52 protein-coding genes, 4 tRNA genes and 4 pseudogenes (1 of these 60 running past the window's edge) are annotated in these 56,511 nt (G+C 60.9%); 23 read left to right on the plus strand and 37 right to left on the minus strand.

The window, feature by feature from the left end:
- Positions 1-56: 56 nt before the first annotated feature.
- Positions 57-311 carry a GlsB/YeaQ/YmgE family stress response membrane protein gene (locus O4H62_RS02255; protein WP_269386274.1) on the minus strand — a complete coding sequence of 85 codons (255 nt, stop codon included), beginning with the start codon at positions 309-311 and terminating at the stop codon, positions 57-59.
- A 380-nt stretch (positions 312-691) separates the two neighbouring features.
- Between O4H62_RS02255 and O4H62_RS02260 the strand changes: the two genes are divergently transcribed.
- The gene (locus O4H62_RS02260) at positions 692-1,006 is read left to right on the plus strand and encodes a transcriptional regulator (protein WP_269385507.1); all 315 of its coding nucleotides are present in this window, start codon (positions 692-694) and stop codon (positions 1,004-1,006) included.
- 92 nt (positions 1,007-1,098) lie between these two features.
- Here O4H62_RS02260 and rpoC read toward each other — a convergent pair whose 3' ends face one another.
- The 12 genes from rpoC to O4H62_RS02320 all read right to left on the minus strand — a co-directional run bounded on the left by rpoC (position 1,099) and on the right by O4H62_RS02320 (position 17,101).
- Positions 1,099-5,307 (minus strand): DNA-directed RNA polymerase subunit beta', encoded by a 4,209-nt coding sequence (gene rpoC, locus O4H62_RS02265; RefSeq protein WP_269385508.1) that lies wholly within the window; start codon positions 5,305-5,307, stop codon positions 1,099-1,101.
- A 178-nt stretch (positions 5,308-5,485) separates the two neighbouring features.
- Positions 5,486-9,658 carry a DNA-directed RNA polymerase subunit beta gene (gene rpoB / locus O4H62_RS02270; protein ID WP_269385509.1) on the minus strand — a complete coding sequence of 1,391 codons (4,173 nt, stop codon included), beginning with the start codon at positions 9,656-9,658 and terminating at the stop codon, positions 5,486-5,488.
- 256 nt (positions 9,659-9,914) lie between these two features.
- Positions 9,915-10,292 carry a 50S ribosomal protein L7/L12 gene (gene rplL, locus O4H62_RS02275; RefSeq protein WP_269385510.1) on the minus strand — a complete coding sequence of 126 codons (378 nt, stop codon included), beginning with the start codon at positions 10,290-10,292 and terminating at the stop codon, positions 9,915-9,917.
- 62 nt (positions 10,293-10,354) lie between these two features.
- A complete protein-coding gene (rplJ, locus tag O4H62_RS02280; RefSeq protein ID WP_269385511.1) occupies positions 10,355-10,873 on the minus strand; it encodes a 50S ribosomal protein L10 in 519 nt (172 codons plus the stop codon).
- A gap of 345 nt (positions 10,874-11,218) precedes the next feature.
- A complete protein-coding gene (rplA, locus tag O4H62_RS02285; protein ID WP_269385512.1) occupies positions 11,219-11,917 on the minus strand; it encodes a 50S ribosomal protein L1 in 699 nt (232 codons plus the stop codon).
- Positions 11,918-11,921: 4 nt separating this feature from the next.
- Complete coding sequence (gene rplK / locus O4H62_RS02290; RefSeq protein WP_269385513.1) at positions 11,922-12,350, minus strand: 50S ribosomal protein L11; 429 nt, start codon at positions 12,348-12,350, stop codon at positions 11,922-11,924.
- 196 nt (positions 12,351-12,546) lie between these two features.
- Positions 12,547-13,077, minus strand: a complete 531-nt coding sequence (nusG, locus tag O4H62_RS02295) for a transcription termination/antitermination protein NusG (protein WP_269385514.1) — start codon at positions 13,075-13,077, stop codon at positions 12,547-12,549.
- A 13-nt stretch (positions 13,078-13,090) separates the two neighbouring features.
- Complete coding sequence (gene secE, locus O4H62_RS02300) at positions 13,091-13,291, minus strand: preprotein translocase subunit SecE (protein ID WP_269385515.1); 201 nt, start codon at positions 13,289-13,291, stop codon at positions 13,091-13,093.
- Between the two features lie 221 nt (positions 13,292-13,512).
- A tRNA-Trp gene (locus O4H62_RS02305) sits at positions 13,513-13,588 on the minus strand.
- A gap of 190 nt (positions 13,589-13,778) precedes the next feature.
- The gene (locus O4H62_RS02310) at positions 13,779-14,429 is read right to left on the minus strand and encodes a CatB-related O-acetyltransferase (protein WP_269385516.1); all 651 of its coding nucleotides are present in this window, start codon (positions 14,427-14,429) and stop codon (positions 13,779-13,781) included.
- 604 nt (positions 14,430-15,033) lie between these two features.
- A complete protein-coding gene (gene tuf / locus O4H62_RS02315) occupies positions 15,034-16,209 on the minus strand; it encodes an elongation factor Tu (protein WP_269385504.1) in 1,176 nt (391 codons plus the stop codon).
- 253 nt (positions 16,210-16,462) lie between these two features.
- The gene (locus tag O4H62_RS02320; protein WP_269385517.1) at positions 16,463-17,101 is read right to left on the minus strand and encodes a GntR family transcriptional regulator; all 639 of its coding nucleotides are present in this window, start codon (positions 17,099-17,101) and stop codon (positions 16,463-16,465) included.
- A gap of 107 nt (positions 17,102-17,208) precedes the next feature.
- Here O4H62_RS02320 and O4H62_RS02325 point away from each other — a divergent pair, with 107 nt between their 5' ends.
- The 4 genes from O4H62_RS02325 to O4H62_RS02340 all read left to right on the plus strand — a co-directional run bounded on the left by O4H62_RS02325 (position 17,209) and on the right by O4H62_RS02340 (position 21,205).
- Entirely contained in the window at positions 17,209-18,372 is a 1,164-nt protein-coding gene (locus tag O4H62_RS02325) for an amino acid ABC transporter permease (RefSeq protein ID WP_269385518.1), read from the plus strand.
- Positions 18,369-19,454 (plus strand): amino acid ABC transporter permease, encoded by a 1,086-nt coding sequence (locus O4H62_RS02330; RefSeq protein WP_269385519.1) that lies wholly within the window; start codon positions 18,369-18,371, stop codon positions 19,452-19,454. The genes O4H62_RS02325 and O4H62_RS02330 overlap by 4 nt, the downstream gene beginning before the upstream one ends.
- 78 nt (positions 19,455-19,532) lie before the next feature.
- Positions 19,533-20,576 carry a transporter substrate-binding domain-containing protein gene (locus O4H62_RS02335; RefSeq protein ID WP_269385520.1) on the plus strand — a complete coding sequence of 348 codons (1,044 nt, stop codon included), beginning with the start codon at positions 19,533-19,535 and terminating at the stop codon, positions 20,574-20,576.
- 56 nt (positions 20,577-20,632) lie between these two features.
- On the plus strand, positions 20,633-21,205 hold the full coding sequence (locus tag O4H62_RS02340; protein ID WP_269385521.1) for a protein-tyrosine phosphatase family protein: 573 nt from the start codon (positions 20,633-20,635) through the stop codon (positions 21,203-21,205).
- Between the two features lie 168 nt (positions 21,206-21,373).
- Here the strand turns inward: O4H62_RS02340 and O4H62_RS02345 are convergent.
- Together O4H62_RS02345 and O4H62_RS02350 are read right to left on the minus strand one after the other, a co-directional pair.
- Positions 21,374-21,447, minus strand: a tRNA-Gly gene (locus O4H62_RS02345).
- Between the two features lie 19 nt (positions 21,448-21,466).
- Positions 21,467-21,551, minus strand: a tRNA-Tyr gene (locus O4H62_RS02350).
- 262 nt (positions 21,552-21,813) lie between these two features.
- Here O4H62_RS02350 and O4H62_RS02355 point away from each other — a divergent pair.
- The 3 genes from O4H62_RS02355 (at position 21,814) to O4H62_RS02365 (ending at position 23,566) form a co-directional block, all read left to right on the plus strand.
- On the plus strand, positions 21,814-22,707 hold the full coding sequence (locus O4H62_RS02355; protein WP_269385522.1) for a TrmH family RNA methyltransferase: 894 nt from the start codon (positions 21,814-21,816) through the stop codon (positions 22,705-22,707).
- Between the two features lie 8 nt (positions 22,708-22,715).
- Positions 22,716-23,405 (plus strand): FkbM family methyltransferase, encoded by a 690-nt coding sequence (locus tag O4H62_RS02360; protein WP_269385523.1) that lies wholly within the window; start codon positions 22,716-22,718, stop codon positions 23,403-23,405.
- A gap of 85 nt (positions 23,406-23,490) precedes the next feature.
- Positions 23,491-23,566, plus strand: a tRNA-Thr gene (locus O4H62_RS02365).
- Positions 23,567-23,763: 197 nt separating this feature from the next.
- Here O4H62_RS02365 and istB read toward each other — a convergent pair.
- Together istB and istA are read right to left on the minus strand one after the other, a co-directional pair.
- Positions 23,764-24,575 (minus strand): annotated as a pseudogene (istB, locus tag O4H62_RS02370) (IS21-like element helper ATPase IstB).
- Positions 24,565-25,740, minus strand: a pseudogene (gene istA, locus O4H62_RS02375) (IS21 family transposase). Before istA ends, istB begins: the two co-directional pseudogenes overlap by 11 nt.
- Before the next feature lie 168 nt (positions 25,741-25,908).
- Between istA and O4H62_RS02380 the strand changes: the two are divergent.
- The 8 genes and pseudogenes from O4H62_RS02380 to O4H62_RS02415 form a co-directional block, all read left to right on the plus strand.
- Positions 25,909-26,121, plus strand: a pseudogene (locus O4H62_RS02380) (DUF3768 domain-containing protein); the annotation flags it as partial.
- A gap of 106 nt (positions 26,122-26,227) precedes the next feature.
- Positions 26,228-27,013, plus strand: a complete 786-nt coding sequence (locus O4H62_RS02385; RefSeq protein ID WP_269385524.1) for an IclR family transcriptional regulator — start codon at positions 26,228-26,230, stop codon at positions 27,011-27,013.
- Between the two features lie 29 nt (positions 27,014-27,042).
- Positions 27,043-28,083 (plus strand): TRAP transporter substrate-binding protein DctP, encoded by a 1,041-nt coding sequence (gene dctP, locus O4H62_RS02390; RefSeq protein WP_269385525.1) that lies wholly within the window; start codon positions 27,043-27,045, stop codon positions 28,081-28,083.
- Positions 28,084-28,200: 117 nt separating this feature from the next.
- On the plus strand, positions 28,201-28,761 hold the full coding sequence (locus tag O4H62_RS02395) for a TRAP transporter small permease (protein WP_269385526.1): 561 nt from the start codon (positions 28,201-28,203) through the stop codon (positions 28,759-28,761).
- Positions 28,762-28,764: 3 nt separating this feature from the next.
- Complete coding sequence (locus O4H62_RS02400) at positions 28,765-30,054, plus strand: TRAP transporter large permease (RefSeq protein ID WP_269385527.1); 1,290 nt, start codon at positions 28,765-28,767, stop codon at positions 30,052-30,054.
- On the plus strand, positions 30,051-31,037 hold the full coding sequence (locus O4H62_RS02405) for an NADPH:quinone oxidoreductase family protein (protein WP_269385528.1): 987 nt from the start codon (positions 30,051-30,053) through the stop codon (positions 31,035-31,037). Before O4H62_RS02400 ends, O4H62_RS02405 begins: the two co-directional genes overlap by 4 nt.
- Positions 31,034-31,849: an enoyl-CoA hydratase/isomerase family protein gene (locus O4H62_RS02410; protein WP_269385529.1), complete on the plus strand. Its 816-nt coding sequence runs from the start codon at positions 31,034-31,036 to the stop codon at positions 31,847-31,849. Before O4H62_RS02405 ends, O4H62_RS02410 begins: the two co-directional genes overlap by 4 nt.
- A 2-nt stretch (positions 31,850-31,851) precedes the next feature.
- On the plus strand, positions 31,852-33,468 hold the full coding sequence (locus O4H62_RS02415) for a class I adenylate-forming enzyme family protein (RefSeq protein ID WP_269385530.1): 1,617 nt from the start codon (positions 31,852-31,854) through the stop codon (positions 33,466-33,468).
- A gap of 298 nt (positions 33,469-33,766) precedes the next feature.
- Here O4H62_RS02415 and O4H62_RS02420 read toward each other — a convergent pair whose 3' ends face one another.
- Positions 33,767-34,147, minus strand: coding sequence for a recombinase family protein (locus O4H62_RS02420; protein WP_269385531.1), 381 nt, complete (start codon positions 34,145-34,147; stop codon positions 33,767-33,769).
- 31 nt (positions 34,148-34,178) lie between these two features.
- Positions 34,179-34,373: pseudogene (locus O4H62_RS02425) on the minus strand (transposase); the annotation flags it as partial.
- A 234-nt stretch (positions 34,374-34,607) separates the two neighbouring features.
- Here O4H62_RS02425 and dctP (O4H62_RS02430) point away from each other — a divergent pair.
- The 7 genes from dctP (O4H62_RS02430) (at position 34,608) to O4H62_RS02460 (ending at position 41,821) form a co-directional block, all read left to right on the plus strand.
- Positions 34,608-35,621 carry a TRAP transporter substrate-binding protein DctP gene (dctP, locus tag O4H62_RS02430; RefSeq protein WP_269385532.1) on the plus strand — a complete coding sequence of 338 codons (1,014 nt, stop codon included), beginning with the start codon at positions 34,608-34,610 and terminating at the stop codon, positions 35,619-35,621.
- Between the two features lie 68 nt (positions 35,622-35,689).
- Positions 35,690-36,196, plus strand: a complete 507-nt coding sequence (locus O4H62_RS02435; RefSeq protein ID WP_269385533.1) for a TRAP transporter small permease — start codon at positions 35,690-35,692, stop codon at positions 36,194-36,196.
- Positions 36,197-37,468: a TRAP transporter large permease gene (locus O4H62_RS02440; protein WP_269385534.1), complete on the plus strand. Its 1,272-nt coding sequence runs from the start codon at positions 36,197-36,199 to the stop codon at positions 37,466-37,468. It abuts the gene before it with no gap.
- Between the two features lie 252 nt (positions 37,469-37,720).
- A complete protein-coding gene (panB, locus tag O4H62_RS02445; protein ID WP_269385535.1) occupies positions 37,721-38,545 on the plus strand; it encodes a 3-methyl-2-oxobutanoate hydroxymethyltransferase in 825 nt (274 codons plus the stop codon).
- Positions 38,546-38,548: 3 nt separating this feature from the next.
- Positions 38,549-39,478, plus strand: a complete 930-nt coding sequence (locus O4H62_RS02450) for a hydroxymethylglutaryl-CoA lyase (RefSeq protein ID WP_269385536.1) — start codon at positions 38,549-38,551, stop codon at positions 39,476-39,478.
- Positions 39,479-39,524: 46 nt separating this feature from the next.
- Positions 39,525-40,721 carry a CaiB/BaiF CoA transferase family protein gene (locus O4H62_RS02455; protein ID WP_269385537.1) on the plus strand — a complete coding sequence of 399 codons (1,197 nt, stop codon included), beginning with the start codon at positions 39,525-39,527 and terminating at the stop codon, positions 40,719-40,721.
- Positions 40,722-40,822: 101 nt separating this feature from the next.
- Positions 40,823-41,821 (plus strand): LysR family transcriptional regulator, encoded by a 999-nt coding sequence (locus tag O4H62_RS02460; protein WP_269385538.1) that lies wholly within the window; start codon positions 40,823-40,825, stop codon positions 41,819-41,821.
- 32 nt (positions 41,822-41,853) lie between these two features.
- Here the strand turns inward: O4H62_RS02460 and O4H62_RS02465 are convergent, their stop codons facing one another.
- The 18 genes from O4H62_RS02465 to O4H62_RS02545 all read right to left on the minus strand — a co-directional run.
- The gene (locus tag O4H62_RS02465) at positions 41,854-42,066 is read right to left on the minus strand and encodes an integrase core domain-containing protein (RefSeq protein WP_269385539.1); all 213 of its coding nucleotides are present in this window, start codon (positions 42,064-42,066) and stop codon (positions 41,854-41,856) included.
- Positions 42,056-42,250, minus strand: a complete 195-nt coding sequence (locus tag O4H62_RS02470) for a hypothetical protein (RefSeq protein ID WP_269385540.1) — start codon at positions 42,248-42,250, stop codon at positions 42,056-42,058. Before O4H62_RS02470 ends, O4H62_RS02465 begins: the two co-directional genes overlap by 11 nt.
- Before the next feature lie 411 nt (positions 42,251-42,661).
- Entirely contained in the window at positions 42,662-42,787 is a 126-nt protein-coding gene (locus O4H62_RS02475) for a hypothetical protein (RefSeq protein ID WP_269385541.1), read from the minus strand.
- Positions 42,788-42,933: 146 nt separating this feature from the next.
- Positions 42,934-43,431 (minus strand): site-specific integrase, encoded by a 498-nt coding sequence (locus O4H62_RS02480; protein WP_269385542.1) that lies wholly within the window; start codon positions 43,429-43,431, stop codon positions 42,934-42,936.
- A 79-nt stretch (positions 43,432-43,510) separates the two neighbouring features.
- Complete coding sequence (locus tag O4H62_RS02485; RefSeq protein WP_269385543.1) at positions 43,511-43,741, minus strand: hypothetical protein; 231 nt, start codon at positions 43,739-43,741, stop codon at positions 43,511-43,513.
- A gap of 72 nt (positions 43,742-43,813) precedes the next feature.
- Complete coding sequence (locus O4H62_RS26490) at positions 43,814-44,038, minus strand: Arm DNA-binding domain-containing protein (protein ID WP_430538383.1); 225 nt, start codon at positions 44,036-44,038, stop codon at positions 43,814-43,816.
- Positions 44,039-44,519: 481 nt separating this feature from the next.
- Positions 44,520-46,100 carry an isochorismatase family protein gene (locus O4H62_RS02490; RefSeq protein ID WP_269385544.1) on the minus strand — a complete coding sequence of 527 codons (1,581 nt, stop codon included), beginning with the start codon at positions 46,098-46,100 and terminating at the stop codon, positions 44,520-44,522.
- Between the two features lie 12 nt (positions 46,101-46,112).
- Positions 46,113-46,961, minus strand: a complete 849-nt coding sequence (locus O4H62_RS02495; RefSeq protein WP_269385545.1) for an N-acyl homoserine lactonase family protein — start codon at positions 46,959-46,961, stop codon at positions 46,113-46,115.
- A 15-nt stretch (positions 46,962-46,976) separates the two neighbouring features.
- Positions 46,977-47,858, minus strand: coding sequence for an amidohydrolase family protein (locus O4H62_RS02500; protein ID WP_269385546.1), 882 nt, complete (start codon positions 47,856-47,858; stop codon positions 46,977-46,979).
- Complete coding sequence (locus O4H62_RS02505) at positions 47,855-49,003, minus strand: vWA domain-containing protein (protein WP_269385547.1); 1,149 nt, start codon at positions 49,001-49,003, stop codon at positions 47,855-47,857. The genes O4H62_RS02500 and O4H62_RS02505 overlap by 4 nt, the downstream gene beginning before the upstream one ends.
- Positions 49,000-49,881 (minus strand): AAA family ATPase, encoded by an 882-nt coding sequence (locus O4H62_RS02510; protein ID WP_269385548.1) that lies wholly within the window; start codon positions 49,879-49,881, stop codon positions 49,000-49,002. Before O4H62_RS02510 ends, O4H62_RS02505 begins: the two co-directional genes overlap by 4 nt.
- Positions 49,881-50,903 carry a xanthine dehydrogenase family protein molybdopterin-binding subunit gene (locus tag O4H62_RS02515; protein WP_269385549.1) on the minus strand — a complete coding sequence of 341 codons (1,023 nt, stop codon included), beginning with the start codon at positions 50,901-50,903 and terminating at the stop codon, positions 49,881-49,883. The genes O4H62_RS02510 and O4H62_RS02515 overlap by 1 nt, the downstream gene beginning before the upstream one ends.
- On the minus strand, positions 50,903-52,588 hold the full coding sequence (locus O4H62_RS02520; RefSeq protein WP_269385550.1) for a xanthine dehydrogenase family protein molybdopterin-binding subunit: 1,686 nt from the start codon (positions 52,586-52,588) through the stop codon (positions 50,903-50,905). The genes O4H62_RS02515 and O4H62_RS02520 overlap by 1 nt, the downstream gene beginning before the upstream one ends.
- Positions 52,585-53,058, minus strand: coding sequence for a (2Fe-2S)-binding protein (locus tag O4H62_RS02525; RefSeq protein WP_269385551.1), 474 nt, complete (start codon positions 53,056-53,058; stop codon positions 52,585-52,587). Before O4H62_RS02525 ends, O4H62_RS02520 begins: the two co-directional genes overlap by 4 nt.
- Complete coding sequence (locus O4H62_RS02530; protein WP_269385552.1) at positions 53,058-53,861, minus strand: FAD binding domain-containing protein; 804 nt, start codon at positions 53,859-53,861, stop codon at positions 53,058-53,060. The genes O4H62_RS02525 and O4H62_RS02530 overlap by 1 nt, the downstream gene beginning before the upstream one ends.
- Positions 53,858-54,304, minus strand: a complete 447-nt coding sequence (locus O4H62_RS02535) for an SRPBCC family protein (RefSeq protein WP_269385553.1) — start codon at positions 54,302-54,304, stop codon at positions 53,858-53,860. Before O4H62_RS02535 ends, O4H62_RS02530 begins: the two co-directional genes overlap by 4 nt.
- 4 nt (positions 54,305-54,308) lie before the next feature.
- Complete coding sequence (locus O4H62_RS02540; protein ID WP_269385554.1) at positions 54,309-54,746, minus strand: SRPBCC family protein; 438 nt, start codon at positions 54,744-54,746, stop codon at positions 54,309-54,311.
- On the minus strand, positions 54,747-56,511 hold the 3' portion of the coding sequence (locus tag O4H62_RS02545; RefSeq protein WP_269385555.1) for a flotillin family protein. Its footprint extends 1,130 nt past the window's final position; only the last 1,765 of its 2,895 coding nucleotides appear in the window; the start codon falls outside the window, past its right edge; it ends in the stop codon at positions 54,747-54,749.

A 56,511-nucleotide genomic window follows, 5' to 3' on the forward strand; every position in this document is an offset into this window, starting at 1 on the left:
AGCGTCTCGCCGCTTCAATCCGAGTCGGGCCCCGTGCCGCGGATGATTCCGGAGAATCAGCGCTTTCGGACAAGCCCGATCACAAACAGCAGAATCACGGCGCCAACCGTGGCGTGAATGATGGAGCCGAGAATTCCGCCGCCGATCGAAATGCCGACCATCGGCAGGACCAGGCCCGCGACGAACGCCCCGACGATGCCAACCACGATGTTGCCAATCAGACCGAAGCCGTATCCCTTCATGATCACCCCGGCCAACCAGCCGGCAACCGCGCCAATAATCAGAAATATAATCAGACCCTGGATACCCATGGTGCTTGCCTCAATGTTGGACGTCACAAACTGCATTCGGAGCCGGCCTCAATGCGCAGCCATATCCCCCGAGCAGCAACATCAGTATGATACCATCTGGCCGCAACGCTTGATAGGGTCTGTAACCGATGCTCCACCACAGGCTTCAGGCCCCGCCCGAAGGGGCAAGCCAGGGCGGGACGCACGCTGCCCGCAGTTTCAACCGATCCGTGACAAATGCCCTGTTCCGGACCGGTACGAGCGGCCAAGCCTGACGGCGATAAGGACGGAGGGCCGGAAACTTTGCGGCTTCCGGCGTGCAAAAACCGGGTCCGGCGTTGCCATTGCACGGTTCACATGGGAGTAAATCGCTCGCACACAGCCCATGAAAGGACGGTCCGATGAATTCAGACAATGACAATGCCCAGGATGGTGGCGACGCACCGGCCATTTTCATCATCATCGGTCAGGTGAGCCAGGAAACCGGCGGCGACATGGCTCCCGTTCACGTCATGCTGGCCGCACCCGACGAGGACACCGCTGTGCGGCTTTGTCTCGATGCACTGTCGGCCAGGGGGTATGCCGAAGCCGATCTCGACCAGATCGGACTGATGGGCGGAATGCCGGACGAGGAGCCGCATGCCTCCGCATATCAGGGCGCGCTCGAAGGCGAAGTCGCGATCATCAATTTCGACCGGACGGCAAACCGCCGCTGATCCCGGCCGGCCATCTGCCGGTACCGCCTCCCCGCACAAACAAAAAAGGCCGCCCCGAAAGGCGGCCTTTTCAATGTCTGACGCTGAGCCGTTTACTCGGCGGGCGTCGGCTCTTCCTTGGCCATGTCGGTCAGCATCGGAGCTGCCGTTTCGGCACCAGAGGTCTTGCGACGCTCGTCGAGGATCAGATCGTCGCGCGATGTGGCGATGCGACGGATCTGGGTCATGGTGCCGCCGGTGCCGGCAGGCACCAGGCGACCGACGATGACGTTTTCCTTGAGACCCTGCAGCGTGTCCACCTTGCCCGCAACAGCGGCCTCGGTGAGCACCTTGGTGGTTTCCTGGAAGGACGCCGCCGAGATGAAGGACGGTGTCTGCAGCGACGCCTTGGTGATACCCAGAAGAACCGGTGTACCGACAGCGGGCTTCTTGCCGACCTCGACCAGACGGTCGTTGGCGTTGTCCAGTTCGATCTGGTCGACATTGTCGCCGACAATGTAGACGGAATCGCCGGAGTCGGTGATCTCGACCTTCTGCAGCATCTGACGGACAATCACCTCGATGTGCTTGTCGTTGATGAGAACGCCCTGCAGACGGTAGACTTCCTGGATCTCGTTGACGAGGTAGGAAGCCAGAGCCTCCACGCCCTTGATCGCCAGGATGTCATGCGGCGCCGGATTGCCGTCGAGGATGTAGTCACCCTTTTCGATGTAGTCGCCATCCTGAAGGTGGAACGGCTTGCCCTTCGGGATAAGGTACTCGACAGGCTCGATACCGTCTTCCGCCGGCTCAATCTGGATGCGGCGCTTGTTCTTGTAGTCGCGGCCGAAGCGGATCGTGCCATCGATCTCGGCGATGATGGCATGGTCCTTCGGACGGCGAGCCTCGAACAGTTCCGCAACGCGCGGCAGACCACCGGTGATGTCCTTGGTCTTGGCGCTTTCGAGCGGCACACGGGCGAGAACATCGCCCTGGCTGACCTTGGCGCCGGGTTCGACCGACAGGATCGCATCGACGGAGAGCTGGAAGCGGGCTTCACCGCCACGGCCCAGCTTGGCGATCTCGCCATCCTTGCCCTTGATGACGATCGCAGGCTTGAGATCGATGCCGCGCGGCGTCGAGCGCCAGTCAATAACCTGACGCTTGGTGATGCCGGTTGCTTCATCGGTGGCTTCAAGAACCGAGATGCCGTCCACGACATCTTCGAATTCGACAGTACCCTCGACTTCGGTCATCATCGGGCGTGTGTACGGATCCCACTCGGCCAGACGCTGGCCGCGTTTGACCGCATCGCCGTCATCGACATAGATCTTGGAACCGTAGGCGACGCGCTGCGAGGAACGCTCGGTGCCGGCTTCATCCAGGATCTGGATCGCCATCGAACGGCCCATGGCAATCAGGTTGCCATCGGAGTTGCGCAGCATGTTGCGGTTCTTGATGCGGACCGTGCCCTCGTAGGAAGCTTCCAGGAACGACTGGTCGACCACGGTGGCAGTGCCGCCAAGGTGGAAGGTGCGCATGGTCAGCTGGGTGCCCGGCTCACCGATCGACTGCGCGGCGATAACGCCGACAGCTTCACCGATGTTGACCGGCGTACCGCGCGCAAGGTCGCGGCCGTAGCAGGTTCCGCAAATCCCGGTCTGGATATCGCAAGTCAGCGGCGAGCGGATACGGATCGACTGAATGCCCGCAGCCTCGACGTCGACCACCTGGGCTTCATCAATCATGGAGCCGGCCTTGACGATAAGCTCGCCGGTGACCGGGTGATTGATGTCGTCAAGCGTCGTGCGGCCCAGAATACGCTGGCCGATCGATGCCACAACCTGTCCGGCGTCAACGATGGCAGTCATCGTCAGGCCCTCCTTGGTGCCGCAATCGACATGGGTGACGATGCAATCCTGTGCAACATCCACCAGACGACGTGTCAGGTAGCCCGAGTTCGCGGTCTTGAGCGCGGTGTCGGCCAGACCCTTACGTGCGCCGTGAGTCGAGTTGAAGTACTCGTTCACGGTCAGGCCTTCCTTGAAGTTCGAGATGATCGGCGTCTCGATGATTTCACCCGACGGCTTCGCCATCAGGCCGCGCATGCCGCCCAGCTGACGCATCTGGCTCGGAGAACCACGCGCGCCGGAATGGCTCATCATGTAGATCGAGTTCATCTGCTTCTGGCGGCCGTTTTCGTGGAACTCCACGGACTTGATGCGGGCCATCATTTCGTCGGCGACCTTTTCGGTTGCCTTGCCCCAGGCGTCGACAACCTTGTTGTACTTTTCGCCCTGGGTGATGAGACCCTCATTGTACTGCTGCTCGTATTCCTTCACCAAAGTGTCGGTATCGCCGACGATCTTCGCCTTGGAATCCGGGATCACCATGTCGTCCTTGCCGAACGAGATGCCGGCGCGGCAGGCATGGCCGAAGCCAAGCTGCATGATGCGGTCGCAGAAAATGACCGTGTCCTTCTGGCCGCAGTGGCGGTAGACGGTGTCGATCATCCGGGAAATGTTCTTCTTGGTCATTTCCTGGTTGCAGACGTCGAACGGCACATTGACGTTGCGCGGCAGCAATTCGCCGATGATCATGCGACCGGGTGTGGTCTCATAGATCTTCGAGGTCGGATTGCCATCGGCATCGACGCTCTTGAAGCGGCCCTTGATCTTGGTGTGCAGGGTGACGACCTTGCTCTCAAGTGCGTGGTGCAGTTCACCCATGTCGGAGAACACCATGCCCTGCCCCGGCTCGTTCTCGGCCTGGATCGAAAGATAGTACAGACCCAGCACCATGTCCTGCGACGGCACGATGATCGGTGCGCCGTTGGCAGGGTGCAGGATGTTGTTGGTCGACATCATCAGCACGCGGGCTTCGAGCTGGGCTTCCAGCGAAAGCGGCACGTGGACAGCCATCTGGTCGCCGTCGAAGTCGGCGTTGAAGGCCGTGCAGACGAGCGGGTGCAGCTGGATCGCCTTGCCTTCGACCAGGGTTGGTTCGAAAGCCTGGATGCCCAGACGATGCAGCGTCGGCGCGCGGTTGAGGAGCACCGGATGCTCGCGGATGACCTCGTCGAGGATATCCCAGACTTCCGGCTTTTCCTTCTCGACCAGCTTCTTGGCCTGCTTGACGGTGGACGAATAGCCCTTGGCGTCAAGGCGGGCATAGATGAACGGCTTGAACAGCTCGAGCGCCATCTTCTTGGGCAGGCCGCACTGGTGCAGCTTGAGTTCCGGACCGGTCACGATGACCGAACGGCCGGAATAGTCGACGCGCTTGCCGAGCAGGTTCTGGCGGAACCGGCCCTGTTTGCCCTTGAGCATGTCCGAGAGCGACTTCAGCGGACGCTTGTTGGCGCCGGTGATCGTCCGGCCGCGGCGGCCGTTGTCGAACAGGGCGTCAACGGCTTCCTGCAGCATCCGCTTCTCGTTGCGGATGATGATGCCGGGCGCACGCAGTTCGATCAGCCGCTTGAGGCGGTTGTTGCGGTTGATGACGCGGCGATAGAGATCGTTGAGGTCGGAGGTGGCGAAACGGCCGCCATCGAGCGGAACAAGCGGACGCAGGTCCGGCGGGATCACGGGGACGACCTTCATGATCATCCATTCCGGGCGGTTGCCGGAATCGAGGAAGCTCTCGACGATCTTGAGGCGCTTCATCAGCTTCTTCGACTTCAGTTCAGAAGTCGTGGTGGCAAGCTCGGTGCGCAGTTCGCCGGCAATGCGCTCGAGATCCATCGAGGCCAGCATCTCGTAGATGGCTTCGGCGCCGATCATGGCGGTGAAGCTGTCCTCGCCGAACTCGTCGACGGCGACCATGTAGTCTTCCTCAGAGAGAAGCGAGTTCTCCTTGAGCGACGTCAGGCCCGGCTCGGTGACGATGTAGTTCTCGAAATACAGGACGCGCTCGATATCCTTGAGCGTCATGTCCATCAGTGTGCCGATGCGCGAAGGCAGCGACTTCAGGAACCAGATATGCGCAACCGGCGCTGCGAGCTCGATGTGACCCATGCGCTCTCGGCGAACGCGCGACAGCGTGACTTCAACGCCGCACTTCTCGCAGATGACGCCCTTGTACTTCATGCGCTTGTACTTGCCGCACAGGCATTCGTAATCCTTGATCGGACCAAAGATGCGGGCGCAGAACAGACCGTCGCGCTCCGGCTTGAAGGTACGATAGTTGATCGTCTCCGGCTTCTTGATTTCGCCGAAGGACCAGGAAAGAATCTTCTCGGGGCTGGCGATCGAAATCCGGATGGAATCGAACGTCTGCGCCGGAACGTTGTTGTTGAAAAGATTCATGACCTCATGGTTCATGCCTGTCTCCTTTTAGGGCTGTTCGCCCTTGACTTGCGACGGCGCCGGTCAACACCGGCAACAGGCCATCGCCTGAAATTCATGTTCACCGCGTCAGACGCGGGTGTCATCTCCTGTCCGCCTTGAAGCGGAAAGGATGATGGCGCGAGGAACCTCGGTCCCCCGCGCCTTCCAGGCTTTATTCAGCCGCGTCCGGCAGTTCATCCGGTTCCGCAAGGCCGTCGATCTTGTTCGATTCCAGCTCGACGTTGAGACCAAGCGACCGCATTTCCTTGACGAGAACGTTGAAGCTCTCCGGAATGCCGGCCTCGAAGGTGTCGTCGCCACGCACGATGGCTTCGTAGACCTTGGTACGGCCGGCCACGTCGTCGGACTTCACGGTCAGCATTTCCTGCAGGGTGTAGGCGGCACCGTAGGCTTCCAGAGCCCAGACCTCCATTTCCCCGAAGCGCTGACCGCCGAACTGCGCCTTGCCGCCCAGCGGCTGCTGGGTCACGAGCGAGTAAGGTCCGATCGAACGGGCGTGGATCTTGTCGTCGACCAAGTGGTTGAGCTTGAGCATGTAGATGTAGCCCACGGTCACCGGACGGTCGAAGGTTTCGCCGGTACGCCCGTCATAGAGCGTCGACTGACCCGAGACATTGAGCCCTGCCTGCTCGAGCATGATGTTGATGTCGGCCTCGACCGCGCCGTCAAACACAGGCGTGGCGATCGACACGCCGCGGCGGGTCTGCTCGGCCAGACGGACGATCGACGGATCATCATACTGCTTGATCGGCTCGCCCTTCGGACCGGTGCCGATGACGCTGTCGATGGTGTCGCGCAGCGGCTGGATATCACCACCCTCATTGTAGGCATCAAGCATCGCACCGATCTGCTTGCCCATACCGGCGCAAGCCCAACCCAGGTGGGTTTCGAGGATCTGACCGACGTTCATGCGCGAAGGCACGCCCAGCGGGTTGAGCACGATGTCGACATGGGTTCCATCTTCGAGGAACGGCATGTCTTCGCAAGGCAGGATGCGGGACACCACACCCTTGTTGCCGTGACGACCGGCCATCTTGTCGCCCGGCTGGATCTTGCGCTTCACCGCGACGAAGACCTTGACCATCTTCATGACACCCGGCGGCAGTTCGTCGCCGCGCTGCACCTTCTCGACCTTGTCCATGAAGCGGGCTTCGAGCAGCTTCTTGGAATCGTCGTACTGGGCCCGGAGCGCTTCGATTTCGCCCTGCAGCTTTTCGTCCTCGACTGCGAATGTCCACCACTGCGAACGCGGATACTCGGAAATGGTCTCGGCGTTGACTTCCGAGCCCTTCTTGAAGCCCTTCGGTCCGGCGATGGCGGTCTTGCCCGCCAGCATGTCCGACAGACGACCATAGACGTTGCGGTCAAGAATGGCCTGCTCGTCGTCACGGTCCTTGGCCAGGCGCTCGATTTCCTCGCGCTCGATGGCCATGGCGCGCTCGTCCTTTTCAACGCCGTGGCGGTTGAAAACGCGGACTTCGACGATGGTGCCGTAGGTTCCGGGCGGCATCCGCATCGAGGTATCGCGGACATCGGAGGCCTTTTCACCGAAGATGGCGCGCAGAAGCTTCTCTTCCGGCGTCATCGGGCTTTCGCCCTTCGGGGTGATCTTGCCAACCAGAATGTCGCCCGGAGCCACTTCGGCGCCGATATAGACAATGCCGGCCTCGTCGAGATTGCGAAGCGCCTCTTCCGAGACGTTCGGAATATCGCGGGTGATCTCTTCCGGTCCGAGCTTGGTGTCACGCGCCATCACCTCGAACTCGTCGATGTGGATGGAGGTGAACACGTCGTCGGAGACGATGCGCTCGGAGAGAAGGATCGAATCCTCGTAGTTGTAGCCGTTCCAGGGCATGAACGCGACGAGCACGTTGCGGCCCAGAGCCAGGTCGCCCAGATCGGTCGACGGACCGTCGGCAATGATGTCGCCCTTGTTCAAGACGTCACCCACGGTAACCAGCGGACGCTGGTTGATGCAGGTGTTCTGGTTGGAGCGCTGGAACTTCTGCAGCCGGTAGATGTCGACGCCCGAACGCGAGGCTTCCATATCCTCGGTGGCGCGGATGACGATACGGGTAGCATCGACCTGGTCGACAACGCCGCCGCGGCGGGCCGCAATGGCAGCACCAGAGTCACGGGCCACGATCGGCTCCATGCCGGTGCCGACAAACGGAGCTTCGGCGCGGACCAGCGGAACTGCCTGACGCTGCATGTTCGATCCCATCAACGCGCGGTTGGCGTCGTCGTTCTCAAGGAACGGGATCAAGGCTGCAGCAACCGACACCAGCTGGCGCGGCGACACGTCCATCAGATCGATATTGTCGCGCGGGGTCATCATCACGTCGCCGGAATGGCGGCAGACGACGAACTCGTCGACCAGCTGACCGTCTTCACTGAGCTCGGCATTTGCCTGGGCAACGAAGTACTTCGCTTCTTCCATCGCAGACAGGTAGATCACTTCCTTGGTGACCTTACCATCGGCGAGCTTGCGATACGGGCTTTCGATGAAGCCATACTTGTTGACGCGGGCAAACGTCGCCAGCGAGTTGATCAGACCGATGTTCGGGCCTTCCGGCGTTTCGATCGGGCAGATACGACCGTAGTGGGTCGGGTGAACGTCGCGGACTTCGAAGCCGGCGCGCTCACGCGTCAGGCCGCCCGGTCCAAGCGCCGAAAGACGGCGCTTGTGGGTAATCTCGGACAGCGGGTTGACCTGGTCCATGAACTGCGACAGCTGCGAGGAACCGAAGAACTCGCGCACCGCGGCGGCTGCCGGCTTGGCGTTGATCAGGTCCTGCGGCATGACTGTGTCGATTTCGATCGACGACATGCGCTCCTTGATGGCGCGCTCCATGCGCAGCAGACCAAGACGGTACTGGTTTTCCATCAACTCGCCGACCGAACGCACACGGCGGTTGCCGAGATTGTCGATGTCGTCGATTTCGCCCTTGCCGTCACGCAGGGAGACGAGCGTACGGACGACGGCGATGATGTCATCCTTGCGCAGAACGCGGACGGTGTCCTCGGCGTCGAGGTCGAGACGCATGTTCATCTTGACGCGACCGACAGCCGAGAGGTCGTAGCGTTCGCTGTCGAAGAACAGCGAATTGAACATGGCTTCGGCCGAATCCATGGTCGGCGGCTCGCCCGGACGCATGACGCGGTAGATGTCGAACAGCGCTTCCTGACGGGAGGTGTTCTTGTCGGCTGCCAGCGTGTTGCGGATATAGGCGCCGACATTGATATGGTCGATGTCGAGGATCTTGATGTCGTCGTAGCCGGCCTCGATCAGATCGATCAGGTTGCCCTTGCGCTCGCCGGACTTGGCGTCGACCGAGAATTCAAGCTCGTCGCCGGCCTCGAGATAGACTTCGCCGGTCTCGGGGTTGACGATGTCCTCAGCCAGGTAGGAACCGACCAGGTCCTCATCGGTGGCCTTGATCGACTTGACGCCCTTTTCGGTCAGCTGCTTGAGCAGACGCGGGGTCAGCTTCTTGCCGGCCTCAACCACGACTTCGCCGGTATCGGCGTCGATCATGTCGGCCATGGCCTTCTGGCCCTTGAGGGTCTCGGGCTGGAACGGAATCCGCCAGCCTTCACCGTCACGCGCATAGATCGAGTGGGTGTAGAAGGTCGACAGGATCTCTTCGGCGTCCATGCCAAGCGCCATCAGCAGCGACGAGGCCGGAATTTTGCGGCGACGGTCGATGCGGGCGTGAACGATATCCTTGGCGTCGAACTCGATGTCGAGCCAGGAACCGCGGTAGGGAATGACGCGGGCGGCAAACAGCAGCTTGCCCGAGGAATGGCTCTTGCCCTTGTCGTGATCGAAGAACACGCCGGGCGAACGGTGCATCTGGGAAACGATGACGCGCTCGGTGCCGTTGACGATGAAGGTGCCGTTGTCGGTCATGAGCGGCATGTCGCCCATGTAGACGTTCTGTTCCTTGATGTCCTTGATCGACTTGGCGCCGGTATCCTCATCGATATCGAACACGATCAGGCGCAGCGTCACCTTGAGCGGCGCTGCGTAGGTCAGATCGCGCTGGCGGCATTCCTCAACATCGAACTTCGGCGGTTCGAACTCGTAGGACACGAATTCCAGCATTGCGCTGCCGGAAAAATCGGAAATCGGGAAAACCGATTTGAAAACTGCTTGCAATCCTTCGTCAGAACGGCCGCCGAGCGGCTCGTCCACCATCAGGAACTGGTCATAAGATGCCTTCTGAACCTCGATGAGGTTCGGCATATCCGCCACTTCCGGGATTTTTCCGAAAATCTTGCGTACGCGCCTGCGACCGTTGAAGGAAAGGGTCTGAGCCATCGTCGCTCCTTGTCAATTTGCATCCGGGCCTGCAACAGACGAACGCCGCTGGCCAAGCGACTCCGTCATATAAATGAATTCGTTCAATCTCGTTTCATTTCCCAGAACGGCGCGGCCGGAGTGCCTTGCAGTCTGGTTCGAAACCATCCTTTTGAAGAACCCATTACCCAAAAGCCGTTTTCAGGCTTTTGGGTAATCCGTTCGTCATGAATGCATCCGGGGGAGAGTGACCTCGCCCCCGGATGCAATTGTCGTCTTACTTGACGGTGACCTTGGCGCCAGCGTCTTCAAGCTTCTTCTTGATGTCTTCAGCTTCGCCCTTGGAAATGCCTTCCTTGACAGCCTTGGGAGCAGCTTCGACCAGGTCCTTGGCTTCCTTGAGGCCGAGACCGGTGATGGCGCGGACTTCCTTGATGACGTTGATCTTGTTGGCGCCGGCTTCGGCGAGGATCACGTCGAATTCAGTCTGTTCTTCAGCGGCTTCAGCAGGAGCAGCAGCAGCGCCGGCAGCAGCAACGGCCACCGGTGCAGCGGCGGAAACGCCCCACTTTTCTTCAAGCATCTTGGACAGCTCAGCAGCTTCCAGGACGGTCAGGTTGGAAAGGTCTTCCACGATTTTGGCGAGATCAGCCATTTTCTTACTTCCTTGTATTCGGTTCGAACCGGTTTTGAACTATTTCACAGCGAAGTTCCGCCTTATGCGGCTTCGTCCTTCCGGGCGTACGCGCCGATGACGCGCGCCACCGCACCAGCAGGTGCGTTGACGATCTGGGCGATGCGCGTTGCTGGCGTCTGAATCATGCCAACAATCTTTGCGCGGAGCTCGTCGATCGACGGCATCGTGGCAAGAGCCTTGATCCCATCGGCGTCGAGTACTGTCGCCCCCATCGCGCCACCAATGATGACCAGCTTGTCACTGACCTTGGTGAACTCGACGGCGATCTTCGGAGCGGTCACCGGATCATCGCAATAAGCGATGAGCGTCTGACCGGTGAAGAGATCTGCGACCCCTTCTGACTCCGTGCCCTGAAGAGCGATCTTGGCAAGGCGGTTCTTCGCGACCTTGACGGTGCCTCCGGCTGTGCGCATGCGCGACCGAAGGTCGTTCATTTGCGCAACCGTCAGACCGGCGTAGTGGGCCACGACAACCGAACCGGCGTTGGTGAAAACACCGTTCAGTTCCGCGACGAATTCGCGTTTTTCCGCTCTATCCACTGCGTTTCTCCAGTTGGCAGATGATGCATGCACCACCTGCCGGGTTTGCCTTTGCCGCCAGGGATTCTCATCGAACCCACAAGCGACGCTTGAGGATCCTGTCCCCTTACGCCGGAACCGATTGACGGTAGCGGCACAAGGCAAGCGAGGTTCGAACCGTAGGGGCGTTCGCCCCGAAAACGGATCTTACCCGTCTCATGCAGGTCATGAATTAAGGTGAACCGGCAAGGGCACACCACCCGCAATCTCGGACAGGGAGCCCGGAGTTGCCTCCGGACCTTTCCGGCCCTAAGGCCGAAAACTGAGGAAAACCGGACACATATCCGGTTTTCCTAATATTCCAGATCAGGCGACGCTGAGCGACGACGGATCGATCTTGAGGCCAGGGCCCATGGTCGAGGAAATCGCCACGCGCTTGACGTAGTTGCCCTTAGCGCCCGACGGCTTTGCCTTGATGACGGCATCGGCAAAAGCGCGGATGTTTTCCTCGATCTGCTGCGAGCCGAACGAAGCCTTGCCGATACCGGCATGGACGATACCAGCCTTCTCGACGCGGAATTCGACGGCACCGCCCTTGGATGCATTGACCGCACCGGTGACGTCCATGGTCACGGTGCCGACCTTCGGGTTCGGCATCATGCCGCGCGGGCCGAGAACCTTGCCGAGACGACCGACCAGCGGCATCATGTCCGGGGTAGCGATACACCGATCGAATTCGATGGTGCCGGACTGGACGATGTCGACCAGTTCTTCAGCGCCGACAATGTCTGCGCCGGCTGCGCGGGCTTCATCAGCCTTGTCGCCTCGGGCGAAGACGGCGACGCGGACGGTACGGCCGGTGCCGTTGGGCAGGTTGACCACACCGCGGACCATCTGGTCGGCGTGGCGCGGGTCGACGCCGAGGTTCATCGAGACTTCGATGGTCTCGTCGAACTTGGCGATAGCGCGCTCCTTGATCAAGGATACGGCATCACCCAGCGGGTAGAGCTTGTTGCGGTCAACGCCTTCGTTGACCTTCTGCATACGCTTTGCAATCTTGGCCATGGTCTTATCCCGTCACTTCCAGGCCCATGGAGCGGGCGGAGCCCTCGACCATAGCCATCGCGCCTTCGATGTCGGCGGCGTTCAGATCCTTCATCTTTGCTTCGGCGATCGTGCGGACCTGGTCACGCGTGATCGAGCCTGCAACTTCCTTGCCCGGCGTCTTGGAGCCGGACTTGAGCTTTGCTTCCTTCTTGAGGAAGTAGCTCACAGGGGGCTTCTTCATCACGAAATTGAAGGACTTGTCCTGGTAGTAGGTGATGACGACCGGAATCGGCATACCCTTTTCCATTTCCTGGGTGGCGGCATTGAATCCCTTGCAGAATTCCATGATGTTGATGCCGCGCTGACCAAGTGCCGGACCAATCGGGGGCGACGGAGTCGCCGAACCGGCCGGAACCTGCAGCTTGAGTTGACCTGCAACTTTCTTAGCCATTGTTTCTCTGCCTCTTGTTATGATGATGCGCGAGGCACCACCGTTTGCCGGAAAACCGGCGGCTGCGGTTGCGTGGTTCGATCCAAGGGCCGGCTACAGCCCCCTCGCCTCCCACGCGCTTGCGTCACCGAACATTGCGATAACACAAAAACCCGGTCGCGCTCTCTTGACGAAAACGCGGACGGGCAATCTGTCGTCAGACCTTCTCGACCTGACCGTATTCGAGCTCGACCGGAGTGGCCCGGCCAAAGATCGACACCTCGACCTTGAGGCGCGAACGCTCCTCGTCGACTTCCTGAACCGTTCCGTTGAACGACGCGAAAGGACCGTCGGAAACCCGCACCTGCTCGCCGATCTCGAAGGCGATCGACGGCTTCGGCCGCTCGACGCCCTCCTGAACCTGCATCAGGATGCGCTCAGCCTCGGAGTCCGGAATCGGAACCGGCTTGGAATCGCTGCCCAGAAAGCCGGTCACCTTCGGCGTGTTCTTGATCAGGTGGAAAGCCTCATCGGTCAGATCGGCGCGAACCATGACGTAACCAGGGAAGAACTTGCGCTCTGCGTCCACCTTGCGGCCACGACGCACTTCGACAACCTTCTCGACCGGAACCAGGATCTTCTCGAAAAGATGGCTCAAGCCCTTCTGGCGAGCCTGCTCCTCGATCGATTCCGCAACCTTCTTCTCGAAGTTCGAATAGGCGTGGACTATATACCAGCGTGCAGTCATGTTTTCCCCTGCCTCAAGCGCCAACATTCAGGATGAGCCCGATCGCCCATCCCAAAGCCTGGTCGGCCGTAAAGAAGAAAATGGACGCAAGCAACACCATGACGAGAACCATGATCGTGGAGATCGAGGTTTCACGGCGTGAAGGCCATTTCACTTTCGCAGTTTCGGACCGAACCTGCTGGAGGAATGTAAACGGATTTGTTTTGGATGCCATTGTCTGTCCACGCTTATACGGCGCGTAAAGCCGGTCTCCCAGCTCCACGCACCGCGTGTCTGTTAACGTCTACATAAAGCCCGATTCCCTAAATCACAAGAGGGCATCGGGCTTTTTTAATTCATGACCGGCAAACTGGCCCGAAGATTGCTAACCAGATCCTCAGATCGGGTCATCAACCGCGAACCAATCCAACAATCGCCAAAACCGGCGATCCGGGCTGGCAGGGGCAGCAGGACTCGAACCTGCGACCTACGGTTTTGGAGACCGTCGCTCTACCAACTGAGCTATACCCCTAGGCCGGTGGCGGACCTGATAGCGTCAAAAGCACGGGGAATGCAAGAAAGAAGTGACGGCAATCAGGGCCGTATCGTGTTTTTCTCCACAATGACGGTTCGAGCGCTCCCAACAGGCAGGTTCCTGCCACCCCGCCGGGCCGTAACATGCCGCTTTTTCCGGGCTCTCGCCGCCCCCCCCTCTCGCCGCCTCAGGCGCCGCGCTCGAGCGCCTCGACGTCCGCGCCGGTGATGGCTTCGGCATGACGGGCTATACGCTCCAGCTCCCAGTCCCACCAGGCAACCGCAAGCAGCCGCTCAACCACATCGTCGTCAAACCGCCGGCGGATAACGCGCCCGGGATTGCCCGCGACGATCGCATAGTCAGGCACATCGCCCGTCACCACCGCGCGCGCGGCGATGATGGCGCCATTGCCGATGCGAACGCCCGGCATCACCACCGATTCGAATCCCAGCCAGACATCATTGCCGATGACCGTGTCGCGGCTGTTGCCGATGGACGCGGCATAGCCGCCGATCAGGTCGGGGTTGAAAACAGCAAAGGGATAGGTGGAAAACCCGTCCATGGCATGGTTGGCCGAGCTGGTGATGATGCGGACACCATGAGCGATCTGGCAGAACTTGCCGATAGCGAGGCGTTCGGGTGCTCCTGGATAGAGGTAGGGTGCCAGCGCGGCAGCGTAATCGGCAGGCGTATCAAACCCCGAATAGTAGCTGTAATCGCCAATAGAGATGTTGGGATGGTCAATCACCTGGTTGAGGTGAACTGTTCCGGTGTGCGGGCTGCCGTTGGCCAGGATGATGGGGTGACGCGCACCCGCGTCGAGAAAGGGACGGGACATGGTTCTGCTCTTTCGATCTGAAGTTGGACATTTCGGATTGTCAGAACGGGGTCTTGTTCACCATCGCCTCCATGCGATTGCCAATAGCGGCAGCATGAGTGCCACCTTCGCCTTCCCTAAAGGCTGTCGTTCGGCTTTTCAATCCTGCGTCCCGGCCGATGACCCCAAGGCGCATTCCCGGTTCAGTCCGGTTCCGGGTGCATTCTCGAATGTGCATCTGAGCGTCGGAGGATTTCCGCAAGTTGCCTTGAGCGCCTTGAACCCCACGCACTTGCCGGTCGCATTCGACCGGTAGCCTGGCCCGCCCTTGCAGCCACAGCCCTTGCAGGGCGGACGATCCGGGCAGCGAGCCGAGGCGGCCTGTCCCTGGACCAGCAGGCCTGCGAGGGCAAGAACGACAACACCGGCCCTGCCCCAACGCATTTGAACGCCTCCCCCAAAGCAACCTCGGCCCCGCGAACGAGTATGGCGCGCAAAAGGGCCGATGCCAAATCATCGGCCGGGCTTTCCTCCTGCGCAAACAAAAACGCGGACCCGAAGGCCCGCGTTCCGTATTCTCAAGACAGTCGCGGAAGGCTTACGCATCCCGACTTGCGACCATCAATTACTCGATGATCGAAGCGACGATGCCGGCGCCGACGGTACGACCGCCTTCGCGGATGGCGAAGCGCAGCTTTTCTTCCATCGCGATCGGCACGATGAGGGCCACTTCAGCCGAGATGTTGTCGCCCGGCATCACCATTTCGGTGCCTTCCGGCAGCGTCACGATGCCCGTCACGTCGGTCGTGCGGAAATAGAACTGCGGACGGTAGTTGGTGAAGAACGGCGTGTGACGGCCACCCTCTTCCTTGGTCAGGATGTAGGCTTCCGCGGTGAACTTGGTGTGCGGCTTGACCGAACCGGGCTTGCACAGAATCTGGCCACGCTCGACGTCCTCACGGCCAATGCCGCGAAGCAGTGCGCCGATGTTGTCGCCGGCCTGGCCCTGATCGAGCAGCTTGCGGAACATTTCAACGCCGGTGCAGACCGTCTTCTGGGTGTCGCGGATACCGACGATTTCGATTTCCTCGCCAACCTTGACAACGCCACGCTCGACGCGGCCGGTCACAACGGTGCCGCGGCCCGAGATCGAGAACACGTCTTCGATCGGCATCAGGAACGGCTGGTCGATCGGACGCTCGGGCGTCGGGATGTAGCTGTCGACAGCTGCCATCAGCGCGCGGATCGCGTCTTCACCCTGGGCCTTGTCGCCATCGTTGAGAGCAACGAGGGCCGAACCCTTGATGATCGGAATATCGTCGCCCGGGAAGTCGTAGGACGACAGCAGTTCGCGCACTTCCATCTCGACGAGCTCGAGCAGTTCCTCGTCGTCGACCTGGTCGACCTTGTTGAGGAAGACGACCAGCGAGGGAACGCCAACCTGGCGGGCCAGCAGGATGTGCTCGCGGGTCTGCGGCATCGGGCCGTCGGCAGCCGAGACGACCAGGATCGCGCCGTCCATCTGGGCAGCGCCGGTGATCATGTTCTTCACATAGTCGGCGTGGCCGGGGCAGTCGACGTGGGCATAGTGACGGGCTTCGGTCTCATACTCGACGTGGGCCGTCGAGATGGTGATGCCGCGTGCCTTTTCTTCCGGCGCCGCATCGATCTGGTCGTAGGCCTTGAATTCACCGAAAAACTTGGTGATCGCAGCCGTCAGCGATGTCTTGCCGTGGTCAACGTGACCAATCGTGCCGATGTTAACGTGCGGCTTATTGCGCTCGAACTTACCCTTTGCCATCGTCCTGTATCCTGTAATTCTGTTGGCAGACTGTGGAACCTGAAGCGTCTGCGCCGGGTCCCGCGAGAAGTTAACGCGACATAAGGGTTTCGCTTCGGTTTCGCAAGTGGAAATCTCTGTCCCCCCGAAGCCTCGAAACCCGCCGCACCACGGCGTTTGCGCCTGCCCGCGGACGACAATGGCGCCGCGTCAGGTTTCGGCGACGGGCGCGAACCGGTCAATGGGGAAAACCCGACGCTCCGCCCGCCCGGTCTCACTGCACCCGGATGGCACCCGCTGTGTCGAGACTGTCGGCTGCGGCGAGGAACAGTGCCGCGCGTCCCTTGTCTGTTTCGAGTTGCACCGCGCGACACAGGCGGACAAGGACGTCAACCGGCTCGCCGGCATTCGAGCGCAGATCGGCTAGTAACCAGCGCACGACGCGCCATCCGCTGACGAGGTGGGCGTCGGCGATAACCTGTTCGGGGATCAGGCGCGACAGATTGAAATTGAGCTCGGCGAACAGATCGAACATGGCGCTTGCGTCCATGGCCGGTGCCTGCCGGGTCTGCTCGGCGAGCCCGCCGAGCCGCCTGGCAATTTCGACAGGGACGGGCGCGTCGGGCAAGCCGCCTACCAGCCGCAGTAGGCCCGCATGAACGGTGATGTGAAGGCCCCGAGCCGCTGGATCGAGCTGGTAGGCGATCGAACCGACACCTGTCCGCACCTCCACCAGCCCCTCATAAGACAAGCGCTGCAATGCCTGCCGGACCGGCGTCCGCGAAACGCCGAACTCGGCGGCTAGAGTGCCCTCCAGCAAAGTGGTCTCATCGTTGAGCGGCTGCAGGCAGATGCGCTTGCGAATGGCATCCGCGATCTCCTCGACCCGCGGCCTGGCGGCTTGAAACTGCATGCTTATCGGGACCCTCCAGATTTGTACGTCACAGGGGTGACACACCAATTTCCTACATGCTACCTGTATACAAGTGTGCAGATCATATTAGCGGACGGCGAGGACCGATGCAACAATCTCCACCCGCATTGCCCGCAAGGCGGCCGGACTGGCTCGGAGCCGGGATCGTCGGGCTGGCTCTGGCCGGACTGGCGCTGCTCGGCGTCAATATCATTCTCAACATGCAGGCCACCGGCGTCACTCCGGGCTACGGCTTCCTGGCGCAAACCGCCGGCTTCGACCTCAGCGAGAGCCTGATTCCCTACTCGTCAGGGGACAGCTATGCACGGGTGATCGTCGCGGGGCTGCTCAACACGGTGGTCCTGGCGCTGGCCTCGCTGCTGCTGGCGACGATCATCGGCGTGCTGATGGGGCTGGTCAGCGTGACCCCCAGCCCGGCGGGCCGCTGGGTCGCCATTCTCTATGTGGAGTTGTTCCGCAACCTGCCCAAGATTCTGGTTCTGCTGGTGCTCTACGTCATCACGGTGCGCGGGCTGCCGCCGGTGCGCCAGGCATTGTCATGGGGACCGCTGCATCTGTCCAACCGTTCGCTCTATCTGCCGGCGATCGAGGCAGACCCGCGGCAACTCTGGCTGCTCGCCCCGTTCCTTCTCTCCATCCTTGCGGCCTGGTGGTGGGTGCGCAGAGCGCGCCGGATCCAGCGCGCGACAGGGCGGGAAACGCCCGTGGTGCTCGTGGCTGCGACCCTGATCCTGGCCGGCCAGCTCGGGTTTGCGGCGCTGGCGGAAGTGCCGCTGGTTGTCTCCGTGCCCACCTTCGTGCGCTTTGATTTTGATGGTGGCGCGCGGGTGTCGGTTCAGTTCCTGGTCGTGCTTGTCACGCTGGGCCTCTATCACGGCGCGCAGATTGCCGAAGTGGTGCGCGGCGGAATTCTGGCGGTCCCCACAGGACAGGTCGAGGCCGCACGGGCCCTGGGGCTTGCGCCATGGACGGTGACCCGGTTCGTGGTGTTGCCGCAGGTTTTGCGGATCGTCATCCCGCCGATGATCAATCAATATGTGAACCTGATCAAGAACACCTCGATCGCCATCGCAGTGGGCTACTCGGACCTGATGTCGGTCAGCGGAACCATCATCAACCAGACATTCCGCCCGCTGGAGATGATGCTCATCACCATGGCCCTGTATCTCGGACTGTGCCTCGGTGCGTCGTCGCTGATGAACCGGCTGAACATCGGACTTCGCAACCGCAGCGCAAGGAACGTGTCATGATCCCCGCCGCCCCGCCTCCCCCGCAGCGTCGTGACCTCTTGCGACAATGGGCCGGTACGCCGCTGACCGCGCTGGTCTCGGCCGTGAGCGCGGCGTTGGCGATCTGGGCGATCTGGATCGTGCTGGACTGGGCCGTGCTTTCCGCATCTCCGCCGCAGCGGCCGATGCACGCCTGCGCCGAAACGGCCGGGGCATGCTGGCGGTTCTATGTGGAAAAAAGCCGGTTCATGTTGTTTGGCACCTACCCCTATCAGGACCACTGGCGACCGGGGCTGGCCTCGATGCTGTTGCTGGCGCTCTCGGGAGTCGTCGGCCTGCGCATCACCGGACGGCTCGACCGGATTACGCCGCGAGTGCTGGTCGCGCTCTGGATCGCGACCATTCCTGCCGCCTTCCTGCTGATGGGCGGTGGCTGGGCCGGCCTCGACCGCGTGGACATGTCACGCTGGAACGGCTTGCCCGTGCTGCTGATCCTGTCGGTCATCGCCATCGCACTGGCCTTTCCGCTCGGGGTGACGCTGGCCGTGCTGCGCCACCAGGACCGCTGGCCGGTGCTGCGCAGGGCGGCGGTCGTCTATATCGAGACGATGCGCGGCGTGCCGATGGTCACGGTGCTGTTCGTGGGCGTCTTCGTGCTGCCGCTGACATTGCCGCCGGGTACGAGGATCAGCCCGGTGATGGCGACCCTGGTGGCTCTGATCCTGTTTCATGCCTCCTATTTCGCCGAAGACGTGCGCGGCGGGCTGCAATCGCTGCCCGAGGCACAGACCGAAGCCGCCAAGGCGCTCGGGCTGACCTGGAGCCAGACTATGGGGCTGGTACTGCTGCCGCAGGCCCTGTCGCGCAGCCTGCCGGCCTTGGTCAACTCCGTAATCGGCGCCTACAAGGACACCTCGCTGGTGGTGGTGCTTGGCATCCATGATCTGACGTCGACGGCGCGGATGGCGTTCAGCGAACCGGGATGGGGGCAATACGCGCTTGAGGCCTACGCCTTTGTCGGGATCTGGTTTCTTCTCTCCTGTGCATTCCTGTCCTGGATCGGACGCGAACTTCACAAGGGACAGAGCGCAAGAAGCCATTGAAAGTGTCATCAAGCTGATGCAGTATACCTGTATACATGTATGGCAATCATAAACCAGCAACCGCTGCAGGAGACCCGCATGACCACTTTCAAATCCCTCGTCACCGCAACTGCTTCCTCGCTTGTGCTTGGAGCAGCACCGGCCTTGGCCGGCCCAGTCATGGACGATATCAAGGCCAAGGACAGCCTGATCTGTCTGGTCAGCCCGACCGCCCCGGGCTTCTCCGTGCCCGACAGCCAGGGTGTGTTCCAGGGCTTCAACGCCGATTTCTGCCGGATGGCGGCCGCAGCCATCCTCGGCGACGCCTCCAAGGCCGACATTCGCGGGGTCGGATTCTCCGATTCGATGAAGACTATCGTCGCCGGCGAGGCGCATATGGGCTCGCGTTCGATTACCCGCACGGGCACCCGCGATGCCGATGAAGGCCTGGCCTTCGTCGCCACCACCTTCTTCGATGGGCAGGGCTTCATGGTGCCCCGCTCGCTCGGCGTTGCGAGCGCCGCAGAACTCGACGGCGCCAGCGTCTGCGCAGAGGACGGTTCGACCACGCTGCTCAACATTGCCGACTGGTTCGGCGCCAAAGGCATGAGCTACCGGGTTGAAAACATCGCCGACAAGACCGCACGCCTGGAAGCCTTCTTCTCGGGCAAATGCGACGTCTACGCTTCCGACGTGACTGCGCTGAGCGCCGACCGGCAATTGTCGGACACACCGGGCGACTTTGTGATCCTGCCCGAGGTGATCTCGAACGAACCGCTGACGCTGGTCGCGCGTCCCGACCAGGCTTTCGAGGCGGCACTGTTCTGGAGCTTCCAGGTGATGCTCAACGCCGACAGCCTCGGGATTAGCTCAGCCAATATCGATGAGATCATGTCCCAGCTCGACCAGAAGACGCCGGCCGTCCAGCGCATGTTCGGCGCCGACTCCGCCACCACCGACATGGCCGCGAAACTCGGCCTGCCCGCAGACTGGGCCTATCAGGTCGTCAAGCAGGTCGGCTCCTACGGCGAAGTGTTCGACCGTCACCTGGGTGCTGACACGCCCTTCGGCCTTGTTCGCGCGACCACCCCGAACGCCCACGCGGCCGATGGCGGGCTGATGTACCCGTTCCCGATTCGCTGACCCAGAAGCGGCGCGCTCCCTACCCGGGGGGCGCGCATCTCCTCACAGGACACAGAATGCAGAAAGACATATCAGACTGCCCGGGGATCAGTTCGGTGCGCGCCATCTGTCCCCGCCGTGGCGGCGGTCGCGTCGTCACCATGGGGTTTCCGGGGCTCGACATGGACGCGCGCGGAGACGCCTGGCTCAACCCCGAGCGGATGGATGCGACCTTGAACGAGGCCACCAACGCTGGAGCCCGGCTGCTTCTCGTCCACGCAAGCAGCACGGAACTGCCCGCGGGTGCGCTGGCCCTGCTCAGGCGCAACGCCCGCGCGCGCGGCCTGCGCGTCATCGGCTTGCCGATCGAGGACTACAGCGTACCGGGAGAACCCTTCCTTCGTGCCTGGCGCCGGTTGCGGCCGTTGTTTGATGCGATCTTTGACGACGGCGGCGCGGTCGGGATGAGTTGTCATCATGGCGCCGGACGCAGTGGTGTCACCGCAGCCATGCATCTCATCGATGCGGGAGACCCGCCCGCGGAAGCGGTCACCATGTTGCGCAACCAGTTTCCCGAGACGGTGGAGAACGACACGCAGTTCCAATGGCTGGAACGCTATGCGGAGGCGGTCGGCGGCCGATTCGGCTGATTGCCTTTCCGCGGGATCACCCCGACCGTCGCCACGAATTGCAAAGCCGGTGGCGCTCCACCGCCGGCCGCAGTCTTCACACGCAGCGCCCGCAAAGCCGCTGTGCACGAAGGTTCCGCATTCCTGCGATACGGATGGAACCAGCCATAGTTAAATCATTGAAATCCTTGGAGCGGGTAGCGGGAATCGAACCCGCGTATTCAGCTTGGAAGGCTGCTGCTCTACCATTGAGCTATACCCGCATTCACGACCCCGCGACGGTGGTGGAGGGAGTTGGATTTGAACCAACGTAGGCGAAGCCAACGGATTTACAGTCCGTCCCCTTTAACCACTCGGGCATCCCTCCAGACCAGCCGTCAGGGTCATGCATCCAAGATGGACAGCCTGAAAACTTCAGGCTTCGCGGGCCGGGCAATTGGTTGGAAAAGCCCCGTCCGCGGTCGGCGTTATGACGGCGCGCGGTTCCCGTGTCAACATGGATTGAGACAAAAACCGTGAGTTCCTGTCGGACAGCGTTCGGCGCGCCAGAGCGAGCTGTTGCGCAGAGCGTTCCAAACCGTCCTCACGCCACCGATTGCACCGCGCGGCAATTGGCGTATAAGCGCGGCATGAGCAAAGATGACGATGCCGGAACGCCCGGTTCCAACCGCGATACCCATTACGCCAAGCTGCGCCGCGCCCATCGCGACGCCAAGCGGGACAGCCAAGGCCTGCCGCCCGTGCAACCGAAGAACAAGCGCGATCTTCCCGCACGCAAGGGCGCGCTTTACGCCGACCGCGTGGCAGCCGACACCATCTATCTCTACGGCCTGCACACGGTGCGTGCGGCACTTGACAACCCGGCGCGGCGGATTGTCGGCCTGAAGGCCACGCGCAACGCGCTGATGCGGCTTGAAATCGCCGAGGATGCGGACCTGCCCTACCCGCTCGAGCTGGTCAGCCCGCAGGAAATCGACCGGCTGCTTGGCGATGACGCGGTGCACCAGGGCGTTCTTCTGGAAGCGGCGCCGCTGTCGCCGCGGCCGCTGTCGGCGCTCGGCGACACGCGGCTCCTGGTCATCCTCGATCAGGTGACCGACCCGCACAATGTCGGCGCCATCATGCGCTCGGCGGTGGCGTTCGGCGCCGGCGCGCTGCTGACCACCCAGCGTCACAGCCCGCAGGAATCGGGCGTGCTGGCCAAGGCAGCCTCCGGCGCGCTCGAACTCATCGACCATATCGAGGTGCGCAACCTTGCCGCCGCCATCGAGGAGATCAAGGCGCAGGGCTTCACCACCGTCGGACTTGATTCGGAAGGACCTGAGCCGATCGAGGCGGGGCTTTCGGGCGACAGGATCGCACTCGTGCTCGGCGCCGAAGGCAAGGGGCTCAGGCAGAAGACGCGCGAGACGGTCGACATCCTGACCCGTCTCGACATGCCCGGCGCGATCAAGTCGCTCAATGTCTCCAACGCCACTGCAATCGCGCTGTACGCGACGCGCCGTCACCTGGACAGCAACTGAGATCGGCCATGCGCATCCTTCGTCTGCTTCACCTGCTTGGACCTCACGGAAAGATAAAGGTGCGCTTCGGCCAATGGGGCGAAGATGTGATCGTCCATCGCAATTTCGACAAGCAGAAGCACGGTTTCTACGTCGATATCGGCGCCCATCATCCCTTCGCCCATTCCAACACCGCGCGGCTCTGGCTTCGGGGATGGACCGGCGTCAATGTCGACGCCAACCGCAAGAGCGCCGACATCTTGCGCCGGGTGCGAAAGCAGGATCGCACGATCTGGGCCGCGGTCGTCTCCGACAAGATCGCCGCGGAACGGGACACGATAGAGTTCTACTCGGGAGGCCATACGGACCTCACCGGCACGGTCGTGCAGGATATGGCGTCAGAGCGCGGCAAGCAGCAATCGATAAAGGTACCCTGCCGCTCTATCGCCTCCATCATCGCCGAGAGCGCAGAACTGGCGCCTGACGGGATCGATTTCATGAACATCGATATCGAGGGCATGGATGAAGAGGCTATCGCCTCGCTTGCGGACTGGCCGCTGAAGCCGCGCATGATCGCCATCGAGACCTATGCCCTAACCATTCCGGCCGTCATGGAGACCGAGACCTTCCGGATCATGACGGACAACGGATATGATTTCCGCTACCAGGTCGGCCTCACCTCGATCTACATGCGCAAGGATTTTCACGACGGGCGTTAAGCGGTGTTTGCGGCCAGACCCACCGCGCCAATCGCGCTTTTCCCTCTTGCTTGCGAATCCGGTTACTGCTATCCGCATCCCCGCTGCCCTTGTAGCTCAGTTGGTAGAGCACCTGATTTGTAATCAGGGGGTCGCGGGTTCGAATCCTGCCGGGGGCACCATATTTTTCAGGTATTTGGTGCAAATCTGCTCATCCAGCCAACCAGCTAGTATGCGCATAGTAAGCAACCTGATTTGGCTCGCACAACAACAAACCTGCGTGAGCAACCCCAGCTGATTCGATTAGAGACGAGACCGACAAAGTGTTGATTTCCACTGAGAACTGACCCGGTATTTCCACCGAGATTTGACCCGCCTTTCAGTTATCCTTCGGGTCTGATGTTGCGGTCAAGTTCTGGTTTTTCTCCTTTGCGTTTTTGGGTTCATGGGCCGAGCTGTTCTTGAAGCGGAAGCTGTCGTTTCCCGTTTCGAGGATGTGGCAGTGATGGGTGAGCCGATCGAGCAGCGCGGTCGTCATCTTGGCATCGCCAAACACGCCGGCCCATTCGCTGAAGCTGAGCTTGGTGGTGATGATGACGCTGGTGCGCTCATAGAGCTTGCTCAGCAGATGGAAGAGCAAAGCACCGCCTGATGCACTGAACGGTAGATAGCCAAGCTCATCAAGGATCATGAGATCGGAATGCATCAGGCGATTGGCGAACTGACCTGACCGACCTTGTGTCTTCTCCTGCTCAAGCGCGTTGACCAGTTCGACAGTCGAGAAGAACCGGACGCGCTTGTGATGATGCTCTATTGCCTGCACGCCGATCGCCGTGGCGATGTGGGTCTTGCCTTCGCCAGGGCCGCCGGCCAGCACGATATTGTTGGCCTCGTCGAGGAAGTCGCATCGATGCAGCTGGCGCACCAGGGCTTCATTGACCTCGCTGCTTGAGACGTCGAAGCCGTTCAGATCACGATAGGCTGGAAAGCGGGCGTCTTCAGCTGATAGGCTGTTGATCTGACCTCCCTCTCTGCCGTCTCGGCCTTGAGTAGTTGCGACAGGACTGGAATGGCGGCCTCAAAGGCCGGCGATCCCTGTTCGGTCAGTTCGCCGACGGCCTGTGCCATGCCGTGCATCTTCAGGCTTCGCAGCATGATGACGATAGTGCCGCTCGCTGTATTATGACGCATGGCGCACCTCCGTAGCCTTCCGCAGAGTGTCGTAGCGTTCGACATTGGCCTTGGGTTCATTGGCGAGCGCCAGGGCCTGCAGCGCATCGATGGAAGGCGGCGTGATGGATTTGCCATCGACGAGGCGAGAGCGCCGGGCTTACGCTGGACCACCGCCAGATAATGCCGCCAGTCGTAGATAGTCTGTCCTGGCCGATCATGAGAACGGTCGATGATGCGCCTGTGCTCCCAGATGATTAGTCCTTCTGCGGCGACAACGATACGGTCTGGATAGACCCGAAGACAGATCGGGCGATTGGCGAAGGATGCCGGAACGCTGTAGCGGTTGCGCTCCAGGTGCGCCAGGCAGGTCGGGGACACTCGCTTGGTGTATTCGACAAAGCCGTCGAACGGCCGGGATGCCGGCATGAGAGCTTGCACTTCCTCAGCCCAGATGTCTGCAATCGTGCCCCGCATTTTGCCATGGGACGTCTGCGCCCAGAGTTCCTTGCATCGCCCCTCCAACCAGTCGTTCAGGGCTTCAAGCGATGGAAAGCGAGGCAGTGGCTGCCACAGTCGATGACGAGCATCCTGAACGTTCTTCTCGACTTGCCCCGTCCGACCTTGTCGATCGCGGTCTTCATGTTGTCGTAGATGCCGCGGCGGGGAACGCCGCTGAAGACACGGAAGGCATGATTGTGGGCGTCGAACAGCATCTCGTGGGTCTGCAGCAGATAGGCCCGGACAATGAAAGCCCTGGAGTAACTGAGCTTAGTATGGGCCACCTGCAGCTTGGTGCGTTCATTGCCGATGATCGCCGGTGCTCCGACCAGTCGAACTGGAAGGCTTCACCCGGATCGAACGCCAGTGGCACGAATGTCCCGCGTCCTGTCGTCTGAAGTTCTCTCTGCATATCCGCCTTCCAATCCCGGGCGAAGGCGGCAACACGATTGTAGGAACCCTCATGGCCCAGGCTCACCAAGTCCCCATGCAGCTGCTTCATGGTGCGTTTCTGCTTGCGGGACTTCTTGGCCTCCGTCCTCAGCCAGGCCGACAATCGGTCGGCAAAAGGATCGAGCTTGCTAGGTCGCTCAGGAACCTTGAACTTCGGCTCTCCACAGTCAACGCGCAGATACTTGCGAACGGTATTCCGGGACAGGCCAGTCCTGCGGCCAATCTCCCGGATCGATAATTTCTCTCAAGAATGCCAGCGTCGGATCACGCTCAATAATGCCATGTCGATCACTCCGTAGCCCCCGCTGAAAAAACGCAGGGCAAGGTTCAAACATGGGTCAATTCTCGATGGAAATATCCTTTGTAGCCGGGTCAGTTCTCAGTGGAAATCAACATCGTGATGACTGCTGGTGTTGCTGCCATGCAAGAAAGCGACCGCCGGACCCTGTTGAGGAGGGTCCGGCATTTTGATGAATTTACTTCAGAAAATGACACGTACGGCGAGCATGACTTCGGCTCTATCGACCTCGGTGGGTGCCGCCACTTCTGGACAATTGATTATTCTGATCCGACGCTGACATGCGGCTCATCCGACGCCAGCGATACGGCCACCACAGAGCGCGTACAAGCAGCAGCCACGCTTGTATCGTGCGGCGAATTCCACTTGACTGCTTTCTGCGCGTCTCATAACGTGAGATTCAATCTCAATTGGTGGAACAATGACATCTCAACTGCTCCAGCGTTACCATCAGGTTCTGTCCGCCGTTGCCCTGTCGGACGATGGTATCGGCGCGACCGCAATTGCCGACGCAGTTCAACTGCCGCGCAGCACGACTCATCGTCTCGCTATGACCCTGTGCGAAGTCGGCTATCTTCGGCAGCGGCGCTCCGCAATATTCGAGCTCGGCCCCGCACTCGATGACCTCCTGATCCCGCGCATGTTCAACGCGCAGCGTTCCCATACAATCCTGCCAATCCTGCTAAACTTGGCAACGGAGCTGCAGGAAACGGCATTCTTCGCGCGTCGTCACTTCGGCCGCATTGAGATCGTCGATGCGCTGCCGGTACCAGGAACCCAGCAGTCCTACATCTTCCCTGGACTCGGCGAGCGGCCGCTCGATAAGTGCTCTTCCAGCAAAGCGATACTCGCCTTCTGTGAGACGCAAGATGTCCAGACGTGGCTGGACAGCGCGCATGAGAAATCTGACATGCCGCTAATCCCCGAACAGTTGGAAGGCTTGTGGCAAGAGCTCGGTGAGGTGCGTAGCAGGGGTTATGCCATCTGCGATGGAGAGATCGATGAAGGCGTGTTCTCCATCGCCTCGCCGGTGTTCGTTGCGCCTTTCGGCGCCGTCTACAGCATCGGCGTCACCGGACCCACAGCACGCATGAAATCGCGCCCTTTGGAAGAGTTGGCGAATCAAATCCGCGCAGCATCGAAAGCAGCTGCCGCGCGACTGGTGGCACACTCCGTATCGAGCGGACCCACCGAACTTGGGAAATGATCAGAACATTAAGTGGAGGAGAAGTAGACATGACTTACAGTAATATCGGGCACACCGTTTTCAGCGCCGCATTTGCCGCCGTTCTTGGCATCACGACCGCCCCAGCACTCGCACAGGAAAAGGTTACGCTAAAGTTCGCAGACTGGATGCCTGTAAGCCACTACACCGTTGCCAACGCCGCTGAGCCCTTTATGGAAAAGGTCAAAGAACTGTCCGGCGGCAGCATCGACATCCAGTTCTTCCCGGGTGGCCAGCTCGGCAAAGGTCAGGACGCGCTGCGCCTAGTGCAGACCGGCGTAGCCGACATCGCCGACATTTCGCCAGCATACATTTCTGACAAGTTTGTCCTGAGCTCTGTTGCAGAGCTTCCGGCGATGTTTGATACAGCCTGCGAGGGCACGGCCGCCTTCGCCGAGCTGGCCACCGGCGAAGGCATCATCGCGGAAAATGAATTCAAGCCATACGATGTGCGCATCCTCGTCTCCATCGCCTACGCACCTTACAAGATCTTGACTGTGGCGAAGAAGGTTGAAACTGTTAACGATTTCAAGGGTCTCAAGATCCGCACTGCCGGCGGCGCGATGGACATGACCGCCAATGCGCTTGAGGCAGTTTCCGTGCGCATGCCCGGCCCTGACATCCTAGCTTCCATGAGCCGCGGCACACTCGACGGCTCTTTCGCGCCGCTGCAAAGCGTCAAGGTGTTCGACCTGCAGACAGTACTCAAGCATCAGACGACCGATGTTAGCCTAGGCAGTTTTATCACGGTCTATGCCATCAGCAATCGTGCCTGGAATTCGCTTTCCGATGACCAGAGGTCGGCGTTAACGGAAGCAGGTAAGTTCGCCACGAAGAACCATTGCGAGTATGTGGACGCGGAGGAGCCGAAGGTGATCAAGGAGCTCGAAGGCTACGGCGTAGAAGCCAACAGTATGGCAGACGGAGAGCTTGCCAAGCTGGACAACTCGCTCTCGACCGTTCAGCAGCAGTGGGCCGAGCAGGTCGACGGTCTCGGAAAGCCCGGCTCCGAAGTGCTCGCGGCCTTCCGCGATGCGCTCAACTCCAAGTAAGAGACAAGAGCGCCAACTGGCGCGAGAGTGACTAGCCGGTGGGCCGACCCCTTGCGTGCTGGCACCGTCGGCGACGGTGCCAGCAAACAAGTGGCAGCGCGGAGGAGCTACAAAACCATGCTAAAAGCGCTGATTGAAGCCGACAGATACCTGAAATGGCTGGATGTATTTCTGGCGGCGATGGCCGGGGCAGCGATCCTAACCATGATGGCGATAACCGGGGCGGACGTGTTGATGCGCTATGCGTTCAACAATCCGCTGGAGTGGGTCTACGACCTGACCATTCACTACCTTCTGATTGCGGGCTTCTTTCTAGGCCTGTCCTACACGCTAAGACTCAACTATCATATTAGCGTCGATTTCTTCGCCCAGATAATGAATCAGCACGCCTATCACGCAGCGCTTGCTATCGGCAGCCTGGCCGCAAGCTTCGTCTTCTTCTGGGTCGCCTGGCTGGGCGCGGAGGAAGCCTGGACTTCTTGGAGCAACGGAGACGTACTCTTCGGGGCCGTAATCTGGCCAATCTGGCCCGGCAAGATATTGATTCCTCTCGGCATGGCGCCTCTCGCCCTGCGCTCCCTGCATCGAGCTCTAGCTCACCTTTGCGCCTCACTCGATCCTTCCGTCGCCGACAAGCTCGAAATCGGCATTGACGCCCACGCGATTCCGCAGGAGTGAGCCATGTTTGTCATCATCACAGTGTTGCTTCTCCTCCTCAACCTCAGCTTCGGCATTCCCGTCGCCTTCAGCCTCGCAATCGCGGGCGCGGCGGGTCTCTATATGTTCGGTGGCTCGCAGCTTCTGTTCGGCATCCTCGCCACCGCGCCCGCGTCCGCGATCAGCAGCTATGAGTTCCTGACCATCCCGATGTTCCTGCTGATGGCAGAGTTCATGATTGCAAGCCGCGTATCGAGCTCACTCTTTCATGCCATCGCCCGCTGGACGAGCTGGTTGCCGGGTGGCCTGGGTATCGCGACGGCGCTTACTGGCGCCGCTTTTGGCGCGATCTCTGGCTCGAGCACGGCGGCAGCGGCAACGCTGTCCTCCACCAGCATTCCCGCGATGGTGGACGAAGGTTATGAGCGCGGCTTCGCAAGCGGCATCGTCTCAATCGCCGGCACTCTCGCCATGCTTATCCCGCCAAGCATAGCGATCATCTTCTACGGCCTTCTGACCGGAACCAGCGTCGCCAAGCTGCTTGTGGCGGGCATCGTGCCCGGTCTTCTCGTCACGCTGTTCATCATCGCGACTATCTGGTTGCTGATCTGGCGCGACCCCTCGCTTGCCCCCTCGCGGCGCAGCTATTCCTGGAGCGAGCGATTCCGCTCGCTCAGCGTCGCCGGTCCTTTCCTTGGTCTGTTCATGCTGGTGACAGGCCTCATTTATCTCGGCATCGCCACGCCGGTGGAGGCCTCCGCACTCGGTGCACTCGGCGCATTCGTCTTCGCCGTGATCACCGACCACATGAACTGGGATACCTTTAAGCGCGCGCTTCTAAGCACCGTGCTCACCTCCGCCATGATTGGCCTCATCGTGATCTCGGCGCAGATATTCGGCTTCTTCATCACCATCACGCAGGTCACTCAGAACCTCGTCAACTTTGTCGCCGCCCACGACCTGCCGCCCTACGCCGTGATGCTGTTCCTGGTCGTGCTATACATCGTCCTCGGCTGCTTTCTCGACCAGCTCTCGATCCTTATTTTGACCGTACCGGTAGTGTTGCCAGTGGTGCTGTCGCTTGGTTACGACCCTATCTGGTTTGGTATTATCATCATCCTTCTGGCGGAGGTTGGCATGGTCACTCCACCGATCGGGCTCAACGTCTACGTGGTCGCGCGCAACACCAACCAGCCGGTGGAGACTGTGTTTCGCGGCGTGTGGCCGCATGTCGCCGCCCACATCCTGCTGATCCTGACCATGCTAATCTTTCCGCAAATCGTGCTGTGGCTGCCGGGGAGCATGGGCCAATGACCATGCGCGCGGTTGTCTGCGAGGAACTGCGCTGGCCGGCCAGGCTGCCGGTAGCCACCGTCGCCACGCCCGAGCCGGGACCGGGACAGATACTGGTCGAGGTGGCCGCAGCAGGGCTCAACTTCGCCGATACGCTAGTCATCGGCGGCACTTATCAGGAAAAACTGCAGCCGCCCTTCATACCGGGTGCCGAGCTTGCCGGCACTGTGACGAAGGTCGGCGCAGACGTTACGAAGTTCCGGCTGAGCGACCGGGTGATGGGACAGGTCGTCTCCGGGGCCTATGCCGAACAGGCATTACTCGATGTAGCGCGCGCGCAACGCGTGCCGGATGAGATGCCGTTCAGCGAGGCGGCGGGCTTCTTCATCCCTTACGGCACTGCCGCATGCGGTCTGTTCGAGCGCGGGAGACTTAAGCCCGAAGAAACCGTCCTCGTCACCGGCGCTGCGGGAGGCGTCGGCCGCGCGGCGGTAGAGCTCGCGCTTGCGCGCGGCGCCCGGGTGATCGCAACGGCAAGCGGCGCAGCGCGGCGCGCCGCGATTGCTTCGATGGGCGACGTTACCGTCCTCGACGCCGACCACGCCGGCCTGAAGGAACGGCTTCTGCAAGCGACCGGCGGAAAAGGCGTCGACATCGTCTTTGACGTGGTTGGCGGCGAGCTTGCTCGCCAAGCGTTACGCGCGCTTGCCTTCGAGGGGCGCTTTGTCATCGTCGGCTTCGCCAGCGGTAACATTCCGAATTTCCCGGCCAACCATCTGCTAGTGAAGAACGTCGACGTAATTGGCCTTTATTGGGGCGTCTACCAGACGCACCTTCCCGAACGCACAGACGCGATGTTCGAGGAGCTGGCCAAATATTACCGTCAGGGCGCGATTAGGCCGCATATCGCGGCCAGCTTCCCGCTCGAAAAAATCAATGAAGCGCTGGCCGAACTAGTTGCGCATAAACATATCGGCAAACTCATCGTGGATCCAAAGTCATGACAGCACAGAAACCAGTTCGCATAGAACATCTTCCCGACGCGCCCGAGATAGCCGTAGTTTCGCTCAATCGTCCCGCGCAAAAAAACGCCATCACAGACGAGATGATCGATGGGCTGATGGAGGCCGCTTCCAGCTTTCACGAGGACTCCGATACTAAGGTGATCGTCCTGCGTGGCGAGGGCGGTTTCTTCAGCGCCGGCGCGGACGTCTCAACTTTCGATGCCATCGAGAACGAGACCGACGTAAACAGAGTGCGCCGCATGACCCATAAGGGCGGTCGGCTGTGCACGGAGTGGGAAACGCTGCCACAGCTTACCATCGCCTCGATCACCGGCGGCGCGGTCGGCGGTGGTTTAGCGCTAGCGCTGGCCAGCGACTGGCGTGTCATGGCCGAAGATGCCTGGGTTTACGTGCCGGAGGCGCGGCTCGGACTCATCTATGGCTGGAATACCGTGCCGCGGCTGACGCGTCTGATAGGCCCAGCCCGCACCAAGACGCTATCGATCCTCTGCCGCCGCCATTCAGCGGCCGAATGCGACAAATGGGGCCTAACCGACAAAATCGCCAAAGGGAACGATGCCGACAAGACGGCCTTCGAACTGGCCCGCGAGGCCTGCAGCGTCCCGCGGCTGGCCGCCCAGCTAATCAAGCGCTCGACCAATGCCGCCTCGAACGCGCTCTCGGCCTCGACCAGCTATGCCGACATGGACGACATGCTGGTCTGCATGACCGATCCCGAAGGCAACGCCGCGCGCCAAGCGTTCATAGCGGGCCTTAAGAACAAGGACCACAAGCTTGAAGGGGGCAGATAACCATGGCCGAACTCGACCAATTCAACGACGAAACGCGGCTTGGCGACTGCCTCGACCATCACGCTGAAAATCATGCCGACCGAGTGGCAGTTCGCGATGCTCAGACGAGCCTTACCTATGCCGAGCTGCGCGCCGAGGTGATGCGCTGTACCAGGGCACTGTACTCGGCGGGCGTGCGCGCGGGCGACCGGATTGCGACGCTGGCTGCTCCGCGCGCCGAGGTGATGGTGATCTTCCTCGCCGCCGCGAAGCTCGGCGTGTTGTGGCTAGGCCTCAATCCAAAATACACACAGCGCGAACTACACTACGTGGTCTCGGACGCCCGCCCAAAGCTGATCTTCGGCATTCGCGAACACGAAGGCCGCGACTATGCAGCAGACCTGTTAGAGATCCGCCGCGTGCATAGTTCGATCGCGCGTACAGTCGGCCTCGATGGCATTTCCGGCTACGATGTTTCCTTCGCCGACTGGCTTGACGAGCCCGACAGCGCCGACAGAGTGCTCGCTGTCGAGTTGGCGGTTGCTGCCGTCAACTCCGAAGCGGCGGCGTTACTCGTTTATACATCTGGCTCAAGCGGACGTCCCAAGGGCGTGCAGCTTCGCCAGCGCGAGCTCCTGCGCCGCAGCCGGACACAGAACGAACAATTCCCTGCCACCCCCTATCCGCGCGTGATGAACCCGCTGCCAATCAACCATATCGGCGGAATGCACTTCCTCTCGCTGTTTACTTTCGTTGGCGCAGGTACGATCACACTGGTCGACAAGCATCGGCCTGCTGATTTCGTGCGAGCGATAAAGGCGGGTGAGATCAACATGCTCTACACGCTGCCCACTATGTTCCAGATGCTTGCAGAGCACCCGGCTTTTGAGCGGGGTATGCTCGACCAGCTGCAATGGGTCATCTACTCAGGCGCGGCGATGCCAGGCAGTCTGATCGACATCCTGTTTGCCGCCAAATGCAATGTTGGCCTGACCTATGGCATGACCGAGAGCTGCGGTTCGGTAACCTACGCGCGCAAAGACGGCTACAACCGCGACGTGATGATGAACACGATCGGCTACCCGACTCCACCGGGCGAGGTGCGCGTAGCGCGCACTGACGGCACGGTGTGCGACGTTGGCGAGGACGGCGAGATCCAGGTGCGCGCACGCTATTGCATGAAGAGCTATTTTGAGCGTCCCGCCGAGACCGAGGCGGTGTTCACTGATGGCTGGCTGAAGACGGGCGACATCGCACGCGTGTGCCAGGACGGAAGTATCCAGTTCATCGGTCGCATGAGCGAGATGTTCAAATCTGGAGGCTATAACGTCTATCCGCGCGAAATCGAACTTGCGCTGGAGGAACATCCCCAGGTAGTTCTGAGCGCGGTAGTCGGGCTCCCAGATCCACTTTTCGATGAGGTAGGATGGGCCTATGTCTCACAGCAGCCTGGATCGCATCTCACGGAGGAGTCACTCAAGGCGTGGTGCGCAGAACAGCTTGCCAGCTACAAGATCCCTAAACGCTTCATAGTCTCCAACGCGCTGCCGATGCTTCCGGTTGGCAAGGTCGACAAGGTGAGCCTGAAGAAGGAGGCTCGCACCACGCTGGAAAAAGAGGCGGCCACTGATAAGCTATAATGCGAACTGGTTGGTTCCCAGCTTCTTAAATGCCCGCTGTTCCCTAACGGTCCGCGACACCAACAGAATGTCGGCTACAAATCCCATGCGTGCCCGTTTGGCTTTTGCAATTTTCGATTTGGCCACGCTATGACGGCCACTGTTTTTGTCGCAAACGCAATAAGGGCGGAGAGCGGTCGTTCGCTATGGTTTCTACGAACGGCGGCATTGCCGACTTTGCCAATCATAGCCGCCCCGCCTCAAATTCAGGAACGAAGGCGTGCACAAATTTAGGGGCAATTCAGCCCCATTTCAGGCGTCAGCCATTTTCACCTAGAATCCGATAAACTTGCATCCGCGCAATTGCGGATGGCTTTTCGTCACCGCCTGCCAACCGCAGGACTTCATCCCGATCAATCCGTTGCTTGCCACCCTTGCTCCGACCAAACACCGTCATCACGATCTGACCCATTTCGCCCTTGGTCGAGACGTAGGGATCGAGCACGGTCACGAAGGCCTGCTTTTGCTCGCATTCATAGATGATATTCAACACGTCCCGGGTATCGCGGCCAAGCCGGTCTAGCCGCGTGACCATCAGCTCGTCGTCTGGTCGAAGGAAACTGAGAATGGTAGCGAGTTCGTCGCGGCTCTTGCCAGACACCTTTTCCGAGCAAATGAGGCTGCACCCCTCGGCGGTCAACCGTTCTGTCCGGATATTCAGGTCCTGGTCATTGGTGCTTCAGTCGCCTGATCTCGGCATCCTTGTCGTCACCGCCAGGAGGCTGTGAAAATTTCTTCATCCATACGTAGAGAGAATGCGGGCTGACGCCCAGCCGCTTCGAAACCTCTGCAACAGCGTAACCCCGCTCGGTAATCCGAGCGACCGCATCCCGCTTGAAATCATCACTGAAATAGATTCTGCTCAACACTGCCTACTTGTGCCGTTTTTTAAGGAAGAAACCGCGTGCGAATTTGCGAGTTGTTCAATGTCGTTCGCGACCGGATCAGGTGCACTGTCGTAGGCTGAGCCAGTCACGGACAGCCATCTCTCATCAAATTGAGACGCTGGGTTCGCCAAAAGAGAATGGTGGCAGACCTCGTGCCATTCTACCAATGAATGATCCGCAAGAAAACTTGAGTCTCTCGGGAGGAGCACAGATATGAAAACTAGCACCACGGCGCGGTTGCTGACCGCAGCAGGACTTGCGATTGGCGTTACACTGGCCGGCGCTGTTGCGTCCTGGGCCGCTGATGTCACCCTCAAGGTGACCGCGCAGCTTCCGGCCTCACATCCGACCACGTCAAATCTTATGGAATTCAAAAAAATAGTCGAGGAGAAATCCGGTGGCGAGATCGCGGTCGAAATCTACGACTCCGCACAATTGTACAAGGACAGCGAAGTGCCGCAGGCGGTTTCCTCCGGTGCCGTCGCCATGGGTACAGCTTCGCTCACCCGTTTCGCCGGTACCATCCCGGCTGTTGATTTCTTCTATGTTCCGTTCAGCCTGCCGTCGCTCGAAGCCGTCGAGAAGGCAACCGCGCCCGGAAGCGAAATCCGCAAGCTGCTTGACGGTGCAATTGCTGAAACCGGTGCAAAGGTGCTGTGGTGGCAGGCCGTTGGCGGCGCTGTTGTCATGAGCAACAAGCCGGTTCACATGCCCGAAGATCTCAAGGGCATGAAGGTCCGCGTGTTCGGCAAGACGCTGGGCAATTTCGTTGAGTTGCTGGGCGGCGCGCCAGCCCTGATTTCCGGCTCAGAGCAATTCCTCGCCTATCAGCGCGGGACTGTCGATGCCGGTATGTCATCGGCAGCGGGCGTGACCTCGCGCAAGATCTATGAGGTGCTCGACCATCTCACCGTCACTAACCACGCTGACGTGGAATTTGTGGTACTGATCAACCAGGGCGTCTGGGATGGGCTGAGCGATGCCCACAAGGCGATCGTCGACGAAGCCGCCAAGCAGGTTGAAAAGAGTCTGCGCGACGACGTCAACCGCAAGGAAATCGAGGCGATCGACTTCGTCCGGACCCAGACCAAGATGGAAGTCATCACGCTTGATGACGAACAGCTTGCCGCCTGGAAAAAGGCATCTGCGCCGATGATCGATAAATACATCGAAAGCTCGGGCGACCTCGGTCGTAAAGTTGTGGAAGCTGCTGAGGCACTTCAGTAGTCTTCGGTTTCTGGCGCCGGCCGTACAGGGTCGGCGCCATTAACTCCAGGTCGGGGCTTGGTCCGTCGATGTTCAGCAAACTCACCGGTTATTTCGCCATTGTCGCCAGCGCGCTTTTCGTCGCGATCGGGGTGATGATCAGTTACGAAGTGGTCATGCGCTATGTCTTCCTTGCTCCCACCAGCTGGACCGAGGAGATGGCGCGGTTTTTCCTGATCTGGGCGGTCTACATGTCAGCCGCGCACCTGCTTCACAAACGCGAACTGATTTCGATCACCGTGATACAGGACAAGATGTCGCCCCGCTGGCGACTGGCGAGTGAATTTCTGACGCTGATCTGGATCGCCGCCTTCAGCGTTGTCGCTGTTTATTATGGCGTGGTGACCGTCAACGAGAGCGTCCAGATTGGCCGCAAGACCGCCTCGATGCTGTCGGTTCCGCAATGGCTGACAGAAATCTCCATTCCAATTGGCTTCGCGCTGCTTTTCATCCAGTGCCTAGTCGAGGCGCAGGGGGTGCTTCGCGACGGCCATCTGAAGGGTAACGTCGACCGGAATTGGGAAGATACCATCTAGATGACCGCGTTCCTGATCATCCTTTCGCTGTTTGCTGTCCTGCTGATCGGGATACCCATTGCCTTTGCACTCGGCGGCATGGGCGCGGTGCTGATCATCCTTGATGGTCTCAACCCGATTATTGTTACCCAGGCGCTCTACAGTTCGGTCGATTCCTTCATTCTGCTGGCAGTCCCGCTGTTTCTGCTGATGTCCAACATCCTGCTCAAGGGTGGTGTTGGCCGTGACCTGTTCGCGGCCGTTCAAAGCTGGGTTGGGCACTGGCCAGGCGGACTGGCCGTGGCAACCGTCATTTCCTGCGCCATTTTTGCCGCGATTTCAGGCAGTTCGATTGCCACTGCGGCGACGATTGCAACGGTGGCGATCCCGGAAATGACGTCACGCGGTTACCAGCGCCCGTTCGTGCTCGGGTTGCTTGCTGCCGGTGGCACGCTGGGCATTCTGATCCCCCCATCGGTGCCGCTGATTGTCTATGGCGTTCTGACGGAGCAGAGCATTGTTTCGCTGTTTCTGGCCGGTGTCGCGCCCGGGTTGCTTCTGGCGGGATTGTTCATCGCCTTTTCTATGCTCTATGCCGCCTACACCAAGGCCTTCGATCCGCTGCCTAAGGCAAGCTGGGACGAGCGCAAGGCAGCCAGTATCCGGGCATTGCCCAGTGTTGGTCTGGCTCTGATCATCTTCATCGGTCTGTATGGCGGTGTGTTTACACCAACTGAAGCTGCCGGTGTCGGTTTCGTGCTCGCCATCATCATTACCAGCCTGATGCTGCGCACGCTGAATTGGCAACTCTTCGGCGAAGCGGTGATCGGATCGATGCGGACCACCGTGACGATTTTCCTCATTGTTGCCGGCGCCAAGATCTTTGCCAAGGCGATCACGCTTTACCGGATTCCCCACGAAATCTCCGGGCTAATCATCGACAATTTCGACCAGGTCGGCTCGTTCATCTTCATTGTCTGCGTTGCGTTGCTGATCCTCGGTTTCTTCCTCGAATCGCTGTCGATGCTGCTGATCGTGGTGCCGGTCCTGTTTCCTGCACTCTTGAGCATGGGCATCGATCCGGTCTGGTTCGGCATCGTCTTCATGTTGATGATCGAGATCGCGCTGATCACGCCGCCAGTGGGGCTCAACCTGTTTGTCATCCAGGCGGTCGGCAAGGCCAGCCTGGGCGAGGTGACCAAGGGTGTGCTGCCTTTCCTAGCGATCATGCTGCTGACCGTTTTCCTGATCTACCTGTTTCCGCAGATCGTGCTGTTTATCCCGTTCGGGTAGCCAAAGGGGTTGGTGCATTCGGCCAGACGGGACACAGCATTCGCCAATCGAGACTTGCCGATTTGTCGGTCATGTCCGAATTTCGATCCAGCCGCTGGCGCGCTTTTTCCAACCTGGAGAAATGTCCGGCTGCCGGCTCCAACAGTGCCAGGATGCCTTGCCTGCACATCTCGCGCTATCCTCCCAAGCGTGGCGCTAGTGCAGGCGGTATGCAGTCCATGCCGGTTTTAAGTCAAGCAAAGTGAGACCATTGTGAGCGTCCATACAACATCAAAGAAGATAACCTCCCAGCACATTCGCTCGCGCAAGGGTGGCGAACCGATTGTCGGCCTGACCGCTTACACCGCCGCGATGGCCAAGGCGATGGATTCCATCGTCGACTTCATCCTGGTCGGGGATTCGCTGGCGATGACGATCTATGGCGAGGATTCCACAGTAGGCGTTGACCTCGACACCATGATCCGGCACGGCAGGGCCGTGGTGCGGGCCTGCAATCATGCTTGCGTGGTGGTCGATCTGCCGTTTGGCGATTACCAGGCAAGCCCCGAGCAGGCCTTCATGAGTGCGGCCCGGATCTTGCGGGAAACCGGATGCGATGCAGTCAAGCTCGAAGGCGGTATCGAAATGGCCGAAACCGTGGCCTTCCTGTCGACACGTGGTGTGCCAGTGATGGGCCATATCGGCTTGACGCCGCAATCCATCAACACGATGGGCGGGTTCAAGACCCAAGGTAAGGATGAGCTTGCCGTTCAGGAACTGATTACTGCGGCAAAGGCGATGGAAAGTGCGGGTTGCTTCGCGCTGGTGATCGAGGGGGTGATCGAATCCGCCTCCGAGAAGATCAATCAGGTGATGTCGATCCCCACAATCGGCATCGGCGCCTCGGTAGATTGCGACGGGCAGATTCTGGTGGTCGACGACGTGATCGGCATGTTCGAGGATTTCAAGCCCAAATTTGTCAAGCGCTATGCCCAGGTCATGCCCACCATCCGCGAAGCCATCGAGACTTTTGCAAACGAAGTGCGCACCCGGCAGTTTCCTTCCGCCGATCATGTCTTCGGTCGTTCCAAAGGGTGAGCAATGGACCGGATTGAAATCACTGAAGTCGGACTGCGGGACGGGTTGCAGAGCGAAAAGGGGTTCTTCTCGACCGCTGACAAGATTGATCTCGGCAACCGTCTGACCGCGGCCGGATTGCGCCGACTCGAAGCCACCTCGTTTGTCTCGCCCAGGGCAATCCCGCAACTTGCTGACGCCGAGGCGGTGATCGCCGGCATCAAGCCCGTCGACGGACTTGTGCTTGAGGCGCTAGTGCCGAATGAACGCGGTGCCAGGCGGGCCATTGCGGCAAATGTCAAGGTCTGGGTCGCCTTTGCATCTGCTACTGAAAGCCATTCGCTGGCCAATTCCAACACAAGTATCGAGATAGCGCTTGAGCGCATCAAGCCGCTTGGGGAACTGGCCAAAACGGCTGATGCTGAGCTTTATGGCTCGGTGGCCGTGGCCTATGACTGCCCGTTCGAGGGACAGGTCGGGACCGCTCAGGTGCTCAAGCTCGCCACGGCGTACCATGCGATGGGAATCCGGGTTCTCAAACTAGGCGACACCATCGGCTCGGCATCCCCGCGGCGGGTAAAGCAACTGATTTCGAGCCTTCAGGCGGAACTGCCGGACATGCAGTTGATCCTGCATTTTCACGACACCCGAGGCATGGGGCTCGCCAATGTCATGGCGGGCCTGGAAGCCGGTGCAAACCGGTTTGAAAGTGCCATTGGTGGTCTTGGCGGTTGTCCATTCGCGCCCGGCGCATCGGGTAACATCTCGACCGAGGACTTGGTGCATCTTCTGCATCTGGAAGGTCTGTCTACCGGCATTGATCTGCCGACTCTAATTGACGTAGGCAAGCTGCTTGAAAGCAGGCTCGGACGCACTCTTCCCGCCCGGCTGTTACGCTCCGAACCGGTCGGAACCCTTTATGACTTGAACGCCTCGGCACGCGCTTCGGGTTGAGCCACCTGCGCCCGACCACCTACGCCGGACAATGACGGAGACAAGCATGAGCCTCAACGGAATTCGGGTTGTCGACCTGACACGTATCATCTCCGGTCCGTTCTGCACCCAGCTCCTCGCAGATTTGGGCGCGGATGTGATCAAGATCGAGACCATCGGCGGCGACCCGCTGCGCGAGCAGGGCGCCAAGGTGAATGGCTTCAGCTGGTATTTCGCGGCCTACAATCGCAACAAGCGCTCAGTTTCGCTCGACCTTTACAGCGACGAAGGCAAGTCCATTCTCAGACAGATAATCCGCAGCGCCGATGTCCTGGTGGAAAATTTCCGACCGGGTGTGCTCGACAAGATGGGCCTGTCCATACCGGAACTGGAAGAACTCAATTCCAAGCTGATCGTCTGCAACATCAGTGGCTTCGGCGCCAGCGGTCCCTATGCGCAGCGGCCGGCCTTTGATTTTATCGCCCAGGCCCTCAGCGGCTTCATGAGCGTCAATGGCGTCGAAGGCGAACCGCCCGTCCGTTCGGGGCTTCCGATCAGCGATCTGGTGGCCGGCCTCTATGGCGCATTGGGTGTGGTTTCACGCCTGGTGGACCGACCGGCAGCAGGCAGTGCGCCTTCCGGGGTTCAGAATGTTGACATCAGCCTGACCGACAGCATGGTCAGTCTGCTCAGTTACATGGCGTCCGATCACCTGGCGGTCGGCAGATCGCCGATGCGCAGCGGCAACGATCACCCGCTGGTTGCGCCCTATGGAGTGTTCGAGACGGCGGACAAGCCGATTGCCCTGGCGCCCAGCAATGACGGGGTCTACGCGAAGTTGCTTGCCGCTATGGATCTGCAGCATCTGCACAGTGACCCCCGGTTTGTGACCAATGCCGACCGGCTGGCCAATCGTGGTGCCTTGCGTGATATTCTGGAGCCGATCTTCAAGTCTGCCCCAGGCGATCACTGGATCGCGCTCCTCAACAAGGCCGGTGTTCCGGTAGGGCCGATCCTGTCGGTGTCGGAAGTCTTCGAGGATCCCCAAATCATGCACCGTGACATGAAGATCGAGGTCGATCATGGTGACCGCGGCTCCGTGCAGATGCTGGGGTTCCCGATGAAATTCAGCCAGGAGTCCTGCGAAGTCCGATATCCGGCACCGAGCTTGGGTGAGCACAGCAGCCAGGTGCTGGCTGAAGCCGGTTTCAGCCAGGCCGAAATCGACGCATTCGTCCAAAATGGGGTGTTGCGCCAGGACTGACTAGACGGTTTTGCCATTTGTATCCTGGCGCCTCGCTTGGCTTCCGTGAGATGCCGCGCCTTCCGGAAGCGTTCGACGGAGCTTGTTGATCGTTATCAGTCTTGCGGAGCTCCGCGGCGGCGAGTAGGTTCCGGCCATGCCAGCCACCGGCATTGCACCCACATTTTGCGCTGCCGGTCACCGTCGTAATCCATGATCAGAAAAAGCCTCTCATGAATATTGACTTTGTCAGCCTGAAGGCATTCTTGACGGTCGTCGATACCGAAAGCATTCGCGCTGCATCGGAAAATCTCAACCTGTCCATTTCCGCCGTCAGCCGGCGCATATCCGAGCTTGAGATCGAGTTTGGCCAACAGCTTTTCACACGCCACTCGCGCGGCGTGGAAATCACGGAAGCAGGGCGGCTGCTGGCCGCGCGCACCCGCGAGACCTTTGCAACGCTGGGTCTGATGTGTTCGGACATGGATAAGCTCAAGGCGGGCAACATCGGCCGGGTGATGATCAGCGCCAATGGCTCCTCGCTGGTCAATGGACTGGCCAGACATATTCGCGAGTTTCTCGATGCCCACCCCAACGTCGCCGTCGATCTTCAGGAACAGCTGACACCGGATATCCTCCACCACGTGGCGGGCGGCTCGACCGATATCGGTTTCGTCTCCAACACCATGCGGTTGCCCGAGGGCGTGACGACCTATCCCTACTGCAGCGACAAATTGGTGCTAGCGGTTGCTGCAATCCACGCCCTGGCAGACCTTGGAAGCGTGCGGTTTTCTCAGATGCTCGAATTTCAGGTCATCGGTGTCAGCGAAACCAGCTCGCTCACGCGGCTGCTGAGGAAGGTTGGTGGCATGGCCAATTCGGGATTCAGTTACAGCTACATGGCCAGCACCAACGAGATAGCCCGCACAATGGTGGCCAACAATCTCGGCATTGCAGTTCTGCCCGAGCAATTCGTCGTGCCCTACACCGACATGCTGCCCATCCGCGCGATCCCGATTGCCGAGGATTGGGCGCATCGTGAGATCTCGATGGTAATTCGCAGCGGAAGGGAAATTTCCGGCCCAGCAAGAGCATTCTTTGAATGGATCTGCAAGATGTGACGTGCCCCAGCCGGGTGGTCCAAAATCGGCTCTCACGTCACATATTCCTGTGGCGTCAAGCCAGCGAGGCTGCAATGCGGGTGGCACTGGTTGATATCGGTGCACCATTCCGTCACCAGATTGCGAGTATGATCTAAATTGGCGAACAGGTGGTCATTCGACAATTCGTCGCACATCCGACCTTTGAAGAATTCAACGATTCCGTTTTGCATGGACTTGGCCGGCGCGATGTAATCACCACTCAACTGTGCGGTCCTCTTGCCAAGTCAGGATCGCGTTCTCGGTCAGCTCTAATTCATTGTCACCGACCACCATGCAGACGTAGTCCCACATCTCGGCGATTTGGTTAAGTCCACGTGCGGCGCGGATGTCTGACAGGGCGGTATCGACAACTGCGGCCAAACATTCCCGTCTGAATTCATCAATCACGTTCAGGATGCGGGACCGGCGATCCATACGACAGGCTATCGGCTACGAAGTCTAAACTCCAGAGCTGTTAGGCCGCTGCGGGATTGCCATCGGCGCTATGGTGCCAAGGCACGCTTCCTGCCACCACGTTTGCGCACGGCGGGCCCTTCCTCCTCGAAGAGGTGATATAGCTTTCCTCCATTTCACTTGCCGGCCTTCAACCCGCAACAGGACATGCGGATTTCGATGGCCAAATCGTCACCACTCTGATGAGAATTCCTTTAACCGCGCCGTAGCTCAGCATCTTCCGATCGCGTTGACGCCCCCCCCCCCGATAAACACGCGGGTCGACCCCAGCCGACGAGGCCCGCCGCTGTAGAGATCCCTTCTTTGTCATGGCCAAATCCACGACGCGCCGCCGTGCGCCAGACCTTATAAGCTCTTGCGTAGCATTTCTCTTGGTGTCGAGACATACAACATCTGATCTGCCAGCGGCATTTCAAGTTTAGCGTTCTCGGCTTCCAGCGCCTTCAGCTTCTTGCCGCCTAACACTTCCATGCCGCAAACCTTGCACGCCACTTATACAAGGTCACATGGCTTTCGCCGTGTTGCTGGCGTAGTTCCTTCAGTAGGAACAGACCAACCTCAATCAGGGGAGGTTCCAGGGGTACAGGTCAAAATCGATCCGCCAAATGACTTGAAATTCAAGTTTGCTTAGTTTTCGTCGTTGCTGGAAATATATCGATCTTTTCACCGATTTGATTGGCCGCAAATTTCAGCGGATCATCGGATAAATGTGCATAGCGTGCAGTTGTTTGAGGTTGGGAATGGCCCAGCAGTTTTCCAATCATAGGAAGGGACATGCCGCTGGCGACAGCTATTGATGCAAAGGAATGGCGCAAATCATGAATGCGCACATTGTCGAGCCCTGCCCGTTTGCGGATTCTGCGCCACGGCTTTTGCAGATTGACTAGGCACGAGCCCCTTTTCAGCCCACATATGACATGAGGATTGTCTTCGTAACGCGGCAGACTGGTCAAAACTTGCCTAGCCTGCGGACTGAAGTAAATCGTTTTCGCACCGGTCTTGGGGTCAGGAAGCCGGATGCAGGAATTGTCAAAATCAATCCAATCCCATTTTAGCGTCAGAACTTCACTCAATCGCGCACCAGTTAGAATGAGCAACCTGAGTGCCGCAATCACAAAAGGGCTTTGGGCCCCCTCCTCTTTCTACCGAAGCAAGTGCTTCGCCCAGATGAGTGATCTCGGCAGACGATAAGAATCATTCACGCTTGCACTCCTTGAAAGGCACGACATGCAAAGTTGGATTGCTGTGATCCGCCCGAAAGCCATTTTGCTCACACCAGTTGAAGAACTTGCGCAGCACCGCCAACAGACGGTTCGCCTGGTATGGTGTTTTCGCCAGATCATTATGAACTTGGGCAACATGAGAGCGACCAATTTCGGTGATCGGGAGCCTAGACAGGTTCGACGGCACTAGAGTTTCTACCAAGCGCCTGTATTCGGCACTTGAGCGGCCTTTGAGTTTTGCGTCGGCATGCTCTTGAAGGAACTGCTCTAGGAGCTAGCCTGCGCCCTTCTCCGCCCTTTTCAAGTCCCGCTCGGCCATGGGGTCATCGCCACGCGCTATCTGCCGCAAGGCGGCTTGTGCATGCGAACGCGCCTGATCAGCGGTCAACGCACCGAATGTGCCAAGCGTGATGCGGCGTGAGCGTCGCCCTATCCGGTATTGAAGAACAAAGAGACCTTTCTCCCGGAAGGAGTGACCTTTAACCCATAGCCCGCCAATTCATCATCTCAAATGAACGCATCCTTGTCGGTGGCAGCAGTGGCATCAATCAGTCGTTTGGTGATCTTTGGCATGACTTGGCCTCCTAACCCAAGGAAACCAGTAAGCAAATAGTAAGCAAATAGTGAGCAAATAGTAAGCAAATAGTAAGCAAATCAGCAGGAAATCGCAATAATCTTAGGGAATGCAAATCTCATTGCTTATTTGTTTTTATTAGTTTTTATCCGTCCCCTGACTCTACAGGATCCGCAAGAATCACCAAAATGTCTGATTTGCAATCGGGGGGTCGCGGGTTCGAATCCTGCCGGGGGCACCATTCTTTCATTCCCAGAGCGCATGTAAACTCGCCGATTGATCCGGCCGGCGTGGCGTGAACTGACACCCGGGTTCGCTCCAGTTCCGGGGACCGGAGCAATCCAGGCCAGCGGAAGCATTTCAACCGAACCTCTGCCCTGCACCTGCAAACGGTCTTGCTGCAGGCTCAGCCGAGCGCTGCGATCACCGCGTCTGTCTTTGTCACCAGCGACACGTTCTGCAGCGCGTAGTTAATCGAGGCATTGTGCCAGTCGGCGTTCATCGTCGAGCATCCGTCTTCCGGGATCACCATGACGTAGCCCTTGTCCGCCCCGGTGCGGGCGGTGTGCTCGATCGACATGTTCGTCCATGCGCCCGTTTCGATGATCATGTCGCGGCCTTCGGCCTTGAGAATGGTTTCGAGATTCGACCCTTCCCATGCTGACATGCGCATCTTTTCCACCACGAAATCGCCCTCTTGCGGCTCGAGGCCGGCAACCGGCGCACCGCCCCAGGTGCCGCGGACAAGGGCCGCATTGTCGATCACGCCTTCAAACAGCGGGGCGTTCAGCGTGAGTCCCTTTGCGCCTGGCGGCACCAGAAAATGAACATGGATCACCGGCACGCCCAGCGAACGGCACCGCTCGGCGAGCCGGGCGATGTTGGCGATGGCGTTCTGCTGCCGGCAATGCTCGGGCGAACCGCTGTCTGCAAACGCGCCTCCCTCCATGACGACATCGTTCTGCATGTCCTGGATGATCAGCGCGCAGCGGCTGGCGTCGAGCCTGAGCGGATCCGATCCATCGCTGGGGACGGCGGCAGAGGGCGTGGCAGACGAGGAAGTGCTGCCACGTGCCCGCATGAACGGCTCGTTGCGAGGACCGACCTTCACATCGACGGCGTAGACCGAGGTCGTTGCACAGACATATAGCGTGCGCCAATCGGACCCGCCCCAGTGCAGGTTCGCGGGCAATTCGGGAATGGAGACCTTGCCCAGAAGCCTGCCGGAGGGGTGATAGACCCAGAGCCCCCCGGGCGCCGTGCACCAGACATTGCCTTCCGCATCGCATTTCATGCCATCGGGCACGCCGGGCAGCAGGCTGTCGCGAATGCCGGAGGCAAACACCTTGCCGTGCTTGAGGGTTCCATCGGACTGAACCTGATACACCCTGATGTTGGCCTGCTCGGTATCGTTGATGTAGAGCAGGCTTTCATCCGGCGAAAAGCACAGCCCGTTGGGCATGGAGAACGTGTAGCGGTCGACAACCAGCTCCGGCTCGTCGCCGGGACGATGGCCCGGAGGCAACCGGAACACGCCCTGCCAGCCAAGTTCCCGCGGCCGTTCGATGCCGTAAACCGGCATGCGCCCGTACCAGGGATCGGTGAACCAGATCGATCCATCGGACTTGACGCAAATATCGTTGGGCGAATTGAGTTCGCGCCCCTCGTAGTGGCTGGCCAGCACTTCGCGCCGGCCATCGGGACGAAAGCGGGCGACTGAGGACGTGGCATGTTCGCAGACCAGCAGGTTGAGATCCCTGTCATAGGTCATGCCGTTGCCCTTGTTGGATGGGCGCAACACCTCGCGCACGCCGCCCCGGTCAAGCCGGCGGCGCACATCTGCGGGCATGTCCGAGAACAGGAGATACTGATCCGCCGGATGCCAGATCGGACCTTCGGTAAAGGTGAAACCACTTCCTGCCTGGCGCACCGGCGCGTGCTCGTCGATCAATCGCCGGAAGTCCGGATCCACAGCCTGATGAGCCATGCTAACCTCCCACTATACGGCAAACCAATTGCGTTTCGGAACGGTCTGGCTGACCGGACCGGGTATCTGCATGTCCAGCCGCCCGATCACCTGGCCATGCTCGATCAGGGCCGGCTTGTCGTGCACGGGCAGAAGGAACCTCGACGAGTTGAGCAGCTTCTTGATGGCAGCCTTCTCGGAGCGCTTCGAGCCGGCGTGGTTGCCGGTGACCTGCGGTTCATGATCGCTGATCTGGAAGACCGGTTCGATGATCTGGTCGTTGAAATCATAGATCACGTCGCCACAGATCGTCGCCCGGCCCTCCGCGGTCTCGACGTGGACATTCATCGAGCCCTCGGTGTGCGCGTTTGCGGCTTCCATCACCACGCCAGGGATGATTTCCACCGGACCTGACAGTTCAAGGTCTTCAAGCCGCATGGCATGGCGCGTGTGCAGCCGCTCGATGAGATGCTGGATATCGGGTTTCGGATATTGCGGATGCATCAGGCCCGAAACCGAACACTCGAGTTCGCGGCGATTGATCACCACGGTGGTGTTCATCGGGAAGTGATCATCCTTGCCGGCGTGATCGATATGCAGGTGCGTATGCAACACGTACCGCACGTCGCCGGGCTTGACGCCATGATTGGCGAGCTGCCGCTCGATCATGTTTTCGTGGAACTGGAGCCCGCGCATGCCGAGCGTCTCCATGATCGCATTGTCGCGGTAGCCGGTGTCGACAACGATCGGATATTGCCCGCCAAGGATCAGGAAACCATAGACCGGCACCCTGCGGACCCTGCCACAGTCGCGCGCAAGCACGAGGAAACTCGATTCCAGTTCGATATCGCCAAAGTCCAGAACTTTGATTTCCAAAGCCATTTGCAACTCCTCCCATTAGATCCGATAGGCGCGGCTCGCCGTGCCGTAAAAGATGTCGTGCCGCTGTGCGCCGCTGAGCGCGGCCGCGCCCGAAACATGTGCGTCGAGAAGTTCGGGATAGCTGGTCCAGAGTTTCTCGATCGGGAAATTCGATCCCCACAGACAGCGCTCCGCCCCGAACATCTCAACCGTCGTTGCGATCAGCCAGGCTATATGACCGGGATCGTTGCGGTGGATGAAGGTGCCGAACCCCGACAGCTTGGCCATCACATTGGGCCGGGCGGCGAGCTCGGCCAGATTGGTCCGCCAGAAAGCGCGGCCCTCTTCGCTGGTGTCCTCAAGCATGCCTGCGTGCTGCAGCACAAAGGTAATGTCCGGACAGGCGTCGGCGAGCACACAGGCGCCCGGCATCTGGGCCGCGAACACCTGCAAATCAAAGCTCCAGCCGTAAGCTGCCAGATGCCGGATGTTCCGCTGGATCGTTTTGTCGAGGCACAGGTCCGGCTCGCGCGCGAAACGATAGAGCGGGTTTTCGTGCCAGTGAAACTGTTGCCGGACGCCGCGCATCAGCGGATAGCGGGCAAGCCTGTCCAGCATCGGGCGCGCGTCCTCGACGCCCATGTCGGCATAGCCGACAATCGCCTGCGGCCAGCCGGTCTCGGCCGCCACCTCGGAAACCCAGGCGACTTCAGCCTCGGCCTGATCGACCGGCCAGTTGGCCTGAACATAGACTGATTTTTCAACGCCGGTTGCCGCGATATCCTCTTGGTACTCCGCCATCAGGTAATCCCGGCGGATCGGCTCGTAGGGGCCGAAGATGCGCGGCTGCATCGGTCCTGACAGCCACGGCAGATCCGCCTGCCGCCAGACGTGGAAATGTGCGTCGATCACCTTCATGCCCTGGCTCCCTTTGAAAAGGCGAGAATTTCGCGCGCGAGTGAAGTAGGGGTTGAGCCGTCGCCCAGGCGATCCAGCATCGGGAAGATGGCCTGCATCGCTCCGGTCTCGGGCCGGTAGGCAGGATCGGACGCCAGCGGCGACAGCCACAACACCGACCAGGCCAGTCCCCGCAGCCTGGTCATGGAGGCTGCGAGTGCTTCCGGTCCGCCGCGCTCAAGCCCGTCGGAAACCATGATGACCAGAGCTCCACGGGCAAAGGAGGCGAAGCGGGGCACCGACAGGAACACGGCCAGCGCTTCCCCGAGCCGGGTGCCGCCATCCCAGTCAGCCACCAGCCCGGAGGCCAGCGTCAACGCCTGTTCGCGATTGCGATGCTTAAGCGCCCGCGTCACCCGCGTCAGCCGGGTGCCGAGCGTGAAGGCCTCCACCCGTTCGCCCGCCTGCACCAGGGCATGGCACAGCCGGAGCGCGCCATCGGTGCCCGCCTTCATCGATCCCGACACATCAACAAGGACCAGGACCCTGCGCTGCCTGGTGCGGCGGTGGCGCGTCGGCAGCTGGCTGATTTCACCGTCACGCCGTAGCATGTCACGGAACGCCCGGCGCGGATCGGCCAGACGCCCGTTGCCAGGCGCGGAGCGCCTGGATTTGCGCCTTGGCAGCGTACCGGGTGCGGCTCGTGCAAAGGAGCGCAAGGCTGCCTCATCATCGTCGGGTGCGAGCATTCGGGCAAACAGCCGCTCGGCCGTGGTGGCATCGGCGCCCGAGGGATCCTCTTCGGGGCTTTCCGGCATCAGGTCCAAATCACCGGCGTCAAAGGCTTGCGGCATGTCCTCCGGTTCGCCCATGGCCGGTGCGGAGAGCGCGCGGCCCAGGAACACCGCGTCGAAGATCGCGTTGAATGTCTCGATCCGGTCGGGACCGGGCCCGAAGGTTGCGTGCGCCGCGCGGCGGATATCGCCGATCGATCTCGGTCCGAGCAGGCCGACCCCGGCAATGAAAGCCTGAACCTGTTCGGGTGCGACGGCCATGCCCGCGCCGCGCAGCGCCGTGGCAAATTCCACGAAGGGCTCAAGTGCACGCGGAATGTCCATTGAACCGGTCGACTGCGGGGGGATGTGCCGGGCGGAGGTGTCGGTCATGCCACCGCCTCCTGCAACAGCGCGTCAAGCCGCGGCGCCATGAACGCCAGGTCATCCTGATCCTTCAAGGCCACGCCGATCGCCCGGGCAAATGCGCGCGGCCACGCGACGCCCTGGCTGTGAAGCAGCGTCGCGGCCTGCGCCCATTCCACCGTCTCGGCAACACCGGGCGGCTTGGCGAGCGGCTCTGCCCTCAGGCCACCGACCGCGGCGACCACCTTGCGCGCGGTGTCCTGCGCCACGGTCGACGCCCGCATCATCACGATCCGCGCCTCGAGGTCTGGCGCCGGGTAATCGATCCAGTGATAGACACAGCGCCGGCGCAGCGCCTCGTGCAATTCGCGGGTCCGGTTGGAGGTCAGGACAACGACCGGCGGCTCGCTGGCGCGAATGGTGCCGCGTTCGGGGATCGAGACCGTAAAGTCCGACAGGAACTCGAGCAGGAATGCCTCGAACTCGTGATCTGCGCGATCTATTTCGTCAATCAGCAAGACCCGTTGCGCCGGCGCTTGCAGGGCCTGAAGGATCGGCCGGGCAATCAGGAATTCGTCGGCGTAGAGATTGATGTGGTTGTCGCCCGCCTGGCGGATCGACAGCATCTGGCGCGGGAAATTCCATTCGTACATGGCCGCGGATGCGTCGATGCCTTCATAGCATTGCAGGCGAACCAGTTCCCGGCCCAGGACCGAAGCCAGCGCCTTCGCCGCCTCGGTCTTGCCGACGCCGGGCGCACCCTCCAGCAGCAGCGGTTTTCCCAATGCAAGCGCCAGATAGGCGGATGTGGCCAGTCCCTCATCGGCAATATACTGCGCATCGCGCAGGCTTTGTGCCAGCGGCTCGGGACCATCAAGGCCGAGTATGCTGGACCGGATCGCCATCAGAGCGCCTTGCGCGGCCGTGCGCCGCCTATCGCCTTGAGCCCGCGCAGCACCTTTTCCGGCGTGACCGGAAGATCGTCGATGCGCACGCCGATCGCGTCATAGACCGCGTTGACCACCGCTGGCAGCACCGGATTGGCGCACATCTCTCCCGGTCCCTTGCCGCCATAGGGGCCGTCGGGCGCCGGACGTTCCAGCACCGAGATGTGATGCGGCGCCAGGTCTCCCGGACCCGGCATCAGGTAGAAATTGAAGTCCCGCGGGCCGTGCTCGCGCGCCGGATAGTAGGGCTCGGTGGTCTCCCAGATCGCGTGGCTCATGCCCATCCAGGCGCCGCCGCGCAATTGCTGCTCGACCAGTTTCGGATTGAGCGCGCGCCCGACCTCATAGGCAGACTGCATGTCGAGAACAGCCACCTCGCCGGTCTCGTCATCGACCTCGACCTCCACCAGCATCGCCGCATGGGCAAAACAGGACACCGGGGTCATCTCACCGGTCTCGGGGTCGACTTCCGACAGGGGGATCAGGAAGATCCCGCGTCCGGCGATGGTGCGGCCCTGCTTGAACTGCGCCGCCTGCGCCGCAGCCATGGTGGTGATCGATCGCGAGGGTGCGCCCTTGACGTGGATGTTGCCGCGCCCGTCGGTGACCAGGTCGGCGGCGTCGACTTCCAGTTCCTCGGCTGCAGCCTCCAGCATCACCGAGCGCGCTTCAAGCGAGGCCTGGATGACGGCATTGCCCATCCGGTGGGTGCCGCGCGAGGCGAATGATCCCATGTCGTGCGGGCCGGTGTCGCTGTCGGCGGTGTCGACATAGACATCCTCGATCGGCACACCGAGCGTTTCCGCCGCGATCTGCCGGGTGACGGACTTCATCCCCTGCCCCAGGTCGATTGCCGAGAGCGCCACGGTGAACTTGCCGTCGGGATTGGAATGAACCAGCGCCTGGCTCGGGTCGCCGCCCAGATTCATGCCGATGGGATAGTTGATTGCCGCGAAGCCGCGGCCACGGTGGAGTGCCATTACCGCCTCCTGAAGCCGGAGAGAGAGGAAAACCGCATCGCTCCGGGACGCGACGAAGCGGGCCTTGATGGCGACGCCGGCGGTGGTGGAGCCGGCGGCGCGGCAGGCTGTGCCGGTGTGGAAGTTGACGGTGCGGGACGAACCGGCGGTTGTTGTGTCGCCGCCGATGGCGGTGGCGCCTGAAGCGGCCGGGTTGGCTGTGATTGCCGATCCCCGCCGGATGAGGTTTTCCTGGCGTAGGAGCCGGTGTCGAAACCTTCGACCCGTCCATTCTGGTCGGTGGCGGTGAAATTGGGGATCCGCGCTCGCTCGCCGCCGCCACCGGTCAGCGATGTCGCCGCCAGCGCATCGGCCGACAGTCTGACGCCTGCCTTTTCGGCCACCACCTGGCAGCATTCAACCAGCGCGCAGTTCTTCGCCTCGCGCCGGTGTGCCTTCATGTCACCGTCGCGGTAGCTGTTGAGAATGCGCAGCTCGATCGGGTTCATCCCGACCGTCTCGGCGACCTTGTCCATATGGTTTTCGATCGCGAAGTCGACACCTGTGATCCCAAACCCGCGCATCGCGGTCGCCGGAGTCCGGTTGGTGTAGACGCAATAGACGTCGGCATAGACATTGGGGATCGTGTAGGGGCCCGGCAGATGCCCGACACCCTTGATGATCGCGTAGGACGACAGCCGTGTGTAGGCGCCGCTGTCGAAATAGCCGATGAACTTGCGGGCGGTGATCCGGCCATCCTTGCCGACCGCATCCTTGATGTACCAGCGTTCGGCTCCGCGCGGCGCGCCGACCTGCATCTCCTCCTCGCGGTCCCAGGCATATTTGCAGGGGCGTCCCGTCAGCATCGCGCCGAGAATGGCCAGCGGCTCATGGATCGAATCCACCTTGCCGCCAAACCCGCCGCCCACCGTGCCGCCGATGAAGTGCAGCCTTGAAGATGGCGTCTGCAGCACCTTGGCGGCCGTCCCGAGCGAGAAGAACAGCGCCTGGGTCGAGGTGTAGCAGACATAGCGGTCGTTCTGCTCGGGTGCGGCAATCGCACCGCAGGTCTCGATCGGCGCCTGCTCGATCGGGGACATCTGGTAACGGCCCTCGACGATATGATCAGCAGTCGCGAAGGCTGCCTCGACATCGCCGAAGCGCAGTTTCTGGTGGTCATACTTGCCGTGGTAGATGAACTTGTTCTGCGGATAGACCTCGCAGACCGTGGGTGCACCCGGCTTGATCGCCTCCTCGACATCAAGCACGTGCGGCAGAACCTCCCAGTCGACGCGCACGGCCTGAACCGCTGCCCTCGCCTGAGCCTCGGTCGCCGCAATCACGGCCGCCACCGGTTCACCGCAGTAGGCCACCTTCTGGGTCGACAGCAACGGTTCGTCATCAATGCCGAAATCGAGCAGGCTCAAAAGCGTGTTCAGATTGGTCGGCACATCACGCCCGGTCAGCACCTTGACGACGCCGGGCATTTTCTCGGCCTGCGCGGTGTCGATACGGCGAATGCGGGCGTGGTGATGCGGGCTGCGCACGCAACGCATATGCAACAGCCCGTCAAACAGGTGATCGTCGAAAAACGGCGAACGGCCGGTGACATGGCCGAGGATGTCCTGGCGCCGGGTCGGCTTGCCGACCTCGTTGAGATTGTCATCGCGCTCGTCGGCAAAAAACTCCTTGCGGAACTCGATCATGCCCGCACCCTCCCCTCGGCCACGGCAAGAATGGCCGAGATGATCGGCTCATAGCCGGTGCAGCGGCACAGATTGCCCGAAATCGCCTCGATGACTTCGTCCCGCGTCGGGCGCGGATTGTGGTCCAGCAGCGCCCGTGCCGACATCAGCATTCCCGGCGTGCAGTAGCCGCACTGGGCGGAGAAATGCTCCATGAAGGCGGTTTGCAGCGGATCCAGCGCTCCGGCCGCCAGACCGCTCGCGGTGCGCACCGCCTTGCCGTCGACGGTTTCCGCCAGCACCAGGCAGGAAAGCTGTGTCTCGCCGTCGATCAGGACCGTGCAGGCCCCGCACGCGCCCTGGCCACAGCCGTATTTCGGCGACAGATCCCCAACACCGCGCCGGAGAAACTCCAGAAGGTTCTGTCCGTCATCGGCGAAGGCCGCACGGTCCTGGCCGTTGAGCGTGAAATTGACCGGTTTCTTCGCCATCATCCTCGCTCCATCTGTTCAAGCAGCCGCTTGAGATAAACACCCGCCACCTCGCGCCGGTACCAGTCGGTGGCAATGGCGTCGGTTGGCGGCGCCAGCCCTTCCGCTGCCGTTTGTGCGGCGCGGGCAATGGTGTCCGGGTTGAGGGTCTGGCCTTCCAGCGCGCGCTCGGCCGACGCCCCACGCACCGGACCCGCCGCCATGGCGCCCCAGGCCACGCGCGCACCGCGGATGCGTCCGCCCTCGCGCGGAAGCAGCGCCGCCACCGAGAGCACCGACACGCCCTTGGGCTTGATACGGCTGAATTTGACAAATCCGAACGTGCCCGCACTTGGGCGCGGGCATTCGACCGCTGCGACAAGGCCCGGCGAACGCGACCGGTCGCGCAGCAGATCATCGAGCGGACGGCCTCCATTCTGTCCGGCGATGACCGCCTGGGCGCCGAGCGCCAAGAGCGCCACCGCGAAATCGCCATAGGGATGCGGCGCGAACAGATTGCCGCCGACGGTGCCCATGTTGCGCACCTGCGGGCCGCCGATGAGGCGGGCGACCTTGTGAAGGAAAGCCAGCTCGGGATGCGCAAGTATCTGGCTCATGGTGACGCCCGCACCTATCGTCACCTTGTCGGAGCTGATCCGGATATCGTTCAACGCCGGATCGGTCGTGCGCACGATCTGGGCGGCGGCGACGCCGGCATTGATGTCGCGCATGATGATTGTCCCGCCGCCCAGAAAGGTCGCCCCTTGGGCCATCGCCCGGGCAGCTTCGCTCAGCGTTGCAACAGTTTGCACCGTGGTGGTCATTGCACCTGCTCTCCCAAATGCGCGCGGATCGCATCAAACCCGCCCTGATAGATGTTCTCGCTCACCATTTGCGCCAGTTCCTGCTCCCGGCCTGCGGGCGTGTCGAACCGGCATTCCCAGTGCCAGAAGGTGCGATCACCGTCGGTCACCGGCAGCAGCCGGACATGGGCAACGTAGTTGAGCAGCGGCACCGGCGTATCGAGCAGGCAATAGGAGAACGCCATTTCTGAATCCGACAGCGTCAGCAGCTTCTCGCGCAGCTCCGATCCATCCTGGAGATGGAACCTGCGGACACAGCCGATCCGGTCGGACTCGTAGCCGCGCTCGATCTTCGAATCCGCCACCACGGGGTGCCAGCTGTCATGACCGTTGAAATCACGCAGCACGCCCCAGACCGCTTCAACGGGCGCGTCGATGATCGTGCTCTTGACCACCCGGACCATGCCGCTATCCCATCATCTGGCGCTTGAGGGCATCGAAGCCTGCCTGGAACACATCGTTTCCAATGCCCGTCACCAGGCCTTCCGCATCGGCCTCAGCGCACTCGAATTCGGCTGACCACTCGACAAAGGTCCGGTTTCCATCGGTGACCGGGGTCAGCCGCAACGTCGCCACATAGTCGGTCAGCGGCATCGGGCTTTCCAGGATTGCGTAGGTGCAGAACATGTCGAAGTCCGACAGTCCAAGCAGCTTTTCGCGGATCCGGTCGCCATTCTGCAGGTGAAAGTCCCGGACACATCCGACCCGGTCGGCCGGCTCGCCATTCTCGATTCGGCTGTCGCGGATGCGCGGATGCCAGCGCGGCAGACCGTTGAAATCGCGAACCCGCTCCCAGACCTTCGCCGCCGGGGCTTCTATGACGGAGGAGATGTAAACGCGCGGCATCTACTTCTTCTCCTTGTCTGCGGGCTTGGCGTCGTCGGCTTTCGGGGTTGCGGCCTTCTTGGCCTCAGTGGCGACACGCTGCATGTCGCTTGCCTCCCGGATCAGGCCGCCCTGCTTGGACAGGTTTGAACCGTCGATACCGATGTCGCTGAGCAGGCTGTCGATCAGCGGGGCCTGCACTCTGTAGCGCAGTGCCGAGTTGATCACCTCATCGGTCGGGCTGCCGCCGCCGTCACTGCGCCCGCCGCCATGAATGCCGTCGAGCTGCATGATCCGGATATCCTGGATCTTCTCGAGCGGCTTGACGCTGGCGGCAACGATGCCTTCGACATGCTCGAGCAGCTTGCGGCGGAACAGCGATGCGCGTGCGGGATCGGTGAGCACGTTTTCGGCCTCGTTGATGAGCCGCTGCGCTTCCGCCTGGACCGCCAGCCGCACCCTTTCGCCCTCGGCAATCGCCTGAGCCTCGGCAGCCGCCTTTTCCGCCATCAGCACATCGATCGACTTGCGCCGGTTGGCAGCTTCGGTTTCGCGGACGGTCTTGACCTTCTCCTCGGCCTGGGCGGCTTGCGCCCTGGCGGCATCGGCCTTGGCGCGGGCAGCGCTCTCCTCGAGGCTCTTCTGCGACAGCGAGATGGCCTTTTCGATCTGAACCGTCTCGACTTCGCGCTCGCGCTCGACCTCCAGACGCCGGCGTTCGGTCTCGTGACTGATGCGGATTTCATCGAGCCCGCGCTCGGAGGCGATCCGTGCCCGCTCGATGTCCTCGCGGCTTTCGATCTCTGCCTCGCGCAGGGCCTGAACCCGGGCGATCTCAAGCTGTTCAAGCGACCGGCGCCGTTCCAGCCTGGCCGCCTCCAGAGCCCGCTCGCGCTCGACTTCCGCGGTCTCGACATCGCGTTTCGCCGAGATCTGGGCCTGCTGCACCGCCGCGTCCGCAGCCGCACGTTTGCTCTTGTGGTCGGCAAGTGCCACGACACTCGCCTGTTCGGCTTCCTCGACCGAACGCTTGCGGTCGATCTCGATCACCTCGCGGCTCTTCTGGCTGGCGATGCGGTCCTTTTCCAGAGCCAGTTCGGTCGCCAGCCGCTTCTTCTCGGTTGCCTCGCGGCGGGCGATCTCGGCTGCTTCGAGTTCTTCCTCCTTGACGATCTCGCGGGCGCGGATCTCCTGTTCGGCGGCGATCCGCTCGGCCTCGACAGTCCGCTTCTGCGCGATCCGCGCCTGTTCCACCGCCTCGTCGGCGGCCACCCTCGCCTCGTCGATGATGCGGTTGCGGGTGATTTCGCGGTTCCTGGTGTCTTCGTCCGCGGCAATCCGCGTTGCCGCGATCTGCTTTTCGCGGGAGATGCGCGCGGCTTCGATGGCTTCGCCGGCCGCGATTTCGGCCGCTTCCACCGCCTGCTGCCGCGATATTTCCAACTCCCGGATCCGCTGGTCTTCGGCGATGCGCGCCTCGCTGACCTCGGCAGCCTGCAGGATCCGCAGCCTTTCGACCGCCTCGCGGGCCGCAATCTCAGCTTCCTCCAGCCCCTGCTGACGGGCGATCTCGCGGCGGCGGATGTCTTCCTCGCCCTTGATGCGGGTCTGGGCGATGATCAGGGTTTGCGCCATCCGCGCCCTTTCGGTTTCCTCCTGGGCCTTGATTTCCGCCTGCTCGACCGTCCGCTGTCGTTCGATCTCGAGCGACTGGGTATCCTTGTCCTTGGCGATCCGCGCCTCGGTCACGGCGCGCTCCTGGGCGATGCGTGCTTTCTCGGTTGCC

The organism is Parahoeflea alexandrii, assembly GCF_027214025.1.
In the GTDB taxonomy this organism is placed as follows: Bacteria; Pseudomonadota; Alphaproteobacteria; order Rhizobiales; family Rhizobiaceae; genus Hoeflea; species Hoeflea alexandrii_A.

What these genes read in the sequence shown, in the direction of transcription:
- O4H62_RS02255 (WP_269386274.1), bottom strand. Translation starts at nt 311, where the DNA reads ATGGGTATCCAGGGTCTGATTATATTTCTGATTATTGGCGCGGTTGCC.
- O4H62_RS02260 (WP_269385507.1), top strand. Translation starts at nt 692, where the DNA reads ATGAATTCAGACAATGACAATGCCCAGGATGGTGGCGACGCACCGGCC.
- rpoC (WP_269385508.1), bottom strand. Translation starts at nt 5,307, where the DNA reads ATGAACCATGAGGTCATGAATCTTTTCAACAACAACGTTCCGGCGCAG.
- rpoB (WP_269385509.1), bottom strand. Translation starts at nt 9,658, where the DNA reads ATGGCTCAGACCCTTTCCTTCAACGGTCGCAGGCGCGTACGCAAGATT.
- rplL (WP_269385510.1), bottom strand. Translation starts at nt 10,292, where the DNA reads ATGGCTGATCTCGCCAAAATCGTGGAAGACCTTTCCAACCTGACCGTC.
- rplA (WP_269385512.1), bottom strand. Translation starts at nt 11,917, where the DNA reads ATGGCCAAGATTGCAAAGCGTATGCAGAAGGTCAACGAAGGCGTTGAC.
- rplK (WP_269385513.1), bottom strand. Translation starts at nt 12,350, where the DNA reads ATGGCTAAGAAAGTTGCAGGTCAACTCAAGCTGCAGGTTCCGGCCGGT.
- nusG (WP_269385514.1), bottom strand. Translation starts at nt 13,077, where the DNA reads ATGACTGCACGCTGGTATATAGTCCACGCCTATTCGAACTTCGAGAAG.
- secE (WP_269385515.1), bottom strand. Translation starts at nt 13,291, where the DNA reads ATGGCATCCAAAACAAATCCGTTTACATTCCTCCAGCAGGTTCGGTCC.
- O4H62_RS02310 (WP_269385516.1), bottom strand. Translation starts at nt 14,429, where the DNA reads ATGTCCCGTCCCTTTCTCGACGCGGGTGCGCGTCACCCCATCATCCTG.
- tuf (WP_269385504.1), bottom strand. Translation starts at nt 16,209, where the DNA reads ATGGCAAAGGGTAAGTTCGAGCGCAATAAGCCGCACGTTAACATCGGC.
- O4H62_RS02320 (WP_269385517.1), bottom strand. Translation starts at nt 17,101, where the DNA reads ATGCAGTTTCAAGCCGCCAGGCCGCGGGTCGAGGAGATCGCGGATGCC.
- O4H62_RS02325 (WP_269385518.1), top strand. Translation starts at nt 17,209, where the DNA reads ATGCAACAATCTCCACCCGCATTGCCCGCAAGGCGGCCGGACTGGCTC.
- O4H62_RS02330 (WP_269385519.1), top strand. Translation starts at nt 18,369, where the DNA reads ATGATCCCCGCCGCCCCGCCTCCCCCGCAGCGTCGTGACCTCTTGCGA.
- O4H62_RS02335 (WP_269385520.1), top strand. Translation starts at nt 19,533, where the DNA reads ATGACCACTTTCAAATCCCTCGTCACCGCAACTGCTTCCTCGCTTGTG.
- O4H62_RS02340 (WP_269385521.1), top strand. Translation starts at nt 20,633, where the DNA reads ATGCAGAAAGACATATCAGACTGCCCGGGGATCAGTTCGGTGCGCGCC.
- O4H62_RS02355 (WP_269385522.1), top strand. Translation starts at nt 21,814, where the DNA reads ATGAGCAAAGATGACGATGCCGGAACGCCCGGTTCCAACCGCGATACC.
- O4H62_RS02360 (WP_269385523.1), top strand. Translation starts at nt 22,716, where the DNA reads ATGCGCATCCTTCGTCTGCTTCACCTGCTTGGACCTCACGGAAAGATA.
- O4H62_RS02385 (WP_269385524.1), top strand. Translation starts at nt 26,228, where the DNA reads ATGACATCTCAACTGCTCCAGCGTTACCATCAGGTTCTGTCCGCCGTT.
- dctP (WP_269385525.1), top strand. Translation starts at nt 27,043, where the DNA reads ATGACTTACAGTAATATCGGGCACACCGTTTTCAGCGCCGCATTTGCC.
- O4H62_RS02395 (WP_269385526.1), top strand. Translation starts at nt 28,201, where the DNA reads ATGCTAAAAGCGCTGATTGAAGCCGACAGATACCTGAAATGGCTGGAT.
- O4H62_RS02400 (WP_269385527.1), top strand. Translation starts at nt 28,765, where the DNA reads ATGTTTGTCATCATCACAGTGTTGCTTCTCCTCCTCAACCTCAGCTTC.
- O4H62_RS02405 (WP_269385528.1), top strand. Translation starts at nt 30,051, where the DNA reads ATGACCATGCGCGCGGTTGTCTGCGAGGAACTGCGCTGGCCGGCCAGG.
- O4H62_RS02410 (WP_269385529.1), top strand. Translation starts at nt 31,034, where the DNA reads ATGACAGCACAGAAACCAGTTCGCATAGAACATCTTCCCGACGCGCCC.
- O4H62_RS02415 (WP_269385530.1), top strand. Translation starts at nt 31,852, where the DNA reads ATGGCCGAACTCGACCAATTCAACGACGAAACGCGGCTTGGCGACTGC.
- dctP (WP_269385532.1), top strand. Translation starts at nt 34,608, where the DNA reads ATGAAAACTAGCACCACGGCGCGGTTGCTGACCGCAGCAGGACTTGCG.
- O4H62_RS02435 (WP_269385533.1), top strand. Translation starts at nt 35,690, where the DNA reads ATGTTCAGCAAACTCACCGGTTATTTCGCCATTGTCGCCAGCGCGCTT.
- O4H62_RS02440 (WP_269385534.1), top strand. Translation starts at nt 36,197, where the DNA reads ATGACCGCGTTCCTGATCATCCTTTCGCTGTTTGCTGTCCTGCTGATC.
- O4H62_RS02450 (WP_269385536.1), top strand. Translation starts at nt 38,549, where the DNA reads ATGGACCGGATTGAAATCACTGAAGTCGGACTGCGGGACGGGTTGCAG.
- O4H62_RS02455 (WP_269385537.1), top strand. Translation starts at nt 39,525, where the DNA reads ATGAGCCTCAACGGAATTCGGGTTGTCGACCTGACACGTATCATCTCC.
- O4H62_RS02475 (WP_269385541.1), bottom strand. Translation starts at nt 42,787, where the DNA reads ATGGAAGTGTTAGGCGGCAAGAAGCTGAAGGCGCTGGAAGCCGAGAAC.
- O4H62_RS02490 (WP_269385544.1), bottom strand. Translation starts at nt 46,100, where the DNA reads ATGGCTCATCAGGCTGTGGATCCGGACTTCCGGCGATTGATCGACGAG.
- O4H62_RS02495 (WP_269385545.1), bottom strand. Translation starts at nt 46,961, where the DNA reads ATGGCTTTGGAAATCAAAGTTCTGGACTTTGGCGATATCGAACTGGAA.
- O4H62_RS02500 (WP_269385546.1), bottom strand. Translation starts at nt 47,858, where the DNA reads ATGAAGGTGATCGACGCACATTTCCACGTCTGGCGGCAGGCGGATCTG.
- O4H62_RS02505 (WP_269385547.1), bottom strand. Translation starts at nt 49,003, where the DNA reads ATGACCGACACCTCCGCCCGGCACATCCCCCCGCAGTCGACCGGTTCA.
- O4H62_RS02510 (WP_269385548.1), bottom strand. Translation starts at nt 49,881, where the DNA reads ATGGCGATCCGGTCCAGCATACTCGGCCTTGATGGTCCCGAGCCGCTG.
- O4H62_RS02515 (WP_269385549.1), bottom strand. Translation starts at nt 50,903, where the DNA reads ATGGCACTCCACCGTGGCCGCGGCTTCGCGGCAATCAACTATCCCATC.
- O4H62_RS02520 (WP_269385550.1), bottom strand. Translation starts at nt 52,588, where the DNA reads ATGATCGAGTTCCGCAAGGAGTTTTTTGCCGACGAGCGCGATGACAAT.
- O4H62_RS02525 (WP_269385551.1), bottom strand. Translation starts at nt 53,058, where the DNA reads ATGGCGAAGAAACCGGTCAATTTCACGCTCAACGGCCAGGACCGTGCG.
- O4H62_RS02530 (WP_269385552.1), bottom strand. Translation starts at nt 53,861, where the DNA reads ATGACCACCACGGTGCAAACTGTTGCAACGCTGAGCGAAGCTGCCCGG.
- O4H62_RS02535 (WP_269385553.1), bottom strand. Translation starts at nt 54,304, where the DNA reads ATGGTCCGGGTGGTCAAGAGCACGATCATCGACGCGCCCGTTGAAGCG.
- O4H62_RS02540 (WP_269385554.1), bottom strand. Translation starts at nt 54,746, where the DNA reads ATGCCGCGCGTTTACATCTCCTCCGTCATAGAAGCCCCGGCGGCGAAG.